At 28.2% G+C, this 57,671-nt stretch carries 52 protein-coding genes (1 of these 52 running past the window's edge); 48 read left to right on the top strand and 4 right to left on the bottom strand.

Annotated features, from left to right (window positions below; all coding sequences use genetic code 11):
• The 5 genes from ACQPVP_RS08075 to ACQPVP_RS08055 form a co-directional block, all read left to right on the top strand.
• Nucleotides 1–1,093 carry the 3' portion of a dihydroorotase gene (locus tag ACQPVP_RS08075; protein WP_430848887.1) on the top strand. Its footprint begins 104 nt before the window's first position, so the window shows 1,093 of its 1,197 coding nt (coding positions 105–1,197); its start codon lies beyond the left edge, outside the window; it ends in the stop codon at nt 1,091–1,093.
• Between the two features lie 9 nt (nt 1,094–1,102).
• Nucleotides 1,103–1,978 (top strand): orotidine-5'-phosphate decarboxylase, encoded by an 876-nt coding sequence (gene pyrF / locus ACQPVP_RS08070; protein WP_430848885.1) that lies wholly within the window; start codon nt 1,103–1,105, stop codon nt 1,976–1,978.
• An 11-nt stretch (nt 1,979–1,989) separates the two neighbouring features.
• A complete protein-coding gene (locus ACQPVP_RS08065; protein ID WP_430848883.1) occupies nt 1,990–2,733 on the top strand; it encodes a dihydroorotate dehydrogenase electron transfer subunit in 744 nt (247 codons plus the stop codon).
• A gap of 20 nt (nt 2,734–2,753) precedes the next feature.
• The gene (locus ACQPVP_RS08060; RefSeq protein ID WP_430848881.1) at nt 2,754–3,650 is read left to right on the top strand and encodes a dihydroorotate dehydrogenase; all 897 of its coding nucleotides are present in this window, start codon (nt 2,754–2,756) and stop codon (nt 3,648–3,650) included.
• A gap of 191 nt (nt 3,651–3,841) precedes the next feature.
• Nucleotides 3,842–4,684 carry a hypothetical protein gene (locus ACQPVP_RS08055; protein WP_430848879.1) on the top strand — a complete coding sequence of 281 codons (843 nt, stop codon included), beginning with the start codon at nt 3,842–3,844 and terminating at the stop codon, nt 4,682–4,684.
• Nucleotides 4,685–4,752: 68 nt separating this feature from the next.
• On the opposite strand, the gene ACQPVP_RS08050 is transcribed toward ACQPVP_RS08055, so the two are convergent.
• Nucleotides 4,753–6,153, bottom strand: a complete 1,401-nt coding sequence (locus tag ACQPVP_RS08050) for an alanine/glycine:cation symporter family protein (RefSeq protein ID WP_430848877.1) — start codon at nt 6,151–6,153, stop codon at nt 4,753–4,755.
• A 338-nt stretch (nt 6,154–6,491) separates the two neighbouring features.
• Complete coding sequence (locus tag ACQPVP_RS08045) at nt 6,492–9,140, bottom strand: transglycosylase domain-containing protein (RefSeq protein WP_430848875.1); 2,649 nt, start codon at nt 9,138–9,140, stop codon at nt 6,492–6,494.
• A 107-nt stretch (nt 9,141–9,247) separates the two neighbouring features.
• Between ACQPVP_RS08045 and yunB the strand changes: the two genes are divergently transcribed.
• On the top strand, nt 9,248–9,904 hold the full coding sequence (gene yunB, locus ACQPVP_RS08040) for a sporulation protein YunB (protein ID WP_430848873.1): 657 nt from the start codon (nt 9,248–9,250) through the stop codon (nt 9,902–9,904).
• 111 nt (nt 9,905–10,015) lie between these two features.
• On the opposite strand, the gene hpt is transcribed toward yunB, so the two are convergent.
• Nucleotides 10,016–10,543, bottom strand: a complete 528-nt coding sequence (gene hpt / locus ACQPVP_RS08035; protein ID WP_430848871.1) for a hypoxanthine phosphoribosyltransferase — start codon at nt 10,541–10,543, stop codon at nt 10,016–10,018.
• Nucleotides 10,544–10,781: 238 nt separating this feature from the next.
• Here hpt and hflX point away from each other — a divergent pair, with 238 nt between their 5' ends.
• The 21 genes from hflX (at nt 10,782) to ACQPVP_RS07930 (ending at nt 33,777) form a co-directional block, all read left to right on the top strand.
• Nucleotides 10,782–12,578, top strand: coding sequence for a GTPase HflX (hflX, locus tag ACQPVP_RS08030; protein ID WP_430848869.1), 1,797 nt, complete (start codon nt 10,782–10,784; stop codon nt 12,576–12,578).
• 116 nt (nt 12,579–12,694) lie between these two features.
• A complete protein-coding gene (locus ACQPVP_RS08025) occupies nt 12,695–13,594 on the top strand; it encodes a nucleotidyltransferase domain-containing protein (RefSeq protein ID WP_430848867.1) in 900 nt (299 codons plus the stop codon).
• Nucleotides 13,595–13,612: 18 nt separating this feature from the next.
• Nucleotides 13,613–15,013, top strand: coding sequence for a PLP-dependent aminotransferase family protein (locus ACQPVP_RS08020; protein WP_430848865.1), 1,401 nt, complete (start codon nt 13,613–13,615; stop codon nt 15,011–15,013).
• On the top strand, nt 15,013–15,660 hold the full coding sequence (locus ACQPVP_RS08015) for a YigZ family protein (protein ID WP_430848863.1): 648 nt from the start codon (nt 15,013–15,015) through the stop codon (nt 15,658–15,660). Before ACQPVP_RS08020 ends, ACQPVP_RS08015 begins: the two co-directional genes overlap by 1 nt.
• An 80-nt stretch (nt 15,661–15,740) precedes the next feature.
• Nucleotides 15,741–16,478 (top strand): YebC/PmpR family DNA-binding transcriptional regulator, encoded by a 738-nt coding sequence (locus tag ACQPVP_RS08010; protein ID WP_430848861.1) that lies wholly within the window; start codon nt 15,741–15,743, stop codon nt 16,476–16,478.
• 395 nt (nt 16,479–16,873) lie between these two features.
• Nucleotides 16,874–18,166: a TrkH family potassium uptake protein gene (locus ACQPVP_RS08005; protein ID WP_430848859.1), complete on the top strand. Its 1,293-nt coding sequence runs from the start codon at nt 16,874–16,876 to the stop codon at nt 18,164–18,166.
• A gap of 10 nt (nt 18,167–18,176) precedes the next feature.
• On the top strand, nt 18,177–18,848 hold the full coding sequence (locus tag ACQPVP_RS08000) for a potassium channel family protein (protein ID WP_430848857.1): 672 nt from the start codon (nt 18,177–18,179) through the stop codon (nt 18,846–18,848).
• Between the two features lie 95 nt (nt 18,849–18,943).
• Nucleotides 18,944–19,081, top strand: a complete 138-nt coding sequence (scfA, locus tag ACQPVP_RS07995; RefSeq protein ID WP_016208429.1) for a six-cysteine ranthipeptide SCIFF — start codon at nt 18,944–18,946, stop codon at nt 19,079–19,081.
• 69 nt (nt 19,082–19,150) lie between these two features.
• The gene (gene scfB / locus ACQPVP_RS07990; protein WP_430848855.1) at nt 19,151–20,506 is read left to right on the top strand and encodes a thioether cross-link-forming SCIFF peptide maturase; all 1,356 of its coding nucleotides are present in this window, start codon (nt 19,151–19,153) and stop codon (nt 20,504–20,506) included.
• A 168-nt stretch (nt 20,507–20,674) separates the two neighbouring features.
• On the top strand, nt 20,675–21,889 hold the full coding sequence (locus tag ACQPVP_RS07985; protein WP_430848853.1) for a M16 family metallopeptidase: 1,215 nt from the start codon (nt 20,675–20,677) through the stop codon (nt 21,887–21,889).
• Nucleotides 21,890–21,903: 14 nt separating this feature from the next.
• Nucleotides 21,904–23,316, top strand: a complete 1,413-nt coding sequence (locus ACQPVP_RS07980) for an aminotransferase class I/II-fold pyridoxal phosphate-dependent enzyme (RefSeq protein ID WP_430848851.1) — start codon at nt 21,904–21,906, stop codon at nt 23,314–23,316.
• 138 nt (nt 23,317–23,454) lie between these two features.
• On the top strand, nt 23,455–25,308 hold the full coding sequence (htpG, locus tag ACQPVP_RS07975; protein ID WP_430848849.1) for a molecular chaperone HtpG: 1,854 nt from the start codon (nt 23,455–23,457) through the stop codon (nt 25,306–25,308).
• A 226-nt stretch (nt 25,309–25,534) separates the two neighbouring features.
• Complete coding sequence (locus ACQPVP_RS07970; protein WP_430848847.1) at nt 25,535–26,377, top strand: pyridoxamine kinase; 843 nt, start codon at nt 25,535–25,537, stop codon at nt 26,375–26,377.
• On the top strand, nt 26,361–26,870 hold the full coding sequence (locus ACQPVP_RS07965) for a TIGR04002 family protein (RefSeq protein ID WP_430848845.1): 510 nt from the start codon (nt 26,361–26,363) through the stop codon (nt 26,868–26,870). Before ACQPVP_RS07970 ends, ACQPVP_RS07965 begins: the two co-directional genes overlap by 17 nt.
• Before the next feature lie 32 nt (nt 26,871–26,902).
• Nucleotides 26,903–27,682 carry an endonuclease/exonuclease/phosphatase family protein gene (locus ACQPVP_RS07960; RefSeq protein ID WP_430848843.1) on the top strand — a complete coding sequence of 260 codons (780 nt, stop codon included), beginning with the start codon at nt 26,903–26,905 and terminating at the stop codon, nt 27,680–27,682.
• 143 nt (nt 27,683–27,825) lie between these two features.
• Nucleotides 27,826–28,377: an ECF-type riboflavin transporter substrate-binding protein gene (locus ACQPVP_RS07955; RefSeq protein WP_430848841.1), complete on the top strand. Its 552-nt coding sequence runs from the start codon at nt 27,826–27,828 to the stop codon at nt 28,375–28,377.
• A gap of 131 nt (nt 28,378–28,508) precedes the next feature.
• Nucleotides 28,509–30,215 carry an ABC transporter ATP-binding protein gene (locus ACQPVP_RS07950; RefSeq protein WP_430848839.1) on the top strand — a complete coding sequence of 569 codons (1,707 nt, stop codon included), beginning with the start codon at nt 28,509–28,511 and terminating at the stop codon, nt 30,213–30,215.
• Nucleotides 30,212–31,039: an energy-coupling factor transporter transmembrane component T family protein gene (locus ACQPVP_RS07945; protein WP_430848837.1), complete on the top strand. Its 828-nt coding sequence runs from the start codon at nt 30,212–30,214 to the stop codon at nt 31,037–31,039. The genes ACQPVP_RS07950 and ACQPVP_RS07945 overlap by 4 nt, the downstream gene beginning before the upstream one ends.
• Nucleotides 31,040–31,249: 210 nt before the next feature.
• Nucleotides 31,250–32,674 (top strand): transcriptional repressor LexA, encoded by a 1,425-nt coding sequence (lexA, locus tag ACQPVP_RS07940; protein WP_430848835.1) that lies wholly within the window; start codon nt 31,250–31,252, stop codon nt 32,672–32,674.
• Between the two features lie 94 nt (nt 32,675–32,768).
• Nucleotides 32,769–32,975 carry a hypothetical protein gene (locus ACQPVP_RS07935; RefSeq protein WP_430839133.1) on the top strand — a complete coding sequence of 69 codons (207 nt, stop codon included), beginning with the start codon at nt 32,769–32,771 and terminating at the stop codon, nt 32,973–32,975.
• Nucleotides 32,976–33,069: 94 nt separating this feature from the next.
• Nucleotides 33,070–33,777: a DUF3784 domain-containing protein gene (locus ACQPVP_RS07930; RefSeq protein WP_430848833.1), complete on the top strand. Its 708-nt coding sequence runs from the start codon at nt 33,070–33,072 to the stop codon at nt 33,775–33,777.
• A 13-nt stretch (nt 33,778–33,790) separates the two neighbouring features.
• Here ACQPVP_RS07930 and ACQPVP_RS07925 read toward each other — a convergent pair whose 3' ends face one another.
• The gene (locus ACQPVP_RS07925; RefSeq protein WP_430839131.1) at nt 33,791–34,147 is read right to left on the bottom strand and encodes a DUF1622 domain-containing protein; all 357 of its coding nucleotides are present in this window, start codon (nt 34,145–34,147) and stop codon (nt 33,791–33,793) included.
• Nucleotides 34,148–34,297: 150 nt separating this feature from the next.
• Here ACQPVP_RS07925 and ACQPVP_RS07920 point away from each other — a divergent pair, with 150 nt between their 5' ends.
• The 21 genes from ACQPVP_RS07920 to aspS all read left to right on the top strand — a co-directional run bounded on the left by ACQPVP_RS07920 (nt 34,298) and on the right by aspS (nt 57,166).
• A complete protein-coding gene (locus tag ACQPVP_RS07920) occupies nt 34,298–34,909 on the top strand; it encodes a DNA-3-methyladenine glycosylase (protein WP_430848831.1) in 612 nt (203 codons plus the stop codon).
• Nucleotides 34,910–34,983: 74 nt separating this feature from the next.
• Nucleotides 34,984–35,364 carry a hypothetical protein gene (locus ACQPVP_RS07915; protein WP_430848829.1) on the top strand — a complete coding sequence of 127 codons (381 nt, stop codon included), beginning with the start codon at nt 34,984–34,986 and terminating at the stop codon, nt 35,362–35,364.
• A 49-nt stretch (nt 35,365–35,413) separates the two neighbouring features.
• A complete protein-coding gene (msrB, locus tag ACQPVP_RS07910; RefSeq protein WP_430848827.1) occupies nt 35,414–35,857 on the top strand; it encodes a peptide-methionine (R)-S-oxide reductase MsrB in 444 nt (147 codons plus the stop codon).
• 125 nt (nt 35,858–35,982) lie between these two features.
• Nucleotides 35,983–38,184, top strand: a complete 2,202-nt coding sequence (locus ACQPVP_RS07905) for a stage V sporulation protein D (protein ID WP_430848825.1) — start codon at nt 35,983–35,985, stop codon at nt 38,182–38,184.
• Between the two features lie 16 nt (nt 38,185–38,200).
• Nucleotides 38,201–39,364 (top strand): stage V sporulation protein E, encoded by a 1,164-nt coding sequence (gene spoVE / locus ACQPVP_RS07900; protein WP_430848823.1) that lies wholly within the window; start codon nt 38,201–38,203, stop codon nt 39,362–39,364.
• Between the two features lie 63 nt (nt 39,365–39,427).
• The gene (locus tag ACQPVP_RS07895; RefSeq protein ID WP_430848821.1) at nt 39,428–40,297 is read left to right on the top strand and encodes a DegV family protein; all 870 of its coding nucleotides are present in this window, start codon (nt 39,428–39,430) and stop codon (nt 40,295–40,297) included.
• Nucleotides 40,298–40,497: 200 nt separating this feature from the next.
• Nucleotides 40,498–41,103: a Holliday junction branch migration protein RuvA gene (gene ruvA / locus ACQPVP_RS07890; protein WP_430848819.1), complete on the top strand. Its 606-nt coding sequence runs from the start codon at nt 40,498–40,500 to the stop codon at nt 41,101–41,103.
• A 10-nt stretch (nt 41,104–41,113) separates the two neighbouring features.
• Complete coding sequence (gene ruvB / locus ACQPVP_RS07885) at nt 41,114–42,139, top strand: Holliday junction branch migration DNA helicase RuvB (protein WP_430839123.1); 1,026 nt, start codon at nt 41,114–41,116, stop codon at nt 42,137–42,139.
• A 33-nt stretch (nt 42,140–42,172) separates the two neighbouring features.
• Nucleotides 42,173–43,201, top strand: coding sequence for a tRNA preQ1(34) S-adenosylmethionine ribosyltransferase-isomerase QueA (queA, locus tag ACQPVP_RS07880; RefSeq protein ID WP_430848817.1), 1,029 nt, complete (start codon nt 42,173–42,175; stop codon nt 43,199–43,201).
• 21 nt (nt 43,202–43,222) lie between these two features.
• On the top strand, nt 43,223–44,365 hold the full coding sequence (gene tgt / locus ACQPVP_RS07875) for a tRNA guanosine(34) transglycosylase Tgt (RefSeq protein ID WP_430848815.1): 1,143 nt from the start codon (nt 43,223–43,225) through the stop codon (nt 44,363–44,365).
• Between the two features lie 188 nt (nt 44,366–44,553).
• Nucleotides 44,554–44,838, top strand: a complete 285-nt coding sequence (gene yajC / locus ACQPVP_RS07870) for a preprotein translocase subunit YajC (protein WP_430848813.1) — start codon at nt 44,554–44,556, stop codon at nt 44,836–44,838.
• A gap of 51 nt (nt 44,839–44,889) precedes the next feature.
• Complete coding sequence (locus ACQPVP_RS07865; RefSeq protein WP_430848811.1) at nt 44,890–45,258, top strand: TIGR04086 family membrane protein; 369 nt, start codon at nt 44,890–44,892, stop codon at nt 45,256–45,258.
• Nucleotides 45,259–45,559: 301 nt separating this feature from the next.
• Entirely contained in the window at nt 45,560–47,689 is a 2,130-nt protein-coding gene (gene secD, locus ACQPVP_RS07860; protein ID WP_430848809.1) for a protein translocase subunit SecD, read from the top strand.
• A gap of 139 nt (nt 47,690–47,828) precedes the next feature.
• A complete protein-coding gene (locus ACQPVP_RS07855) occupies nt 47,829–48,680 on the top strand; it encodes a DHH family phosphoesterase (RefSeq protein ID WP_430848807.1) in 852 nt (283 codons plus the stop codon).
• A 101-nt stretch (nt 48,681–48,781) separates the two neighbouring features.
• Nucleotides 48,782–49,300, top strand: a complete 519-nt coding sequence (locus ACQPVP_RS07850; protein ID WP_430839114.1) for an adenine phosphoribosyltransferase — start codon at nt 48,782–48,784, stop codon at nt 49,298–49,300.
• 100 nt (nt 49,301–49,400) lie between these two features.
• On the top strand, nt 49,401–51,590 hold the full coding sequence (locus tag ACQPVP_RS07845) for a RelA/SpoT family protein (RefSeq protein ID WP_430848805.1): 2,190 nt from the start codon (nt 49,401–49,403) through the stop codon (nt 51,588–51,590).
• Between the two features lie 12 nt (nt 51,591–51,602).
• Nucleotides 51,603–52,052, top strand: a complete 450-nt coding sequence (gene dtd / locus ACQPVP_RS07840; protein WP_430848803.1) for a D-aminoacyl-tRNA deacylase — start codon at nt 51,603–51,605, stop codon at nt 52,050–52,052.
• A gap of 16 nt (nt 52,053–52,068) precedes the next feature.
• Complete coding sequence (locus ACQPVP_RS07835) at nt 52,069–52,671, top strand: MBL fold metallo-hydrolase (protein WP_430848801.1); 603 nt, start codon at nt 52,069–52,071, stop codon at nt 52,669–52,671.
• An 11-nt stretch (nt 52,672–52,682) separates the two neighbouring features.
• Complete coding sequence (locus ACQPVP_RS07830) at nt 52,683–54,107, top strand: coproporphyrinogen III oxidase (RefSeq protein WP_430848799.1); 1,425 nt, start codon at nt 52,683–52,685, stop codon at nt 54,105–54,107.
• Nucleotides 54,108–54,118: 11 nt separating this feature from the next.
• Nucleotides 54,119–55,366 (top strand): histidine--tRNA ligase, encoded by a 1,248-nt coding sequence (gene hisS / locus ACQPVP_RS07825; protein WP_430848797.1) that lies wholly within the window; start codon nt 54,119–54,121, stop codon nt 55,364–55,366.
• A 15-nt stretch (nt 55,367–55,381) separates the two neighbouring features.
• Nucleotides 55,382–57,166 carry an aspartate--tRNA ligase gene (aspS, locus tag ACQPVP_RS07820; protein ID WP_430848795.1) on the top strand — a complete coding sequence of 595 codons (1,785 nt, stop codon included), beginning with the start codon at nt 55,382–55,384 and terminating at the stop codon, nt 57,164–57,166.
• Nucleotides 57,167–57,671: the final 505 nt, after the last annotated feature.

Here is a 57,671-nt window from a genome sequence, read left to right as displayed (position 1 = left end):
TAATGTAGATAATATAGAAACTATTGATGCAAGAGGGCTTTTAGTAATGCCTTCTTTTATAGATACACATGCTCATTTTAGAGAACCTGGATTAACTTATAAAGAAGATATAGAAACAGGCTCTAGAGCTGCTTTAAGAGGTGGATATACAGGGGTTTGTTTAATGGCAAATACTCAACCTATATGCTCAAGTAAGGAAGTTTTAGAAAGAGTGAGAAATAGAGAAAAAGAATTAGGGTTAGTAGACTTACATCAATGTGTTTCAGTTACTAGGGGATTTAATGGAAAAGATTTAAGTCATCTAGATGATTTTATAGAGGATGAACGACTTAAAGCAATCTCAGATGATGGGGTTGGTGTCATGGATTCTGAAATAATGTATAAAGCAATGCTAAAAGCAAAAGAGCATGGATGGATAATAATGTCTCATGCAGAAGATAAAGGCTTTTCAGATATAGATATGAAGATAGCTGAAAATATAATGACATTAAGAGATGTATATTTAGCAAAAGAAACAGGGGCTAGACTTCATATGTGCCATGTTAGCACAAAAGAAGCTATTGAATATATTAGGGATGCAAAGAAGTGCTTTAGCAATATAACTTGTGAGGTTACTCCTCATCACATATGTCTAACTAAAGATATAAATAATTATAGGGTAAATCCTCCTATAAGAGAAAAAGAAGATGTAAATGAGGTAGTAAGGGCAATTAAAGATGGAGTAGTTGATTGTATAGGAACAGATCATGCTCCTCATACAAAGGAAGACAAAGAAAAGGGCTCACCTGGAATGGTTGGATTAGAAACAGCTTTTTCAATCTGCTATACAAGCTTAGTTAAATCAGGAAAAATAAGCTTAAATAAATTAAGTGAAATAATGTCTAAAAATGGTGCTAAGATATTAGGAATGAATAAAGGGATAATTAGCCCAGGAATAGATGGAGATTTAGTATTAGTAGATTTAGATAAAAAAATAGTAGTAGACTCAAATGAGTTTCATTCAAAAGCTCAAAATACGCCATTTGAAGGTATGGAATTTTACGGTGAAGTTCAAATGACAATAAAGTCTGGTAGAGTGCTTTATAAAAAATAGGAGGATAATATGAAAAGTTTTATAATAGATAAGTTATACAATAGAGTAAATGAAAGAGGAGTAGTATGTGTTGGATTAGACACTGCTATTGAATATATACCAAGTCATCTTTTCGAAGGAAGAAGTGAAACAGAGGCTTTAGTTGAATTTAATAAACAAATAATAGATGCAACTATAGATGTGGCTGCTTGTTTTAAAGTGCAAATAGCTTATTATGAAGCTTTAGGATTAAAGGGAATGATTGCCTATAAAGAAACATTAGATTATTTAAGAGAAAAAGATGCAATTATAATTGCAGATATAAAAAGAGGAGATATAGCAGCAACAGCTAAACAATATGCCAAAGCTCATTTTGAAGGAGATTTTGAAGTTGATTTTATTACTTTAAGTCCTTACATGGGAATGGATAGTATAGAGCCGTATATGCCATATATGGAAAAAGGAAATAAGGGAGTTTTTACACTAGTTAGAACTTCAAATCCAGGAGCAGAAGACATAGAAATGGTAAAAACAGAAGACGGAAGAGATGTTTATAAAGTTGTTGGAGATAAACTTGTTGAAATGGGAAGTAAAGTATCTGGAGAGTGTGGATATTCAAGTATAGGTGGAGTTATAGGATGTACTCATGTAGAAGAGGGGATAGAAATAAGAAAAAGATTTAAAAATATGTTTTTCTTAATACCTGGATATGGTGCACAAGGTGGAAAAGCAGAGGATGTTGCATTATATTTAAATGAAGGAAATGGAGGAGTTGTTAACTCTTCAAGAGCTATTCTTTTAGCATATAAGAAACAAGTTGGAAGAGAAAAAGAGTTTGCATTATGTGCAAGAGAAGAAGCTATTAGAATGAGAGATGAAATAAGAGCTGCAGTAGAGAGTCTATAGGAGGAGAGCTAATGAAGATGGCTTATACTAAATCAAAAGTTATATCAAATGAAAAGATAGTTAATGGAATATACAAAATGGTTGTAGAGGATAATAATGAAGCAAGAGCAGGACAATTTTATATGTTAAAATTAAATGGACAAACATTACTTCCAAGACCTATAAGTGTATGTGAAAAAAATGAAGGAACTATAACTTTCTTATATGCAGTAGTAGGAAATGGTACTAAGGAGTATGTAGATCTTAAAAATGGAGATTATATAAATCTTACTGGACCGCTTGGAAATGGATTTAATGTTTATGAGGATCTTGGAAAAGTAGCATTAGTTTCAGGTGGAATTGGTACAGCACCAATGCTAGAAGTAGCTAAAAAACTAAGAGAAAATAATAACAATTCAAAAATAGATTTATATGCAGGATTTAGAGATGATATTTATTTAATAGATGAAATAAAAGAATATATTGATAATGCATATGTAAGTACTAATACTGGAAAGCATGGTCATAAGGGATTTGTAACTGATATTCTTAAAGTTGAAGAGTATGATACTGTTCTTTGTTGTGGTCCAGAGATAATGATGAAAAAAGTCGTAGACATGTGTAAAGAAAAGAATGTTAAAATATATGTATCTATGGAAAAACATATGGCTTGTGGAGTAGGTGCTTGTTTAGTATGTACTTGCAAGACAAAGGATGGAAATAAGAGAACTTGCACGGATGGTCCAGTTTTTGATGGATATTATGTTGAGCTTTAAAATCAAAGGAGGAAATTAAAATGTTAAAGGTAAATATAAATGGAGTAGAATTTAAAAATCCAGTAATAGCTGCCTCAGGAACCTTTGGATTTGGAGCAGAATATAACAATTTTTATGATGTAGGAATATTAGGTGGAATATCTTCAAAGGGATTAACATTAAATCCTAAAGAAGGGAATGAAGGAATTAGGGTATATGAAACTCCATCAGGTATGATGAATTCTGTTGGACTTCAAAATCCAGGAATAGATAGATTTATTTCAGAAGAGCTACCAAGAATGAAAAAATTAGGAACTAATATTATTGCAAATGTTGGTGGCGGATGTATGGAAGATTATGAAGTGGCAATAGAAAAATTAAGAGGAACTGATATTGATATGATAGAGCTTAATATATCATGTCCTAATGTTAAATCAGGAGGAATGGCTTTTGGAATAAAATCAGATGTAGCATATGATATAGTTTCTAAAATAAAGAATATTATTGATAAGCCATTAATGGTTAAACTTTCTCCTAACGCAGAAGATATAGTAAGAATGGCTATTAGCTGTGAAGAAGCAGGAGCTGATTCAATATCACTAATAAATACATTAAAGGGATTTGCAATAGATCCATATAAAAGAAAGCCTATATTTAATAATACATATGCAGGCCTTTCTGGACCGGCTGTAAAGCCTATAGCACTTAGAATGGTTCATGAAGTATCAAAGGCTGTAAATATACCAGTAATAGGTCTTGGAGGAATTTCTAATGGACAAGATGCAATCGAATTTATGATGGCAGGAGCATCTGCAATTCAAATAGGAACCATTAATTTTGTTAATCCTATGGCTGGTAAGGAAATTATAGATGAGATGGAAGCTTTTTGTAAAGAACAGGGTATTAAAGATATAAATGAAATAGTAGGATGCATATAAATTAATAATTAATATTTTTTATATTAAAGGCTATCTTGGATAGCCTTTTTCCTTTCTTAAGAAAATTTTAAGAAATAGCTTTATATTGTTTGTTAAATAAGGTAAAATATATAATGAACAATAATATAATAAAAATCATTGTATAAATAAAATTTTTTAATTTTATTAATATAGTAGTTAAGGAGGATACAATGAGGGTTAGAAAAGCAAGTATGGTTTTTAGTGTAGTTATTATAGTATTGTTATTACTTATAGGATTTATAGTGAATAATATACTAAAAAAAGGTACAAAAGAAGTTAAAGTTGCAAAGGATTTTATAGAGGAGCTTTATGATAGTGGTATAATAGAAAATAGTTATAGTATTAAAAAATCTGTAATTAAAGAAGAAACTTTAAATAAATTATCAAATAAGGATTCTATAATAAAATATTCTGTTATAGTTGGAAAGTATGGTGTAGATATAGATAAGAATTTCAATATATTAGGTTTTTCTAATAAAAATATTGATGAACATATGGTAAAATCTAATTTGATAAGTGAAGAGGATGCTATTTATTTAGCAAAGTCATATTTATCAAAGATAACTAAGGATGAATTTGAATTTAAAGAAGTTAAAAAGGGAGATAATATAGAAAGCTCATTTTATAATATTATTTTTTATAAATATAGAAATGGTTATCCATATTATAAACAAGAAATAAAAACTGTGATAAATAAATTTACAGGTAAATTAGAGGGATATACAAATTATCCAATAGAAAATATTAAGTATAGTGAAGAAATTAATATTGATGAAGAAGAGGCAATTAAGATTTTAAAGGATAACTTTGAAGGATTAAAGTTAGAAGTAACAGCGATGGAGGATCCAATATTAGCTTATATAAATATTTCAGATAAGGAAATGGTACTAGCTTATATTTTAAATTCAAATTTGAAAGACAAAGATGGAAAAGAAGAAACATGTACTTCTTCAGTAAGAGCAGATACAGGGGAAGTAGTAAATTATAATTTAGAGTCTGTAGCAAAAAAATAAATAAGAAAGCTGTAATAAATTTTTATAAATTAATTTATTACAGCTTTTTTATGTTATTAATTAATAATTTATTTCCATTCAGTTAATTCGTCATCTAACTCAGGTATAGATGATGATTTAAATACTGGGTCTTTAATTCCAGATTTTTTTTGAATCATATAATCTTCCAAAGCTTTGAAAGCAATTTTACTTAGTAAAACTATAGCAATTAGATTAATTATAGCCATTAGTCCCATAAATACGTCAGCTAAATTCCATACAATATCCATGCTAACTAAAGAGCCAAAGAACACCATTAAACCAACAAAGAGTCTGTATATAGCTAAATATATCTTTTTATTAGTTATAAATTGTATGTTTGTTTCTCCATAATAGTAATTACCAATAATTGAACTATAAGCAAATAGCAATATACATATTGATATAAATATTCCTCCCCAAGAACCAACTTGAGAGTTTATAGCTAATTGAGTAAGTTCAATTCCTTTAACCGAGCCGTCTAAAGGAACATCAGATAGTAATATAATAAAGGCTGTACAGCTACAGATTATTAATGTATCAGTAAATACTCCAAGAGTTTGTATAAATCCTTGTTTAACAGGATGAGATACTGTTGCAGTAGCAGCTGCATTTGGTGCAGAGCCCATACCAGCTTCATTTGAAAATAATCCTCTTTTAATACCTTGCATTAGTGCAGCTCCAATACCACCACCAACAATTTGATTTAATCCAAAGGCATTTTCGAAAATCATTTTAAATACCTGAGGTAATGCTGTAATATTTTTAAATACTATAAATAAAGCAACTAATATGTATGCAATAGCCATAATTGGCACTATAACACTAGATACTTTAGCAATTCTATTAACTCCACCAAAAATAATAACTAAGGTTAATATTGTTATAATAGCACCTATTATTGTTTTGTTAAATCCAAATGAACTATTCATTGAAAGTGCAATTGTATTTGCTTGAACAGAATTAAAAACTAAGCCAAATGCAATTGTTATTAAAATTGCAAATAAAACACCCATCCATTTCTTTTTTAGGCCTTTTTCCATATAATATGCTGGACCACCAATATAGTTGTCGCCATCTTTTTCTTTATATATTTGAGCTAATGTGGATTCAATAAAGCTTGAAGCAGAGCCTATTAAAGCTATAAGCCACATCCAAAAAATAGATCCAGGACCACCAATAGAAATAGCAGTAGCAATACCTGCAAGATTTCCAGTTCCAACTCTAGAAGCTGTACTTATGCAAAAAGCTTGGAAAGATGAAACAGAGTTTTTATCTTTATCGTTTGTAGCTCCATCATTTAATAATCTAAACATTTCTTTTATGTTTCTAAATTGAACAAATTTAGTTCTAAAGGTAAAGTAAAGTCCAACTATTATTAGCATTCCAATTAATATATATGTCCATAAAAAATCATTAAATGCTAATATTGCATTATTTAAAAAATTCATAGAATAAATCCCCCTTTTTCATTTGTATTCTAAATTTATTTTATTAAAGATATAATATAGTATATTTTCAAAAAATGCAAGATTAAAATATGGAAAATTCATAAATTTAAATTAAAACCGTAATATAATTTATTATTTACATAAATATTGAATTTTATTTATTAAATTTATTCATAATTTGGAGAATATATTGGCGTAGTTCCCTTTATTTAGATATGGAAATTTTAATTATAAACTTAAAAGTAAGATATAGAATGTAATAGATAGTTAATGAAATAGTAAATTTTGAATACATTACTGTATATAAAAAAATGAGAGCTTAATAGCTCTCATTAATATTAATCTTCATCATTTCCTGTTTGATTATTATTAGTAGAAGAATTCTGACCTCCAGTGTCATTTCCATTGTTATTGTTAGAATCGGATTCTAGTTCTATAACTATAGTATCACCTTTCTTGGCTTTATCTGATGATATACTCTTAATTATTCTATTTTTAGAGTCGTTATTCTTAACAGTTATATTAACACCCTTAGATTTTAGAATAGTAATTGCATCGTCTGCATTACCTCCGACCTTAATACCTAAGTCTGATAATTTAAATTCTTCATTTGAAGATGCTTTTGTATCATCTTTTTCAGTTGGAAGGATATATTGATAATCTAAAGTGCTTGAATTTGGATTTTGTTTCTTTATAAATACCTTTTCTACAATTAAATTTTCAGGAGTATTTTCAGTAGCCAATTTATTATTGTTCTTATTTACTTTAGCTGTTACGTGAACATCACAAACTCCTGTAGGTTCAGTACCAGATATAAACATTTCAGTATAAACTCTTGATCCTCTTTGATCGTGAGCGCAAAGATCAGTAGCTATTTTTCCTGAATCCTTACATATTGATACTGTGGTTACTCCACCTGGGTTACCGTCAAATTCCTTGTATTCTAAGTTTTCATGAATAGGAGCCATTATAGCACCCCATAAAGATGCAGCTGATGAACTATAACTAGCACCACCAATTATTCTATTGTCATCATATCCTATCCATACTGCACCAGAATAATAAGGGGTTAAACCAGCAAATAAGAAATCTGTAACATCATTTGTCGTACCTGTCTTACCTATAACAGGCATATTTGGAATTTTGGCTAAGGCACCATCGAAACTTAAAGGACCTTTAAGTAAATCTCTCATAATATAAGCAGTTTGTGGAGAGAAAACTTGTTCTTGTTTAGCTTTCTTTTCTAATAATACATTTCCATCAGCATCAACAACCTTAGTGTAAAGCATAGGTTCTGTATATAAACCATTATTTCCAAAAGCACTATAAGCAGCAGCAAGTATAAATGTATTACCACCATCTGTAGAACCATCATTATAGGTACCAGTAAATTCACCTAAAGATAGGGTAGATAATGTTTTAGAGTCTTCACCATATACAAGTCCTAGTTTTTCACCATAAGCTAGACCAGTTTCTAAACCAAGCTTATCTTCAATAATTATAGTCGGAACATTTTTAGATAAAGCAAGAGATTCTCTTGCAGTAATATATCCATTTGATACTTTGTTCCAGTTAGTTGGAGTCCAACCAGGATATTTACTAGTTATTGAACTTGGAAGCGTGGAATCATCAATAACAGTTCCAGCAGTTATTGTTTTAGTATCAATTGCAGGTCCATATACAGTTAAAGGTTTAGTAGTTGAACCTATAGATCTTAGTGCATAATAAGCTCTATTAGTAGATCTTGCAGGCTGATCACCTCTACCTCCAACTAAGGCTTTTACTTCACCAGTTTTATAATCCATAATTACAGCAGATGCTTGTAGCTCTAAAACACCATTTTCATCAGTGACTTCTGGGTTAGCATATATATCAAGTTGCTGAATGCTACTTCTATCATCTATTACTGCTTGAGTAGAATCCTGTATAGATCTATCCATAGTAGTATAAATTTTTAGACCACCTGTAGAGAACAATCTGTCAACTTCTTCATCAGTATATTTATATGTTTCTTTTAAATCAGATCTTACTTGATCTAATGCAGGATAAACAAACCATTCATAGTTTATCTTATAAGTTGTAACTGTTTGTGAAAATGCAAATTGATTTCCATCTACAAAAGCATAAGCTTCATCGTATTCTTCTTGAGTTATTTTACCTAATTCTAACATTTTTGCGAGAACTGTTTTAGTTCTATCCAAGTATAAACTAGGGTCCTCTTTATTATCAGGATTATATGGACTATAAGTTGTAGGAGCCTGAGTTAATCCTGCTAAAAAAGCAGATTCAGGTAAAGTTAAGTCCTTTGCACTTTTATCAAAGTAATATTTAGCAGCAGCTTCAACACCATAAATTTTTCCACCAAGAGGAATAGTATTTAAATAAGCTTGTAATATTTGATCTTTAGTTAATTGTTTTTCTAAGTTTAGAGAAAGATAAATTTCTCTAATTTTTCTCTCAATTTTTACATCATTAGTCAATAATGTATTTTTTATTAATTGTTGAGTTAAAGTAGAACCTCCTTGTACAGTACCATTTCCTGTAATATAATACACTGCTGATCTAAAGGCAGATCCTAAAGTTCTTTTAATATCTATTCCTTTATGTGTATAAAAACGTTCATCTTCTATAGATATATAGGCATTTTTTAAGTAATCAGACATTTCATCTAGAGTAACTTTGTATCTTTCTTCATTTGTAGGAAGATTATCGATATAATCGCCATTACTATCATAAATCATAGAAGGTTCATTTAAACTTAAAACCTTATTGACATCAAGTGGATCTGTACTCTTTATTATTGCAAACACATATCCTAGGCCTACAACAAAACATAGAAGACCAGCTATTAGTATTCCAAGAAATGTACCTTTTAAAATTTTCTTATATTTAGGTTGATTTTTTTTCTTATTCTTTTTGCTACTATTCTTTTTCTTCTTAACAGTAGCTTGGCTTTTTTCTGTTTTAGAAGTGTCTTTCTTAGCCATTTGTTCCTCCCTTATAATTTATAATTATTTAATGATGTGAAATAAATAATATAGTATATTATAGCATATTTATATAAAGAGTAAAATAATAACTCTAGAAGGTGCCTATGAAGTATTATACAAAAAGACCTAAAATGCGATTTAAAATTAAACACCCGAAGATTATAATGGTTATTATTGCCATTTTTATATTGTTTAATTCTATAGTGTACATTTTTGATAAAAATATTCTACCTGCAGCGTTGATTATTGGCGAAGAAAAGCTCAGAGGTGAGGCAACAACAATAATTAATGAAACAGCACTAGATATTTATTCTAATCAATTTGATTATTCAGATATAATAATTGCTGAAAAAGATAATGAAGGTAATATTACAATGCTAAGAGCAGATACTGTTAAATTAAATTATCTATCTTCAAGATTAATATTAGCATCTAATAAAAAAATTAGTGAATTAGAAGAAGTCGGATTAAATATTCCCTTAGGGTATATTACTAAGAATCTAGTTTTCTATAATTTGGGACCAAAGATTAATATTAAAATGACACAGGTAGGCAATATTACAAGTAGTTATGAATCCGTATTTGAAAGTGCAGGAATAAATCAAACTAGACATAAGATTTACTTGAATGTAAATATGAAATTAAAAATAGTAGTTCCATTAAAGAGTAAAGAAATAGAAATAGTATCACAAATACCAATAGCAGAAACAATTATTGTCGGTAAAATACCGAATACAGCAATAGAGTTAAACAAGCAATGAAGAATAAAAAATGAAGAATGAAGAATTAATAAAAAACTCCCGTATGGGAGTTTTAAGCTATTTATTAGTAAGTTGAAACAAATTTCATATCTAAGTATGAATTGAAAATTTTTAGTTGTTTTCCCAGTTGAATACATAGGGAACGTTTCTATAGAAACTCTCATAATCAAGGCCATATCCAACCACAAATAAGTCATCTATTTCAAAGCAGCAATAATCAGGTGATAAATCAACTTTTCTTCTAGAAGGTTTATCTAATAATGTACAAGTTTTTACTGAGTTGGCTCCACGTTTTTTTACGTAGTTTATAACAAACTCCATTGTATAACCTGTATCAATTATGTCATCTACTATAAGTACATCCCATCCCTTAATATTATCAGGAATATCATTAACTACTTTAACTTCTCCAGTACTTTCTTCTCCATGACCATAACTTGAAGTAGTCATAAAGCCAACTTTTGCTTTACAATCTAGTGCTCTAAATATATCAGCTCCAAAAATAAAGCTTCCTCTAAGTAATGGAAGAACATAAAGTTTTTTATCCTTATAATCTTCGGTTATTTCTTTACCAAGTTCTTTTATTCTTGTTTGAATTTGCTCTTCTGTAAAAAGTATATTTCTCTTCTTATCATTCATTAGTATAATCCTCCTAAAAGTTTATGTGAAAATAAATACTTTATAAAACTAATAATATTATTAGTTTTATATTACATATTATTTAACATTCTTGCAACTTATTTTTGGTATGAGTTAAATATAAATATAAGTAATTAAGAAAATTAAAATATATGGTTATGCTTTAGTTTACAATGATTAATTATTAGTATAAAATTATAGGAAAGTCGCTAATAGTATATAAATGAGGTGATATATAATGATATTTGGTAATATAGATGGCATAAAAAAATCTTATTTAGAGGAACTTGAAAATATTTATAGAATGAGGGTTTTAAAAGATGAGGTATGTAGTTCTGAAATTATAAATATAATTTCAAGAATATCATCGGTCATAGAAAGAGAAATAAGTGTTGCTATAGATAGGAGAGGAAAGGTAGTTTCAGTTGCTATTGGTGATTCAACATCAGTAGAAATTGGAATGATAGATATTAGAGAAAAGAGACTATCTGGAGTAAGGGTAATTCATACACATCCAAATGGTTTTTCTAATCTTTCAGCTTTAGACTTATCTGCTTTATTAAAATTAAAGCTAGATGCTATTGTAGCTATTGGTGTTTATAATGGAAATATAACAGATTATTCTTTAGGTATGATTACAATAACTAATGATTTATTAGATTATGATGAAAAACTAAATCTTTCTTTAGATGAACTTCTTTCTATTCATATATTAGATAAAATCCAACATATAGAAAGTTTAATAAAGGAAAGAGAAATTATTGAAGATGAAGGCGAAAAGGCCATCTTAGTTGGATCTGATACTAAAGAAAGCTTAGAAGAACTAAAGGAATTAACTAAGGCTTGTGATATTCCTGTTTTAGATTTAGTTTATCAAAGCAGAAGTAAGGTAGATCCAGCATTTTATATAGGTAAGGGGAAAGTCTTGGAAATAGCATCTCTAAGGCAAAGTAGACATGCAAATTTAATTATATTTGACGATGAACTTTCTGGATCTCAAGTAAGAAATTTAGAAGCTGCTTTAGGCGCTAAAGTTATTGATAGAACAACATTAATCCTGGAAATATTTGCTAGAAGAGCAAGGAGTAAAGAATCTAAGATTCAAGTAGAACTTGCTCAACTAAAATATAGAATGAGTAGACTTCAAGGTCTTGGTACAGTGCTTTCAAGAACTGGAGGAGGAATAGGTACTAGAGGTCCTGGAGAAAAGAAATTAGAAACTGATAGAAGACATATAAAAGAAACAATTTATGATTTAAATGACGAACTTAAAAAGATTAAGAAAAATAGAGAAGTACAAAGAGAAAAAAGAAATAAAGAAAGCATACCAAAAGTATCTTTAGTTGGTTATACTAATGCAGGAAAATCAACACTTAGAAATAAATTATGTGATCTAGCCGCTCAAAAAGAAGTCCAAGGAAAAGAAAAGGTTTTTGAAGCAGATATGCTTTTTGCAACTCTTGATATAACAACAAGATCTATTATTCTTAAAAATAAGGGAGTAGTTACGATAACTGATACAGTTGGTTTTGTTAGAAAACTTCCTCATGATTTAGTTGAAGCATTTAAGTCTACCTTAGAAGAAGTTATTTATTCAGATCTTTTATGTCATGTGGTAGATGCATCATCAGATAATGCAATAGATCAAATAAATGCAGTAGAAGAGGTTCTTGAAGAACTTGGAGCAAGGGATAAAGATACAATTCTAGTATTAAATAAAATAGATAAAGCTGATGAAGAAAATTTAGAAGAGTTAAGAAAATTAAGTGAAGCCTATTTAACTATCGAAATTTCAGCAAAGGAAGGAATAAATTTAGATGGACTTTTAGATTTAATTGAAGAAAAACTTCCTTATAAAATGAAAAAGTGTGAGTATTTAATACCGTATAATAGAAGTGATATGAATTCATATCTTCATAGAAATGCTAGGGTTTTAGAAGAGGAATATAGAGATAACGGAAGCTATATGAAAGTGGAAGTTGATGATGAAACTTATAATAAATCTAAAGAGTTTATTATAAATGTATTAGCTTAAATTTAATATTAATTAAAGTAAAAACTGCAATGAAAGATATACTTTATTGCAGTTTTTATATATATTCTATATAATTATTGTAATAATACAATTCTTGTAAAGTAGGGGGATGAGCAATGGCAAAATCAGTAGTAGATTACCAAAATGCCTATATGGAGATAACTGAGATACTAAAGAAAAACACTAATATTATTTCTATATTTGTTTTTGGCAGCATGGTAAGTGGAGACCTATGGGAAGGTTCAAATATAGATTTGTTTGCAGTTTATAATGATGATTTCCATGAAATAAGAGATGTATATTCAGAGGTTATAGATATACCAATACATATAAAATTTATAAGTAAGGATTCTTTTAAAAAATATTATAATGAAGCAGGTAAAAGAGATGTAATTAAAAGCTCATTAATGTCTTCTAAGATGATTTATTCTATAGATCATGAGATAACAGATTTATACCAAAAAATTATTTATATCCTGGATTCAGATAAAGGAAGATTGAATTTAGTTTATCTTGGAAATTTATTCAGGGATATTGGGATATGTAAAAAATATTTAAGTAAAGGAAGCAGATATACTGCTCATGAATTGCTTATAAGGGCATTAAATAATTTTTCTATGCTTTATTTAAGTATCAACGGTTATACTGTTAGTAAGGATTCTTTAACTATGGCATGTAATTTAAATGATAGTTTAAATGAGAAGGTTAAAAATCTTTTATACAAAGAAGTAAGTGATGAAAGTATAAAAGAATTATTGAATTATATGGAAAACTACTTAGAATATAATATAGAGAAAGCTTCAAAGGAAATAATTGATTTTATAAAAACCGAGGATAAGCCCTTAAGTGCTCATGAAATTACTATGAATCCATATTTTAAAAATTTTAAAATTAAGGTAGAAGAAATTTTAAAGGTATTATACAAGAATAACATTATAATTAAGGACAAGAGAGAGTTTAGAGATTCTAAAGGAAGTTTATTAGCAATGGAAAATGTATATAGTTACAAGAATTAGTTGATTTGGGGGCTCTGTATGAAAGAATTATATGATATAACTTTTCAAGAAGAAATTCCTAAATATATTCAAATAGCAGATTATTTAAAAAAATTAATAGATAATAAAAAAATTAAAGATAGTGAAAAACTACCTACTATAAGGGAGTTATCTAAGAATTTGGATGTAAATAAAGTTACTATAGTAAATGCATATAATAAATTAAAGGCAGATGGATATGCTTATCAAAAAGTTGGATCAGGTACTTATGCAAAAAGAAAAGAAATTACATCTGCATTTAATAGGGAGTATTCTAAGATATTTAAAAGTCTCAAATCTGAAGATTTAGAAAGAATAATAGACTTTACAGGAGAAACAAATTCGGAGATTTATTTTCCTATGGAGGATTTTAAAAATGTAATTAATAAAGTTCTAGATAGGGATGGGGCTAATGCCTTATTAATAAAAGAACCACTTGGATATGAGAGCTTAAGAAAAACTATAAATAAATCCTTTTGGAATAATGAAATAGATTTAAATAATATTCTTATAGTATCTGGTGCTCAACAAGGAATAGATATAGCATCAAAGGCAATAGTTAATATTAATGATAATGTAATAGTAGAAAAGCCTACTTATGGAGGTGCTATATCAGTATTTAAATGGAGAAGGGCAAATATTTTTGAAATTGAATTAGAAGAAGATGGTGTTAATTTAGAAGCTTTTGAGGAAATATTAAAGAAAAATAGTATAAGTTGTTTTTATACTATGAGTTATTTTCATAATCCTACTGGTGTAAGTTATAGTTTAGAAAAAAAAATGAAGTTATTAGAATTAGCTAATAAATATGATTTTTATATAATAGAAGATGATTATTTATCAGAGCTTATTTATGATAAGAATATTACTCATGAACCTTTTAAAAGTTTAGATAAGTATGAAAGGGTAATTTATATAAAAAGTTTTTCTAAAGTATTTTTGCCAGGGATAAGACTTGGATATATGATTACTCCATCATCTTTTAATGAAAGCATTCAAAGTTCTAAAATTAATACAGATATTGCAACATCTAGTCTTATGCAAAGGGCATTAGAGTTATATATTAGTGAGGGATTTTGGAAAAAACATATAGATTATCAGCAAAGGCTTTATGAAGAAAAATATCAATTGATGAAAGATTTAATTGAGAGTGAGCTTAATGATAAAGTAGAGTATATTGATCCGAAAGGAGGCTTATATTTTTATTTAAAAATAAAAAATGAAAATATTACTTCTAAGAAATTATTTTATAAATTAAAGAAAAAGAATGTATATATTACTCCAGGAATAATATTTTTCAAAGATTCTTTAAGTGAAGAGTATCATTTTAGAATTAGTTTCTCACAAGCAAGTAAAGATAAAATAATAGAAGGAATAGAACTAATAAAGGAGGAACTGTAATGAGTTATGTTACTATAAGAGATTTTGGAGAAGATAGATTTATAGAAAAGAAATCAGAGTTTATAGGATATGCTAAAAGATGTGAAACTGAAGAGGAAGCAAAGGCTTTCGTTTCTGAAATTAAAAATATGCATAAACAAGCAACACACAATTGCTTTGCATATGTTATTGGAGAAAATATGGGAATCCAAAGATATAGTGATGATGGAGAACCACAGGGAACAGCAGGCATACCTATTTTAGAAGCTTTGAAAAAAAGTAACATTACTGACTGTGCAGTAGTAGTAACAAGATATTTTGGAGGAATATTACTTGGAACAGGTGGACTTACAAGAGCGTATACTAAAGGTGCTTCAGTGGCTTTAAAAGATGCAGGAGTAGTTGAAAAGGTAAGAGGAGTTAAAGTATCTCTTTGTATGGAATATGATATGCTTGGTAAAATCCAATATACTTGTAACGAAAATAATTGGCATATTGAAGATACTGAATATACAGATAAGGTAGTTGTGCACTTATTAGCACAAATAGATTTAGCAAACGAAATTGAAAAAAAAGCTATAGAAATATCTAATGGAAAAATAATAATAAATAAAAGTGATGAAGATATTTACTTTAAGGAAGAAAATAGGCTTTATAAGATGATTTAAGGTATTTGTAATAATAAAATAATTGTGATATAATTTCCACTGTATTTATAAATTTAAATTAATGTTGGGAGGAATTAAAAATGTCAGGACATTCAAAATGGCATAATATACAAAATAAAAAAGGAAAAGCAGATGCAAAAAGAGGAAAAATCTTTACAAAATTAGGTAAAGAAATTGTTATAGCAGTTAAAAATGGTGGTCCTGTTCCCGACACTAACCCAAAATTAAGAGATGTAATTGCAAAGGCTAAGGCAGCTAATATGCCTAGTGATACAATAAATAGATCAATAAAAAAAGCTTCAGGTGAACTTTCAGGAGTAAACTATGAGAAAATAGTTTATGAAGGTTATGGACCATCAGGAGTTGCAGTAATAGTAGAAACATTAACAGATAATAAAAATAGATCAGCAGGAAATGTAAGAAGTGCCTTTACTAAAGGCGGTGGAAACATGGGAGCTACAGGATGTGTAGGCTTTATGTTCCAAGAAAAGGGCGAAATTGTTATAGAAAAAGAAGATAAAGATGAAGATGAAATAATGATGCTTGCATTAGATGCTGGAGCGGAAGATTTCGAATCTGAAGATGAAGTGTTTGTAGTAACAACTACTCCAGAAGATTTTGGAACAGTAAGAGAAGCTTTAGAAGCAGAAGGATTAGAATTCTTAGAAGCCTCAGTAAAGATGATTCCAGATACATATACTGAAATTAATGAAGATGATGCTAAGAAATTCCAAAAAATGTTAGATTTGCTTGAAGATGATGATGATGTTCAAGAAGTTTACCACAATGCTGAATTCCCAGAAGGATGGGATGAATAGAGGTTTGTAAGCCTTGGAATTACAGCGTTTGAACAGAATTAAAGTTTAATTAAGAAAAATAATATATTATGATATACATCAATTAAGATTTTTGTTTATGGTGTATTTAAAAAAGACTATTTTCTATTCTTTAAAATAGAAAATAGTCTTTTTTAGTTATTTTGTGCTGTAAATGTTTTCTGATTTTAAAGTAATACTAAGAAATGTCGTATTTTTGATGTTTTATAATTAAATAGAAAATAAATAATCCTATTTACATTTATCAGCTTTTTTAAAAGAAATTCGGTAAAAATAACGAAATTGACAGTAAAAAATAGGGAATATATAATAATGCTAAATACCGAGAAAAAGCGAAAATATTTATTTTAGTTACATGTCATAAAGGAGAGCTTAATATGAAATTGTTAAAAAAAATAAGCCCAGGCAGAATAATTGTTTTGGGGTTTTTTTCTGTTATTGTGATAGGAACTATATTATTAAAGCTGCCAATATCAATTAATGAGGGTGTAGAGTTATCTATTTTTGATGCATTATTCACATCAACTAGTGCAGTTTGCGTAACAGGATTAATTGCTGTTGATACAGCTGATACTTTCACTGTTTTTGGACGAACTGTAGTAGCTTTATTGATTCAAATAGGTGGGCTTGGAGTTACTTCTGTTGGAGTAGGATTTATTTTATTAATGGGTAAAAAAGTTGGAATTAAGGAAAGAGTATTAATCAAGGAATCTATGAATCTAGATTCGATGAAGGGTTTAGTAAAATTGGTAAAATCAGTATTGTTATTGACGCTAAGCTTTGAAGTAGTGGGGGTAATATTAAGTTATATAGTATTCTCTAATGATTATAGCCCTTTAGATGCATTGGGTATAAGTATATTTCACTCAATAGCTGCGTTTAACAACTCAGGATTTGATATTTTAGGTGGACTTAAGAATTTAATACCATACCAAAGTAATGTTTTATTAAACTTGACTACATGTGGATTAATAATTTTTGGTGGGCTTGGATTTCTAGTTATTAAAGAAATAATTAACAAGAGAAGCTTTAAAAAGTTTAGTTTACATACTAAGATAGTAATTACTATGACAATCATATTACTTGTAGTTGGAACTGTGTTTCTAAAAGCCACTGAAGATATAACATGGCTTGGAGCTTTTTTCTTTAGTACTTCTGCAAGAACTGCGGGTTTTAGTACGTATTCATTAGGAAATTTTACTGACGCAGGATTATTTATTTTAATTATTTTAATGTTTATTGGAGCATCGCCTGGATCCACTGGTGGAGGTATAAAGACTACAACATTATTTACTTTATTTAAGAGTATATACAGTACTTCTACTAATAAACATTGTGTAGCATTTAAAAGAAAGATACCTAATTCTGTAATTTTTAAAGCATTTAATTTAATCGTATTAGCACTTACTGTAGTTTGTCTTGGAACTTTTGCTTTAAGCATAATTGAACCTCAGTATTCTTTTATGCAATTATTATTTGAAGTGACTAGTGCTTTTGGTACTGTTGGCTTATCGACAGGGATAACGCCAGATCTTACAGATTTAAGTAAGGTTATAGTATCTTTAATAATGTTTATTGGAAGACTTGGACCAATGACAATGGCTAGTATTTGGTATTTCAAAGAAGCATCAAATGCTTGTTATTCAGAAGAAACAGTTATAATTGGATAGGGGGATAATTATGTTTAATCATAAATCATCAATAGAATTTGGAATAATAGGAATAGGAAGATTCGGTTTTGCATTAGCTAAAACTTTAATAGAAGCAGGGAAAGAGGTAATAGTTTTAGATAGTGATGAAGATAAAATAAAGCAAATTAGATCATATACAGAAAATGCTTTTGTTGTTAATAAATTAAACAAAGAAACTTTAGAGGAAACTGGAATACAAAATTGTGAAACTGTATTTGTATGTATAGGAGAAAAAATAGATGTAAGTATATTAACTACTCTAAATGTAATAAATATGGGAGTAAAAAAAGTTATTGCTAAGGCAAACACTTATGAACAAGGATGTGTGTTAAAGAAAATAGGAGCAGAAATTGTTTATCCTGAAAATGATATGGCAATAAGAATTGCTAATAGGTTATTAAATGAGGAAGCCTTAGAGTTTATTGAGTTAAATAATGACATTCATATAGAGGAAGTAAGAGTTACAGATAAAATAGATGGAAAGTCTGTTATAAAATCAAAAATTCGTAATGATTTTAATTTAAATATCATTGCATTAGAGAGAAATGAAGAAACTATTATCGAAGTTGATCCTAATCATATACTACGAGAAAATGATTTAATAGTACTAATAGGTAAAAAAGATAACATAAGAAAATTTGAAGAATATTTAAATGATTAAAATAAGTAGAAAAGGAATTTATATAAAAGCATCTTTTCTTATTAAAAATTTTATGATATAATCGTGGAGTATTTTAAGTATGGGGGAGTATAGTTATGAAACATATTAAAACAATTAACAAAACTAATATCAAAAACAGCTTAGTTAAACCAGGCTGTAAAGAATGTGCGAACTCATGTCAATCAGCTTGCAAAACATCATGTACAGTTGCAAACTTAGAGTGTGAAAACTAATTAGAAAGAAAGCGGCAGCATTAAAGTTGCTGCTTACTTTTTAGTTATAAAGCTTTTGGAGGGATTAAGATGTCTTTAATACACAAATTTAAACAAGGTGAAAACTATTTTGTATTAGATGTAAATACAGGTGCTGTTCATATAGTAGACGAGCTAGTATATGATTTAGTGCATGATGATGGAATGAAAGAGAAAGAAGAAACTATAAAACTTTTATCTCATAAATATGATAAAGAAACTATTGAAGAAGCTTATGATGAAATATTAGAGCTTATAAAAGATGGAATGCTATATTCAGAAGATAAGTATGAAGATATAGCTCATGGTTCAATGGAAGATAGAGATTATATTAAAGCAGTTTGTTTAAATATAATTCATGGATGTAATTTAAGATGTAAGTATTGTTTTGCAGATGAAGGAGAATATAATGGACATAAGGGTATTATGTCTATTGAAACTGCTAAAAAGGCTATTGATTACGTAGTAAAAAGAAGTGGTCCAAGAAGAAATATTGAAATAGATTTATTTGGTGGAGAGCCAACAATGATAATGGATACTGTAAAGGAAATAGTACAGTATGCAAGAGATAATGAGAAGAGTTGGAATAAAAATATTAGATTTACTATGACAACTAATGCAACACTTTTAAATGATGATATGATGGATTTTATGGACAAGGAGCTTGGAAACATAATCCTTTCATTAGATGGAAGAAAATCTGTTAATGATAATGTAAGAATTAAAGTTAATGGTAGTGGATCTTATGATGATATTTTACCAAATATAAAAAAGATGATTGAAAAGAGAACTCCAGGTAAAACATATTATGTAAGAGGAACTTTTACAAGAGCTAATACTGATTTCTTTGAAGATGTAATGGCAATGGTAAATGAAGGATTTGATGAAGTTTCTATTGAACCAGTAGTATTAGAAAATGGACATCCTCTTGCTTTAAGAGAAGAGGATTTACCTACTATAATGGAAAACTATGATAAGTTATATGAAGATATGGCTAAAAGAAAAAGAGAGAAGAATGGTGAATATAACTTCTATCACTTTAATGTAGACTTAAATGGTGGACCATGTGTATATAAGAGAATTTCAGGCTGTGGAGCAGGTTTTGAATATGTAGCTATAACTCCACAAGGAGAAGTTTATCCATGTCACCAATTCGTTGGAAAAGAAGAGTTTAAGCTTGGAACTATATATGATGATACATATAATTCTGAACTTGGTAAGGAATTTAAAAAAGCTCACATTTATAATAAGCCAAAATGTAGAGATTGTTGGGCAAGATTTTACTGCAGTGGAGGATGTCAAGCAAATAACGTTAGCTTTAATGGAGATATGAAAATACCTTATGAAATAGGTTGTAAAATGCAAAAGAAGAGAATTGAATGTGCAATTGCTTTGAAAGCAGAATAAGGATGAACTATAGCAAGGGACTGTTTTTTAAAACAGTCCCTTAAATTTTAATTTTGATATTAATTGTGCATTAGAAATTCTTAATTTTTCATTATATAGTAGCCCTTTTAGTTTTACATTTAATAATAGAAATATTAAAATAATATTAGCAAATATATGGAGGTAGTAATGGAAGTAGTATTAAATAATGGAATAAAGCTAATTTATAAAAAAACAATGTCTAAGCTTACATCAATATCTGTTTCAATAGATGCAGGTGCTTGTAAAGAAAAAGAACTTTTAGGGTTAGCACATGCTACAGAACACATGGTGTATAAAGGAACTAAAAATAGAAGTGAAGAAGATATAAATAAGGAGTTAAGTAGAGTTTTTGGATTTCAAAATGCAATGACAAATTATCCATATGTTATTTATTATGGAACTATGTTAGGTGAAGATTTAGGAAAAGCAATAGAACTTTTTTCAGATATAATAATAAATCCAAGCTTTAAAGAAAAAGGATTTAAAGAAGAAATGGATGTTATAAAAGAAGAATTAAGGGAATGGGATGAAGAGGTAGATCAATTTTGTGAAGATAAACTTTTCCTTAATAGTTTTCAAGAGCGAAGAATAAAATATCCAATTATAGGTACTATGGAGAGTTTGAATAAAATTACTTTAAGTGATATAAAAAGTTTTTATTTAGAAAATTATAATCCGCAAAATACTTCTATAGCAGTTGTATCATCATTAAATCTTGAAGAAATTAAGGAAATAATAGAATTATACTTTGGAAATTGGATTAATAATAATGAAAATAAATATAATGAAATAATTTATGATGTAGATGGGTTTGGTGTATATAAAGATGTTAAGGAAGGAACTAATGGATCTAAGGTTGAAATTATATTTCCAATAGATGAACTTAATTTTGATGAGTTAAAAGCCTTAAGAATATTTAATGAATATTTTGGAGAAGGTGTTAATTCAGTGCTATTTGATAGTTTAAGAACAAGAAATGGTCTTGTATATGATGTTTTAACTAAAATTGCTTATGAAAAATATATTAAGTTATATAAAATAACCTTTAGTACTTCAAATAAAAATTTAGATAAAGCTTTATCATTAATAGAAGAATGCATAAGGAAAATAATATGCGAAGAAATAGAGATTAATGATGAAGATATAAAGGATTATATAAAGTCTATAAAGTTAAAGAGATGGTTTAGAGAAGAACAAAATATAGTTCTTGCAAAAGAATTATCTACTTATAGTACGATGTTTGGAAATTATAGTGTATATGATGAAGAATTAGAGGAGTTAGAATCTTTAAATAAGGAATTTATTTTAAATGTTGCGAAAAAGGTATTAAGTAATAAGTCTATTGAAATAATAAGCAACTAATTAAAGGAGAAGAGATGAATAAGGCACCATTATTAGAAGAATTGTTAAAATATAAAAGTGAAAATAATTTGGTTTTATCAATGCCAGGAAATAAGTGTGGAAAAGGTTTTTTAAGAGATGAATTAGGAAAAAGATTAAAGAATTCTTTAGGTGAACTAGATATAACAGAAGTTGCCCCTTTAGATAATCTACATAATCCAGAGGGAGTTATAAAAGAGGCACAGGAGCTTTTAGCAAAAACATATAAAGTTAAAAAAGCCTATTTTTTAGTAAATGGTAGCTCATCAGGTAATTTAGCAGCTATATTTTCAGCTTTTAACGAAGGGGATGAAGTACTAGTAGAAAGAAATTGTCATAAATCAATTTATAATGCGCTAATTTTAAGAAAGCTAAAAGTTATATATATTTATGCTGTAGTAGATAATAATTTAGGTATATTTTTACCCCCTAGAGAAGAGGAAATAAATGATGCTTTAAAAAAAGCAAAAAATCCTAAAGGAATTATTTTAACTAACCCTAATTATTTTGGAATTTATTACGATTTAGAAAAAATAATAGGAAAATTAAGAAAAGAAGGATTGAAAGTTATAATAGATAGTGCTCATGGTGCTCATTTTGGATTTAATGAAAGATTGCCTAAATCAATGGCTATATTAGGTGATTATGTAGTTGTAAGTGCTCATAAAACTTTACCTAGTCTTACTCAAGGAGCTTTTTTGTTAGTCAATAGTATAGAGAAAAATATTGAGTTTTATTTAAAGGCCTTTATGACAACCTCTCCATCTTATTTAATTATGGCATCTTTAGATTACTCAAGATATTATTTAGATAACTATGCTAAAGATGATTATGATAATTTAATTAAAATAGCAGAAAAATTTAGAAAAGATATAAATTTCTTAAATAAGGTTTATATAGTTAACAATAATGATATAGAAGAACAATATAAAATAGATAAAAGTAGATATTTAATGACTGTTAGAGATGGATATAGTGGACATAAGCTTTTAGAATATTTAAGATCAAAAAAAATACAAGCAGAGATGAGCTTTAGCAAAGGTGTAGTTTTGATTTTATCTCCATCAAATACAGAGGTTGATTTTGAAAAAATATATTTAGCTATTAAAGAGCTTAATATTGATTTATTAAAAACCGAAGAAAATATAATTGAATTTAGTAAGTCATATCCTAAAAAGATTTTAGAGCCCTATGAAGTCTTTAATTTTAAATATAAATATATAAGTTTAGAGGAATCATTAGATAAAATATCTAATGACTTTATAGTTCCATATCCTCCAGGTATACCTATAGTTTGTCCAGGGGAAAAAATAACTACTGAAGTTATTGATATAATAAAGAATTATATAGGCAATAAATTAAGTGTAATTGGTCTAGAGGATAATATGATTAAAGTAATAGATATTTAAAGATTTAGTATATAATTATTATTTTCATTAATATAAATTAAATAATAAATCATAAATTGACTAAAATAGGATATAGTAAATATTGACATAACTTTTTCTATTTACTAAAATTATTTCATATAAGAGGAGGAATTGTTTATGGAGAAAAATAAAGGAAATATATCAATTCATACGGAAAATATTTTCCCAATTATTAAAAAGTGGCTTTATTCAGATAAAGATATTTTTATAAGAGAGCTTATTAGTAATGGGTGTGATGCAATAAGCAAATTAAAAAGGCTAACAACTTTAGGAGAAGCAAATATAGACCAAAATCAAAAATATAAAGTTTTAGTTACTGTTAATAAAGAAAATGGTACATTAAAATTTATTGATAATGGAATTGGAATGACTGAAGAAGAAGTGAAAAAATATATTACTCAAGTTGCTTTTTCTGGAGCAGAGGATTTTATAAATAAATATAAAGATAGAATAGATGATGATAAGGATATAATAGGACATTTTGGACTTGGTTTTTATTCAGCATTTATGGTAGCTAAAAGAGTTCAAATAGATACCTTATCATATTTAAATGGATCAGAAGCTGTAACTTGGGTTTGCGATGGTGGAACTGAATATGAAATATATCCATCTGAAGACAGAAAAGAAAGAGGAACAACTATTACTTTATATGTAGATGACGATAGTAAAGAATTTTTAGAAGTTTATAAGGTTAGAGAAATTATAGAGAAGTATTGTTCTTTCCTACCTACAGAAATATACTTAGAAGAAGAAGGAAAAGAAGAGAAAGAAGAGGATAAAAAGCCTTTAAATGATACAACTCCATTATGGATGAAGTCTCCAAAGGATTGTACAGATGAAGAGTATAAAGATTTTTATAAAAAAGTATTTTTAGATTTTAATGATCCTTTATTTTGGATTCATTTAAATGTTGATTATCCATTTAATTTAAAAGGAATATTATATTTTCCTAAATTAAAGCATGAATTAGAAGCAACAGAAGGACAAGTGAAACTTTATAATAATCAAGTTTTTGTAGCAGATAATATTAAAGAAGTTATACCAGATTTCTTATTATTACTAAAAGGAACAATAGATTGTCCTGACTTACCATTAAATGTTTCAAGAAGTTTCCTTCAAAAAGATAAAGACGTTATGAAGATTTCTAAACATATAGTTAAAAAGGTAGCAGATAAATTAATAGGACTTTATAAAAATGAAAGAGAAAATTTCAATGGTTTTTGGAAGGATATACAAATATTCATTAAATATGGATGCCTAAGAGATGAAAGTTTTTATGAAAAAATTAAGGACATAATTGTTTTTAGAAAATTAAATGGCGAGTATATTACTTTAAAAGAATATCTTGAAGAAAATAAAGAAAAACATGAAAATAAGGTGTTCTATGTAACTGATGAAAAGCAACAATCTCAATATATTAAGATGTTTAAGGAAGCTAACTTAGATGCTTTAGTATTAGATTGTTCTTTAGATAATCATTTTATTAGTTTCTTAGAATCCAAAGAATCTGGGGTTACTTTTGCAAGAATAGACTCTGATATTTCAGAAACTTTAAAAGGTGATGAAACAGAAGAACTAAAGGATTTAAATGAAAAAATAGAAAATTTATTTAAAGAAGTAGCTTCTAATGATGTAAAAGAAATAAAAGTTGAAAGTCTTAAGAATTCAGAAACACCAGCAATGATTTTAGTTTCAGAACAGTCTAGAAGAATGGCTGAAATGAGTAAAATGTTTGGTGGTATGGATATGCCTAATATGTTCAGCGAAGAAAGAACTTTAGTAATAAATAATAATAATCCAATTATTAAGAAGCTAACTAATGTAAGTTTAGAAGATAAGGAAAGGATTAATTTAATATGCAATTATATATTAGACCTTGCTTTATTATCAAATAAGGAATTAACTTCTCAAGAAATGGATAGCTTTATTGATAGAAGCAATAAATTATTAAAATTGGTAATAGATTTATAAAAAATAAATATAAAATTAGTTTTAATAGGGATAATAGATTTTTAATTTATTATCCCTAATTTCATTCTTTTTAGTTAGTAAGTGCTTATATTAATTTTGTGATAACTTGGAGCTTACTGCTAAATGAGGGAAATTATATAGAAATACTCATATTGTATCGATACAATGGACAAAGTTTAACTATTGAATTATTATAAAGTAAATAAATTTAGAAGTAGGTGCACTTATGAATAAAGTTAAAAAGGTAGCAACAATTAATGATTTATCAGGAGTTGGAAGATGTTCTTTAACGGCAGCAATACCAGTTTTATCTGTATTAGGGGTTCAATGCTGCCCTTATCCAACAGCTATATTATCATGTCATACTGGGTTTGATAATTATACTTTTTTAGATATCACTAATGAAATGATTAGTTATAAGGAGGCCTGGGATAGCTTAAATATAAATTTTGATTGTATATATAGTGGCTTTTTAGGATCAGAAGAGCAGATAGACATAGTTTTAAATTTTGTTAAAGGAAAAGAACAAGCTTTAGTTGTAGTTGATCCTGTTATGGGAGATAATGGTGTTATTTATAATACTTTTACAGAAAATATGTGTAGTAAAATGAGATACTTGGTTTCAATTGCTAATATAGTTACACCTAATTTAACAGAAGCTTGTATTTTGACTGGTGATATATATGATAAATATAATACTAGTGATGAAAAGATAATAGAAATAGCAAAGAAAATATCTGATATGGGACCAGAAAAAGTAATTATAACTGGAATTATAAGAGAAAATAAAATTTTCAATTTTGCATATGATAAAAAAATAGGTGAATTTTTTAAAGTAGAATCGGATTTTAATCATGAGTCTTATAGTGGTACAGGGGATATATTTACATCAATTATAATTGGATTATTGTTAAATGGCCACGATTTAAACTATGCTATTAAAAATGCTACAGATTTTATATTTAAATCTATTGAGTTTACTTCAAAATTTAAATCTGATTCAAGAGAAGGAATTATGTTTGAGCCATGTTTAAAGGAGCTGATATTAATAAATGAATATAAGCAATAAAACTAAAAATATTGTATTAGCAGCACTCTTTGCAGCAATAATATGTACAACTATTGCTTTTATACCTAGAGTTCCAACCGGATTTAATGGAGGGTATATTCACTTAGGGGATACTTTTATATATTTGGCAGCTGTACTTTTACCTACACCATATGCTATGGTGGCAGCTGGAATTGGTGCTGGACTTGCAGATGCTTTAAGTGGTGGAATGGTATGGATTATAGCAACTATAATAATAAAACCTGTTATGGTGCTATTCTTTACATCTAAATCAGATAAATTATTATGCAAAAGAAATATATTAGCATTATTTATTTCTGGTTTTGTAGGATGTTTTGGTTACTATTTAGCTGGAGCTATTATATCAGGAAACTTTATTGCACCTCTAGCAACTTTATATTTAGAGGCTATACAACCTGTAGTTAGTGGTATAATATTCTTATTAGCTGGATATGCTTTTGATAATATAAAAATTAAAGAAAGAATAAATTAGCAGCAAAAAACTATAAATAACGGGGTATTACTATGAAGGTAATGACTTTTAATTTAAGAACAGACTTTCCTTTGGATATTAATAATAGATGGGATAAAAGGAAAGAAATAGTTTATAAATTAATAAAAAATAATGACTTTGATATAATTGGAGTTCAAGAATTAACTAATAAAATGTTTAATGATCTTACTTCAGAAATATTTAATTATAATTTTGTTGGAATGCCAAGAAGTAGTAAGTTTTTTATAGAAAGAAATGATATTTTAGTTTCTAATAGGCATAGAATATTAGAATATAATACTTTTTGGTTGTCTAAAAATCCTGAAAAGATAGGTAGTTCTGTTTGGTATTCTGTTTTTCCAAGAATCTGTACTACTGCATTAATTGAATTAGAAGATGGTAATATAGTTAGAGTTTATAACACACATTTGGACTTTCTATTACCTAAAGCTAGGGAATATGGACTTAAAAAAATAGGTGAATATATAGAGAATCAACATGAAAAAGATGATTACCCAGCTATTTTAATGGGGGATTTTAATTCTAGCCCTAATAGTAAAGTAATTAGAAATTTATCAGAAGGTAAATACAGTAGTAAGAAATTTATAGCTGTTCAAGATAGTAAAAAGGAAATATATTCTTTATCAACTTTAAGTAAATTTAAAGGAGCAAGAAAAGGCCTACATATAGACTATATTTTTGTTACAGAAGAGTTTGATGTTAAAAATAGTGAAATAATATACTATAACATTGATGGAAGATATCCTTCAGACCATTATCCTATTAGTGCAGAATTAGAAATTAAAGATTGACTAGTATAGAAATTATACTTGTTTAAAAAAAATATAATTTATAATTATTTAAAAATATTTATATATAATTACGAATAAAAATTTGACTCTAACAATATTGGTAGTATATACTTTAATATATTGATAAACAAAGGAGAAATGTAATGGAAAAAAATATATCTATTAAAACAATAGTTGCAATAGGAATAGGTTCGGCTGTATTTATGATATTAGGGCGCTTTGGAGCAATTCCAACAGGGATACCAAACACTAATATAGAAACAAGTTATGCATTTTTAGCCTTAATGGCAGTTTTATATGGACCGATAGCAGGATTTTCTATAGGCTTTATAGGACATGCTTTAAAAGATTTAGTTTCTACCGGTTTACCTTGGTTTAGTTGGATTATAGCATCAGCTTCTGTAGGTCTTATATTAGGATTATCATGGAGAAAATTAAAGGTTAATGAAGGAGATTTTGAAAAGAAGGAAATTATTTTATTTAACATTTATCAAATAGTTGCAAATTCTATAGCATGGCTTTTAATTGCTCCTACATTAGATATCTTTATTTATGCAGAACCATCAAATAAGGTATATTTACAGGGAATAGCAGCTGCAATTTCTAACTCAATTACAGTCGGCGTACTAGGAACTATTTTAATTTATACATATTCAAAAAGTAGAGTTAAAAAAGGAAGTTTAGATAGAGAGTAGTAATTATTTAAAATGCTAGAGACTTTAGGTTTCTAGTATTTTTTTGTATACATATTGAAAAAAATGTAGTAATATTTTAAATCGGAGACAAAGTCTTTAATATATATTTTACATGTAAAGGGAGATTTGCTATGAAAAAACCTGTAATTGAGTTCAATAACTTTACCTTCCAATACAGAGCCCAAGCAAAGCCAACATTAAATAATATAAATTTAAAAATATATGAAGGTGAAAAAGTTCTTATTGTTGGTCCATCTGGATCAGGTAAAAGTACAATTTCAAATTGTATAAATGGATTAATTCCATTTTATAATAAGGGGAATATAACAGGAAGTTTAAAAATAAATGGTAAAGAAACTAAAGAAATGAGTATTTTTGAATTATCTAATTCAGTAGGTACTGTTCTTCAAGATCCTGATAGTCAATTTATTGGATTGACTGTTGCTGAGGATATAGCTTTTAAATTAGAAAATGATTGTGTACCTCAAGATGAGATGAAGGAAAAAGTGAAAATAGCATCTGAAATTGTTGGTATCGATAATTATTTAGATTTAGCACCATATAGTTTATCGGGTGGTCAGAAACAGCGTGTAACATTAGCTGGTGTTATGGTTGGAGGTGTAGATATATTATTATTTGATGAACCGCTTGCAAGTTTAGATCCAGCTACTGGTAAAAGTGCAATTGAATTAATTGATAAAATACAAAAGAAGACAAATAAAACAATAGTTATTATAGAACATAGGTTAGAAGATGTATTGCACTGTAACGTAGATAGAATAATAGTTGTAGATAATGGAGAGATTACTGCAGATATGACTCCAAATGAACTTTTAAGTTCTAATATATTATCTAAAGTAGGAATACGTGAACCACTTTATATTACAGCTTTAAGATATGCTGGCTGTGAAGTTGTTTCGGATATTAATCCAGAGCATATAAATACATTAAATTTAGATAAATGTAAAGATAAACTTAAACATTGGTATGATGAAACAGTTGAACAAAATAATAACAAAGATAGTGAAGTTATATTAGAATTGAAAAATGTTAAATTTGGTTATGAAAAAGATAGAGAAATATTAAAAGGTATTTCTTTTAATGTGAAAAAAGGTGAAATGATTAGTATAGTTGGAAAAAATGGAGCAGGAAAATCTACAGTATCAAAGCTTATTTGTGGTTTTTATAAACCGACTGAAGGTGAAATGTTATTTAATGGAAGAAATTTAGAAAATGATACTATTAAAGAACGAGCAGAGAAAATAGGAATAGTAATGCAAAATCCAAATCAAATGATATCTAAAACAATGATATTTGATGAGGTGGCATTAGGTCTTAGAGTAAGGGGATTAAATGAAGAGGAAATTAAGGAAAGAGTATTTAACACATTAAAAATTTGTGGATTATATGAATTCCGTAATTGGCCTATTTCTGCACTAAGTTTTGGACAAAAGAAACGTGTAACCATTGCATCTATATTAGTATTAAATCCTGAGGTAATTATTTTAGATGAACCCACAGCTGGACAAGATTTTAAGCATTATACTGAAATTATGGAATTCTTAAAAGAATTAAATAAAAAAGGAGTTACAATAATTATGATAACTCATGATATGCATCTAATGCTTGAATATACAAATAGGGCTATAGTATTTTCAAATGGATTAAAATTAGCAGATGATATTGCTGCAAATGTAATAACAGATAAAAATGTTATATCTGAAGCAAATTTGAAAGAAACATCTCTATATGAGCTAGCAATAAAATCTGAATTAGATAACCCAAGACAATTTGTTAAAAAATTTATAGATTATGATAGGAGGATTAGAGGTATATGAGTAAAATGCTAGAGTATTCAAATGTAGATTCACCTATTCATAGATTAACAGGTGCAACTAAGTTAATTTCTTTTATAATATGGGCAGTAGCATCTATGATTACATATGATACAAGAATTCTTATTTTAATGTTCCTTTTAGGTATAGTTGTATTTAAAATTTCAAAAGTGGAGTTTAAACAAGTTTCATTTGTACTTTATTTTATATTAGCATTTTTATTACTAAACAATTTAGCAATTTTTATTTTCTCGCCATATGAGGGAGTACAAATATATGGAAGTAGAACAGATTTGTTTAAGATAGCAGGACCTTATACAGTAACTTTAGAACAATTATTTTATCAATTTAATATAATAATAAAATACTTTTCTATAATACCAATGGCATTGTTATTTATTGTTGCAACTAATCCAAGTGAATTTGCAGCATCATTAAATAGAATTGGTGTTAATTATAAAATAGCTTACTCTGTATCAATTGCATTAAGATATATTCCAGATGTTCAACGTGATTATCAAGATATATCATTTGCTCAGCAAGCTAGAGGAATAGATATGTCTAAAAAGGAAAAATTAACAAAAAGAATTAAAAATTCAGTTTCTATATTAATGCCATTAATATTTTCAAGCTTAGAGAGAATAGCAACTATAAGTTCAGCAATGGAATTAAGAGCCTTTGGAAAAAATAAGAAGAGAACTTGGTATAATGTAAGAAAATTTGAAAAAAGAGATTACATAACAATTGTATGTGCAATAATATTATTAATTTTAGCTATAATTGCTACTAAAATTAATAATGGAAGGTTTTATAATCCATTTGTCTAAATAGATACTAAAATAATTCTTCACTTTTAATTTTAAATTCTTAATTAGGGTTGTTTGTGCGACAGCCCATTTTTTAATTCATTTTAAAATTATAATAAAGATAACTATAATATATAATGAGTACGCATAAGTAAATGTTTGACTTATATTACTAGAAAATATATTATTAAAATACATGAATAATTGGACATAGAATTAGGTGGTGAAAAAATGGAATTTACAAATACTCAGAATAAATTTATAAGACATAAGTCTTCTGGATATCAAGTTTTAAAAGGTAAAGAAGGAACAGGTAAAAGTACGGCATCCATATATAAAGCTTTAAATCTAGAAAATAACTATTGTCTTTATGAAGATGATAAAATATTATTTGTTACGTCAAATTATAGTAAAAATAGTGAGGCTATTGAATTATATAATAAGGAAAGTAGTAGAGAATATTTCTATTCATTATTTTCATTAGATAAAAATAGAGTAAATATAGTTACTTTTGAGGAGCTTATTAATACATACTATAATGCTTATATAAGAGAAAAAGGACAAGTTTTCCAAATAATTAGTAAAAAGGAAGGCCTAACTTTATTAGAAAGCTTAGATAGTGAAATATCTTCTTTTTATAAAAAGTCTAAGTTTATTGAAAAAGCAAAATTGGAATTTTTATTAGATGAAATACTCTGGATTAAAGCTAGTAATTTTAAATTAGAAGATTATTTAGTTATAGATAGAAAAGGAAGAAAAAAAAGAATAAAGAAAAACTCATATACAAGAGAAGCAATATATATAATAAAAGAATTGTATAATAAAAAATTATCAATGGATTCTCTTATTGATGAGTATGATCATGTTTTATTTGCACTTTCATATGTTAAAAAGTTCAAAGGATTATATAGTCATATAATTTTAGATGATATAGAAAGATTAACCAAGGCTGAAATAGATTTTATTAAGTCTATATATAAAGAAAAAGATTATTCTTCATTTATTTTTATATTAAACAGCGAACTAAACAATAAGGAAAATTCTTGGATGATAAAAGGTAGGAAGTTTAATTCCTTAGGAGTTGATGTAAAAGGGAAGAGCTTTAGTTTTAAATTAAAGTTTGAAAAGAAGAAGAAGGTAATTAATACAATAGAAAAATATGAATATATTAATTTAAGAAATAAAGATGTAGTAGAATTTAATATAGATACAGCATCTAATAAAAAAGAAATATTTGATAACGAAAATACTATTTATAATGAAGAAGATTTAGTAGATTTACCTATGTTTAGTAACATAGCAGCAGGAAATCCTATTGAAATTAACGATAACATAGAAGGAAAGTTCTATTTACCTAAATATTGGCTTGAAAGAGGAAAAGATACTTTTATATTAAGAGTAAAAGGTGACTCCATGGTTGAAAAAAATATTTGTGATGGAGATTTGGTTGTAATTAAAAAACAGGAAAATGCAAATCATAATGATATAGTAGCCGCTAGTTTAGATGGAGAAGCAACGTTGAAAACATTAAATTTAAATAGTGACTCCCCTAAATTAATGCCAGCTAATTCATTATATTCACCAATAGAGCTAAGTAATAGAGATGTAAGTATTTTAGGAATTGCAATAGGTGTAATTAAGCAAGAGATAAGTTAATCTTATCTCTTTTTTGCTTTTAATAATTAAATAAAAATAAGTGACATAATATTTTATCTATAAGAATAATATAAAATAGGAAGGGGGAATATTTATGGATATGAACATATTAGTAGATCAAAAAAGAAAGATTTTAGAAAATATTAATTATGCAAAGGAAATTAAAATAAATAAAATTTCAGCACTTCTTGTCTGCAATGAAGAGGAGATACAAAAAGAACTATTATCTTGGTTAATTTTTGAAGGATATAAAGTATCGTTAATTAAGGATGATGTAAATATTCTAACAATTGAGTGGTAAACAATAATCTATTAGGATGTTGACAGTGTAAATAAAAGCAATATAATTAACATTATACGAGGTAATTATATGCTTTTGAAGGAGATTTGATATAATGAAAACTATAATTATTTTTGCTACAATTAGTTTATTATTTATAGCAATTGGATTAGCTATAAGTAAATATAGATGCTATTGGTTAATTTCTGGATATAATACTGCGTCCAAAGAAGAGCAATCTAGAATAGAAATCGAAAAAGTAGCTATGCATATGGGGAGAATGTGTTACTTAATTGCTTTAGTATTATTTATAGGTGGAATTGTTACAAACTATACAAGAATATCAATATTCCCAGTTACTATACTAATTATGTTAATAGTTTTTGGATACTTATTTTACTTGCAAAGGTTTGATCATAATAAGAAAAGCAAAGCAGAGACTATTGTATTTATTGTAATTGCTTTTATAACATTTTCTATAACTATAATAACTTTTTCTTATGGTAGAGAAACTAATGAAATTAAAATAAATGATAAAACAATAGTTATAGATGGTAGTTTTGGAACAACTATTAAAAAATCAGAAATAAGAAATATTGAATTGGTTGATGAGTTACCTAAAATATCATTAAAAGTTAATGGCTATAGTGATGGGAGTTCAATAAAAAAAGGTGATTTTAAATTGGAAAATGGAGAAAATGTAAAGTTATATATTCAAGGCAAAAGTGGACCATATATAAAAATATCTACAATAGATAATGAAATATATATTAATTATAAAGATAAAAATAAAACTATAGATTTATTGAATCTTTTAGAATAGCAAAGAAGAGCTCTTAGTTAGCTCCGTTATCTTTGCTATTTTTTCTTTGTTTAGGAGTTTCAGATTTCATTTCCCAATGAATTATTAAGGTTAAAAAGCCTCTTAAAAGAGTTATTGAACCTAAAATAATTAATTCATTCATATTTCTAATAATAACTGTCTTAAGAATTTCAGCAGCAAGCTTGAATTCTAATGCTGTTGCCATAGAGTTTGCATATTCCCATTTTAACGGATAATTAGTATTCTTAATTAAAGAATCAATGTAATGATAAAAAGCTTTTAAAGAACCTATACATATAATAAAAATACCTATTAACTCTAATATGTTAACTAAGATAGGAATTATAGTTTTTATAAATAACTCTAACATGATTACCACCTATAATAATAATTTTATATTTAGTATTCCATAAAAAATGAAAAAAATTAGTTTAATTTAAATTTAAGAAATAAATAATAATGAGTAATTTAAAATAGGATATAATAAGTATATATAATTATTATTTAATGGAGCGATGAAATGATAATAAGTGAAGAATTTTATAAAAAAGGAGCAATAGAAGTTGCAAAAAGTATTTTAGGGGATTTTCTTGTTAGAGAAGTAGACGGAAGAAAAATTAAGTCTATTATAGTTGAAACAGAAAGTTATATTGGAGCAATGGATAAAGCTTGTCATGCATATAATTACAAAAAGACAGAAAGAACTAAACCCTTATTTGAAGAAGGTGGTTTAGCATATGTTTATTTCATATATGGACTATATCATTGCTTTAATATAGTAACAAATGTGAAGGATGAACCAGAAGCTGTTTTAATAAGAGCGATAGAGCCTATAGATAGCTTTGATTATCTTGCTAATAAGAGGTATAAAAAGAATTATAATGAATTAACGAAATATCAAATAAAAAATTTAACAAACGGGCCTTCAAAGCTTTGTAGTGCATTAAGCATTACAAGGGATGATAACTATAAGAAGCTATATTTAGAGGGAGATTTATATTTAGAATATAACCCAAATAAGAATATAGAAATAGTGGAGAGTAAACGAGTAGGAATAGATTATGCAGAAGAAGCAAAAGATTTTCTTTGGAGATTTTATATAAAGGATAATCAATATGTATCTAGAAAGTAATAATTAAAAAAATGAATATTTATATTAAATAATATAAAACTATTAATGATATTTAAATTCAAGGAGGTTTTTATATGAAAATTAAAAAATCATTAGTAGTAGCTTGTTCACTTTTATTATTTTCTTTTATTTTAGTTGGTGCTGATCCAGGGCATGGTATGAATCCTAAAAGTCCTGTTGTTATTGGAGAAATCACAGAGGTTAAAGAAGGTGAAGATGGTAAATATATTATGATTACTGTAGAAGGTTATATTAAAGATACAGAGGTCTATAAAACAACATTAGTTGGAATAGTTAATGATGAAACTAAGATAATGAATTCTGCTAATGATAAAAAGGAAAACATTAAATTAGAGAAGGGTGATTTAGTATATATGAGAGTTAGTGATGCTATGACTAAATCAATTCCACCGCAAACTACAGTAAAAAGAATATTTATTACAAAGAATAAATAGAAAAATCTACATTATACATATATAATATAAAATAGGTGGAGGATGGATAATGAGTAAAAATAATAAAGAGAATTTAAGAAATAAATTAACGGATATTCAATATAAGGTTACACAAGAAAATGGAACAGAGCCTCCTTTTTCAAATGAATATTTTGATAATTTTAAGGATGGGATATATGTAGATATAGTTTCTTTAAAACCCTTATTTGTGTCAACAGATAAATTTGAATCTGGATGTGGATGGCCTGCATTTTCAAAATCTATTGATAGAAGTTTGATAGATGAAAATATAGATAGAACACATGGAATGGTAAGAACTGAGGTTAGAAGCAAATCTTCCGATTCTCATTTAGGACATGTATTTTGTGATGGACCTGAAGAACTAGGAGGATTAAGATATTGTATAAATTCTGCGGCCTTGAAGTTTATACCAAAAGAGAGGATGAAAGAAGAAGGTTATGAAGAATATTTAGTCTTATTTAAAAATAAGTAAAGGTGATTATTCACTTTTACTTTTATTTAATTTAGTATATGTAACTGATTTACATAATGATTTATTTTTTGCTATAATTAAGTAATATAGCCTATGAAATATAATTACGACCATGGGGGGTTAGGATGAATAGAAAAGTTAAAAGTGCTAAAAGAAAAAATAAAAATAGTAATAGAGTGAGGGCATTATATGTGACTTTAGGAGTTTGCTTAGTTTTTTTAATGTTAATATGCAAACTGACTTATATTATGATATATAAAAGTAAAGAGTACAGACATATGGCTCAAGGACAATGGAATGCTCAAGTAACAGTGGAAGCAGATAGAGGTGATATTACAGACAGAAATGGTGCTATTCTTGCAACTTCTATTGATGTTTACAGAGTTGACTTAGATTTAGAAGCAATAGATATCTATATAGAGGATGAAGGAATAACTAAAGATAAAGTGGCACAAAAACTATCAGAGGCGTCAGGATTAACTTTAGAAGAAGTTAATCAAAAACTAAGTTCTACAGATGAAAGTGGAAACCAAATTAAGACAAGCACCCTAATCACTGGAATAGATAAAGAATTAGCAGATAAAATTAAGAATTTGGATATATATGGAGTTGTTATTACAATTAGCCCTAAAAGATATTATCCTAATAATAATTTTTTAGCGCATGTATTAGGAAGTGTAAACTCTGATAATACAGGTTTAAATGGTATTGAGTTACAGTATGATTCAGAACTTACAGGTATAGCAGGTTATAAAATTTCTGAAGTAGATGGTAACTTAGATGAGTTACCGTTTCAAACTATAAAATATACTAGTCCTGTTGATGGTAAAAATGTTGCATTAACAATAGATGAAAATATTCAATTAATGGCTGAAAAGGCAGCTGAACAAGGATATGAAGATAATAAGGCAAAAGAAGTAACGGTAATTGTTTCGAACCCAAATAATGGTGAAATATTGGCCATGGTCAATAAGCCGGATTTTAATCCTAATACTCCATATGAAGATTATGAAAATTTCCAAGGCGATAATGATTTTGACAAACTTCAAAATATGTTCAGAAATGATGCTATAAGTGATTCCTTTGAACCAGGATCAACTTTTAAAAACTTTACCTTAGCAGCAGCTCTAGAAGAAGGAGTTGTAAGTGAAAATGATACATTTTATTGTGATGGAGGATTGAAGTTTGGGTCTACTACTATAAAATGTTGGAATACAAATGGACATGGTACTCAAACTTTAGCACAAATTTTACAAAATTCATGTAATGTTGGATTTATGGAAGTGGGAGCAAGACTTGGAAGTGAAAAATTAAAAGAGTATATAGATAAGTTTGGATTTGGTCAATTAACTGAGATTGATTTACCTGGAGAAAGTGAAGGGATAGTTAAATCAGTTAGTGATATGAGTGAGATGGATTTAGCAACTATTGCATTTGGACAAACTAATACAGTTAATAGTGTTCAATTAATACAAGCATTTAATGCTATAGCTAATGGTGGTGATTTAATTGAACCTCATGTTATGAAAGAAATTAGTTATGAAGCAAGCAACGGTACAAAAGTAATAGATGAAGTTTTTAATCCAACTGTTCAAAAAAGTGTAGTTTCAGAAGAAACAACTGCTATTCTAAGAGATTATTTAGAAAGAACTATAAATGCAGGTGGAGAAATTGGAACCTTTATGGGAGATAAGAATAGAAGAGTAGGTGGAAAAACTGGAACAGCTCAAACTGTAGATACAGAAAATGGAGGATATTCATCAGATAAGTATATAGCCTCAGTTTTATCATTATATCCAGTTGATGATCCCCAAGTGACTATATATATTAAAGTAGTTGAACCAAGTAATGGACAATATTATGGAGGACCTGTAACTACTCCGATATTGAAATCTTTACTAACAGATTTATTTAGCTATATGGATTCTGAAATATATAAAGAAAGATATACAGAAAAAAATAAGGTTATAGTTCCAGAACTAAGAGGAAAAAGTGTTAATGAAGCTAAAAAGATTTTAGAAGAATTAAATTTAAACATTGAATTAGAGGATAGTTCATCTAAAGTTACAAATATGGTACCATATCCAGGAGCTTTAGTTGAGGAAGGAGCTATTATTAGCATAAATGTATCTGATGATACTGTTGATAGTAACAAGCTGATTATGCCAGATTTAGAAGGTAAAACCTTAGGAGAAGCTACTAATATATTAAATAGTATGAATATTAGCTTTAGTACAAATGGTACTGGGGTAGTGGATGGACAAGATGTTATAGCTGGAAAACTTATAGAAAAAGATACTAAAGTAACTTTAAATTTGAAAGAATAATACGGTAGGAGATAAGATGGAAAAATTTAAAAAGTCAAATATAAAGGGGAGAAAGTCAAGTAGAAAAAGAAAAAAGTATAGTATGAAAAGCATAGATTATGCTTTGTTATGTGCTATATTAATATTATTATTTATAGGTATAGTTATGGTGTATTCATCAAGTTCATATTATGCTTTGTATCAAAAAGATGTATATAATACAGAGTTTTATTTTTATAAAGAAATAACCTGGGCTATAGTAGGTATAGTAGGTATGTTTACTACTATGTCAATAGATTATCATGTATATAAAAAGTGGACACCGTGGCTAGTATTAATTACATTAGCATTTTTAGTATTAGTTTTGCTTATTGGATCTGATATAAATGGAGCTGTTAGATGGATAAGGATTGGACCGTTATCCTTTCAGCCTTCTGAATTAGCAAAATATGTAGTTGTACTTTATTTAGCATTATTAATAGATAGAAAAAAAGGAAAGATAACCAAATTTAAAGAGGGAACAATATTTTATCTAGCTGTAGCAGGGGTTTTTGCAGGATTGATATTACTTGAGAAAAACTTAAGTATAACAGCTGTAGTTATGATGGTTGCATTTATAATGATTTTGGTTGGAGGAGCTAAAATTAGCCATTTGTTTTCATTAGTGCCTGTAGGGTTAGCAGCAGGAATTGCTTTAATATTTACTCAGAGATATAGATTAGAAAGATTAACAAGCTTTTTAGATCCGTGGGCAGATATGTCAGATAATAGCTATCAGTTAATACAGTCACTTTACGCCTTAGGATCGGGAGGTATATTTGGAGTAGGACTTGGAAATTCGAGACAAAAGGCATTGTTTATGCCAGAACCGCATAATGATTTTATTTTTGCTATTATAGGTGAGGAACTTGGTCTTATTGGTTGTATTTTTATTATTTTAATATTCATGTTTCTAGTAATAAAAGCTATATCTATTGCTATAAAATCTAGAGATAATTATGGATTCCTTTTAGCTGTTGGAATCATTTCGGTTATTGCTATTCAAGCTATAATTAATATTGCGGTTGTATCTGGTTCTATGCCAGTAACAGGTGTTCCAATGCCTTTTATAAGTTATGGTGGAACATCCTTGGTGTTTAATTTAGGGGCTATGGGTATACTACTAAACATATCTAGACAGAGTAAAGAAGAAAATTTATAATTAAGAAAATAAAAAATATGATATGAAGTGATAGAATTCATATTAGTAGAAATAGGAGTAATTATGAGAAAAATAATAATTTTCACAGATTCTTGTTGTGATTTACCTATAAGTTTTGTTGAAGAAAATAATATTCAAGTGATGCATTTAAGGGTGAATATTAAAGGTAAAGATATACCAGATGATTTAGGTGTAAGCATATCGCATAAGAATTTTTATAAGCTTATTAGAGAAGGAGAAATGCCAACAACATCTCAAGCTAATGTAAGTAATTTTGAAGAAAGCTTTAGAAAGTTTGTTAAAGAAGGGTATTCAATTATTTATATTGGATTTTCATCAGCATTAAGTGGTTGTGTAAATAGTGCAAGATTAGCAAAAGAGGCTATTGTGGAAGAAATAAAAGATGCTGATATAACAATAATTGATAGTAAGAGTGCTTCAATGGGGCTTGGGCTTATAGTGTATTATGCAACTAATATGCTTAATGAAGGAAAAAATAAAGAAGAGATAATAAGTTGGATAGAAGAAAATAAACTTAAAGTAAATCATTGGTTTACAGTAGATGACTTAAACCACTTAAAAAGAGGTGGAAGAGTTTCTAGTACAGTAGCTATTGTTGGTACAATGTTAAATATAAAACCAGTATTACATGTAGATAATGAAGGTAGATTAATTCCAATATCAAAAGTTAAAGGAAGAAAAAAATCTATAAGGGTATTACAAGGACAGTTAAAAGAACGAATTGTAAATCCAGAACAACAAGTTATTTTTATAAGCCATGGGGATTGTTTAGAGGAAGCTGAACATTTAAAAGATTTAATATTAGAAGAAGTGAATGTAAAAGATGTTATTATAAATAATGTAGGCCCGGCAGTAGGTAGCCATTCAGGACCTGGAACAGTTGCATTATTCTTTATAGGAAATGATAGGTAAGTTAGAATTGTAAATTTAAAATTCAGTATTTCAATAGAAATACTACCATAGTTTAAATTTTGCAGTATATATTGTAGATAATGAGGTTGCTTACGCAGCCTCATTTTTTGCCTTGAATTATTTTATCTATAATGATAAAGTATAGTGTAGATTAAAATTTTACAGATTATTTTATGTTGGCATAAAGAAGGGGTAGTTGTATGTACGAATACATAAAAGGAAAATATAAAGGTATAAATAGAGATTATATAATTGTGGAAAATAATGGTATGGGATATAAGGTTTTTACTTCAGGGGCAACTATGTCATCTATGCCTAAAATTGATGAAGAAGTTATGCTTTATCTTGAACAAATAGTTAGAGAAGATTTTTTAGGCCTTTATGGATTTGATTCTAAAGAAGAACTTGAAATGTTTAAACTTTTAATTTCTATAAATGGAGTTGGATCTAAAGCCGCATTATCATTACTTTCTATTAGCAGAATTAACAATCTTAGATATGCAATTATGATGGGAGATGAAAAGCATTTATGTAAAGCTCCTGGTATTGGAAAGAAAACTGCTGGTAGAATTATTTTAGAATTAAAAGATAAAATTAAGAAGGAAGATTTAGCAGAAGGCATTGAAAATGTTGGAGCTTTTGAAGATATAGCACCTGAAAATACAAGTAATATAGCTGAAGCTTTAGGTGCACTTTTAGCTTTAGGATATTCTGAAAAAGAAGCTGAGGTTGCTCTTAAAAAAGTAGATAAAACGGATAGTTTGGAGAATATTATAAAGAATTGTTTAAAAGTTCTTATGGGTTAGAGGTGAATTTATGGAAAGAATTATAACACCACAGGAAATTTTTGAAGATGGTAGTAATTTAAGTTTACGACCTCAATCATTAGAGGAGTATATAGGTCAAGACAAAGTAAAAGAAAGATTGAATATCTTTATTAAAGCAGCTCAAAATAGAGATGAAGCACTAGATCATGTTTTATTATATGGGCCTCCTGGACTTGGAAAAACTACATTAGCTAATATTATTGCTAAAGAAATGAATGGAGAGCTTAAGATTACTTCAGGTCCTGCTATTGAAAGGGCAGGTGATTTAGCAGCTATTTTAACAACATTAAAGGATAATGATGTCTTATTTATAGATGAAATTCATAGATTAAATAGAAATGTTGAAGAAATATTATATCCTGCTATGGAGGATTATGTTTTAGATATAGTTATCGGTAAGGGAGCAGCAGCTAAATCAATTAGATTAGATTTACCTAAATTTACTTTAATAGGAGCAACTACAAGGATTGGAATGCTTACATCTCCTCTTAGGGATAGATTTGGAGTATTATGTGATATGCAATATTATACAGAAGAGCAACTAAAAGAAATTATTATAAGATCTGCTTTTGTTTTAAATTGTCATATTACTGAAGAAGGGGCATATGAACTTGCAAGGCGTTCAAGAGGAACTCCAAGAATTGCAAACAGATTATTGAAAAGAGTTAGAGATTATGCTGAAGTATATTCTGATTCATTAATAAGTTACAAGGAAGCAAAGGCTGCCTTAGAATTATTAGAAGTAGATAACAAAGGCTTTGATAGAGTTGATAATAAAATATTACAAGCTATAATTGATAATTTTAATGGAGGACCTGTTGGTATAGAAACTCTTTCTTATTTTATTGGAGAAGAGCTTGGAACTATAGAGGATGTATATGAACCATATTTATTGCAAACTGGTTTTATTGTTAGAACTTCAAGAGGGAGAGTTGCAACTGATAAGGCTTATGAACATTTAGGAAGAAGCAAGAAAAAAAGAGGAAACTTAGGGGAACAGCAAAAATTATTTTAATAAATATGCAATTAAAGATAAGGAGATAGTAAAATGAGGGTTAGCGATTTTGATTTTGATTTACCAGAAGAATTAATAGCACAACATCCTTTAGAAAAAAGAGATACTTCAAGATTAATGGTTTTAGATAAGAAAACTGGAAGTATAGAACATAGACATTTTCATGATGTAATGGAATATTTAAATGAAGGAGATACTTTAGTATTAAATAATACTAGAGTAATGCCAGCAAGATTGATAGGTGAAAAAGAAGGAACTGGTGGGAAAATAGAATTTCTGCTTTTAAAAAGACTAGAGGGAGATAAATGGGAATGTCTTGCAAAACCTGGTAAAAGAGCTAAGATAGGTCAAAGCTTTATTTTTGGTGAAGGAAAGTTAAAATGTAAAGTAGTTGATATAATAGAAGAGGGAAACAGAATAATTGAGTTTTCATATGATGGTATATTTGAACAAGTATTAGATGAACTTGGAGAAATGCCTTTACCACCATATATAACTGAAAAACTTGAGGATAAAGAAAGATATCAAACAGTATATTCGAAAGAAAAAGGTTCAGCAGCAGCACCAACAGCAGGTTTACATTTCACTAATGACTTACTAGAAGAGATTAAGGCTAAGGGAGTTAATATAGCATATTTGACCCTTCATGTTGGACTTGGTACTTTTAGACCAGTTAAAGTTGAAGATATTAATGAACATATAATGCATTCAGAATATTATCATTTAGATAAAGAAAATGCAGATTTAATTAATGAAACTAAAAAAAGAGGAAACAAAGTTATAGCTGTAGGTACTACTTCTACAAGAACTTTGGAAACTATAGGTGATGAAAATGGGTATGTAAGAGAACAAAGTGGCTGGACTGATATATTTATTTATCCAGGTTATAAATATAAGGTTATAGATGAACTTATTACAAATTTTCATTTACCAGAATCTACTTTAATTATGCTGGTTTCTGCATTAGCAGGTAAAGAAAATGTAATGAATGCATATGATATAGCTGTTAAAGAAAAATATAGATTTTTCTCCTTTGGAGACTCTATGATTATTAAAGAATAACAAAAAAGAGGAAGTGAAAAATTGAGTAAAAAAAGATATACTTTATTAAAAAAAGATGGAAACGCTAGAAGAGGAAGGTTTGAAACCCCTCATGGAACTATTGAGACACCTGTATTTATGAATGTAGGTACTTTAGCCGTAATTAAGGGAGCAGTATCTACTATGGACTTAAAAGAAATAGGATGTCAAGTAGAACTATCTAATACGTATCATCTTCATTTAAGACCATCTGATAAGGTAGTGGCTCAGCTTGGTGGATTACATAAGTTTATGAATTGGGATAGACCTATTTTAACTGATTCAGGTGGGTTCCAAGTATTCTCTTTGTCTGGAATGAGAAAGATAAAAGAAGAAGGAGTATACTTTTCTTCCCATATAGATGGTAAAAAGATTTTTATGGGACCAGAAGAATCTATGCAAATACAAAGTAATCTTGCATCTACAATTGCTATGGCCTTTGATGAATGTATTCCTAATCCATCAACAAGAGAATATGTAGAAAAGTCTGTAGCGAGAACTACTAGATGGCTTGAAAGATGTAAAATTGAAATGGATAGATTAAACTCACTACCAGAAACTATTAATAAAGAACAAATGTTATTTGGTATTAATCAAGGTGGTTGTTATGAGGATATAAGAATAGAGCATGCTAAGACTATTACCAAAATGGATCTCGATGGATATGCAATAGGTGGATTAGCGGTAGGTGAGACTCATGAGGAAATGTATAGAATTATAGATGCGGTAGTACCACATTTACCGGAAGATAAGCCAATATATTTAATGGGAGTTGGTACTCCAAGTAATATATTAGAGGCTGTAGATAGAGGTGTTGACTTCTTTGATTGTGTACTACCTGCAAGAAATGGTAGACATGGTCATGTATTTACTAAAGAAGGTAAGATAAACTTAATGAATGCTAAATTTGAGTTAGATATAAGACCAATTGATGAAGGTTGTGAATGTCCAGCATGTAAAAGCTATACAAGAGCATATATTAGACATTTATTTAAGGCTAAAGAAATGCTTGCTATGAGACTTTGTGTGTTACATAATCTTTATTTCTATAATAAGCTTATGGAAGATATAAGAGCTGCTATAGATGGAGGATACTTTAAGGAATTTAAGGAGCAAAAGCTTAGAGAGTGGAATGGAAGAGCTTAAAGTATTAAATATCTGTTAATATAATTGACAGTACTATTTAATTATTATATTATGAAGGTATCCGAAATCAAGAATTGAAGATGAAGAAAAAGTGATTAAAAATTAAAAAGTTGTTTTAGTAGTTTGGAAGAAATTGCATAAATAATTATTTATTATTAATTTTTAATTATGTATTTCATAAGAAGGGAATGAATATAATGGAAGTTGCATTATCATTAGTAGTACCATTTGTTTTAATGTTTGGTCTAATGTATTTCTTATTAATATTACCAGAAAAGAAGAGAACAAAAAAATACAATGAAATGTTATCAGCTTTAGAAAAAAATGATGAGATAGTTACTAGAGGCGGAATTATGGGTAAGATAATTATCGTTGAAGATGATTATGTAATCATTGAAAGTAGTACTGAAAGAACAAAACTTAAAATTTCTAAAAATGGAATAGCTACAAAAGTAAATAAAGTACAAGAATAAGAATAATACCCTCTAGTAAATCATAAGATTATTACTAGGGGGTGAACTTTTATGGAGTGGGTAAGTTACTTTAAGAGTGTAATAAGAGGACTTATTTGGGCACTTGTAGTTACAATAATAACCACAATTATTTTTTCTTTTATAATGAATAGAGTTCCTATTGAAGAAAAAATATTTAATATTATATATGTGGTAATTACATGTTTAGCTTTAGTTTTAGGTTCTGTAATTGCCGTAAAATCATATGGTAGCAAAGGGTGGATTGTTGGTTTAGCCGTAGGATGTATATTTTACATAACACTATATATTTTAGGGGTATTATTCGGGGCTGAAGCTACATTAACCATATATGACTTTATAAAATTTATTTTATGCATATTTATTGGGTTGTTATCAGGAATGCTTGGAATAAATTTATAGCTACTATCGAATAATGAAAAATGAAGAAGGTAAAATGAAGATTAAGGAGAAAACTCTAATAGAGTTTTTAATTTAAATTATTTTTAGCAATTTGTAACAAATTGTATAAATAATTCTTCATTTTTAATTCTTCATTTTTAATTTTAATATATTTTTATTATATAATTTTTCTAATATAAAAATTATATAAAGAAATTTTAGTATAACATTGGCAATATTATACAAACTATATAAAAAGCTATTGATATTACTTAACATAAGTAATATAATTTAATAGAAAATGTACCAGAGGGGGAAGAATATGAAAGGGAGAAGCAAAAGCAAGAGCAAAAGCTCAATATTATTTGTACTTTGTATAGTTGTAATTATGTCACTAGCTTTTGTAGGTTTCAATGGATTTGAAATAGCGGGCTGGGAAGTTAAATCTTTTAATAATGCAATTACAAAGGGTCTTGATCTTCAAGGTGGAGTTTCTGTTTTGATGGAAATACAAGAAGATAACGTTTCATCTGATGTGCTTGAAAGAACAAAACAATTATTAGAGCTTAGAGTTAATAATATCGGAGTAGCTGAAACTGTAGTTACTGTAGAGGGGGATAACAGAATAAGAATTGATATCCCTGGAGAATATGACTCTAATGAAATAGTTGAGAATTTAAGTAAGACTGGTAATTTAGAGTTTAGAGATTCGGATGGAAATGTACTTTTAACAGGGAAAGATGTTAAAGAAGCAACAGCAGTTTTAGATAGTACATCTAGTCCTGTAGTATCATTAGAGTTTAATGATGATGGAAAAGAAAAATTTGCTGAAGTTACAGCAAATAATATTGGAAAATCCATTAGTATATATATGGATGATGAACTAGTTTCATCACCTGTAGTACAAAGTGCGATTACTGATGGTAAAGCTGTAATTAATGGAATGTCATCAATGGATGAAGCAACAAAGCTTGCAGGAGTAATAAGTTCTGGTGCATTGCCAGTTGAAGTTAAAGCGGCTTCAATTAGTAATGTTGGAGCGCAATTAGGTGCAGAAGCACTTCCAAATGCAATAAAGGCTGGAGTTATTGGCGTAGGAATAATATTCTTATTTATGATTCTTTATTATAGAATACCAGGATTATTTGCAAGTATTGCATTAACATTGTATATTACTTTAGTTCTTTTAGTGTTTACAGAAATGAAGGTTGCATTAACATTACCTGGAATAGCGGCTTTATTATTAACTATAGGTATGGCTGTAGATGCAAATATATTAATATTTGAAAGAATCAAAGAAGAATTAACAAGAGGAATATCTGTTAAAAGCGCAATTAAGGCTGGATTTGAAAATGCTATGGCATCAATAGTTGATTCGAATTCAACAACATTTATTGCTGCATTAATATTATATTTTATAGGTTCTGGATCAGTTAAAGGATTTGCAGTTACCTTAATGATTGGTATTGTTTTAAGTTTATTTACAGCTTTAATAATTACTAAGCTTTTAGTTAATTTAGCTGTAGATATGGGATTACTAAAGAAAGTGTGGCAGTTTGGAACTAAGAAAGAAAGAAGAGTATTAAAAATAGTTCAAAAAACAAAAATTTGGTTTGCAATATCTTTAATATGTATATTAATTGGAGTAGGATTTACTGTTACAAGAGGATTAAACCTAGGAATAGATTTCCAAGGTGGTACTAAGATAGTTGTTGAACTTGGAGAAGCTTTTAACAAAGAAGAAGTGGATGAAGTTGTTAAATCATTAGTACCTGATGCTGTTACTAATGAAGTAGAAGATACTCAATATGAGATTAAAGCAAAGGATTTAGATAATGATAAAGTTTCAGAAGTATTTAAGGCATTACAAGATAAATACAATTTAGAAGATGATGCCTTATTATCTCAAGATCAAATAGGGGCTTCTGTTGGTAAAGATCTTACTAAAAATTCTATAATTGCTTTAGCTGTTGCTTGTTTAGCTATGTTATTATATATTGCTGTAAGATTTAAGATGGATTATGGTATAGCAGCAATAGTAGCTCTTGTACATGATGTATTAATTACAGTTAGTGTTTTTGCAATTTTTGATATACCTGTAAATACGCCATTTATAGCAGCTATATTAACAATAGTTGGATACTCTATTAATGATACAATAGTAATATTTGATAGAATAAGAGAAAATGCTAAGAGTATGAGAAGATCTTCTGCTACAGAAATAGCAAACAAGAGTTTAACTCAAACAATGTCAAGATCTATTAATACTACACTAACTACTTTAATTACTATTACTGCAGTAAACATATTTGTTCCAACAGTAAGGGAATTTTCATTCCCATTGATTATAGGAATAGCAGCGGGAGCATATTCTTCAATATTTATTGCAGCACCAACTTGGGTTGCTTTAAGAAAAAGAGAAGCTAAGAAAGCTGAGAATAAAGTGAATTAAACCTTAAAATATATAAAAAACATATAAACCTCCTAAATTATTTGGAGGTTTATTGTTTTTTTATAATAAAACATTTGTAATATTTATGATTTTACATTATAATATATGTGTTTTCTTAAGTTTTATGGAGGAGTTTATAATGCGTAAGTTTTGGGAGAGTATTTATAGTCCAAATTATATTACTGGATATAATCCCTTTATACTTAAAAATATGAATAAGGCTATTGAACATATGGTAGAGGCAATAAACAATAGAAAAAAGATAGTTGTTTATGGAGTACCAAATGTTGATGGATTATGTGCTATAGCATCTTTAAATCTAGTTTTAAAGTATTTAAATGCAGATATAGAATATGTAATCCATGATGAAAATTCTGATTCTGGAATTACCTCTAAAAGTATAATAGACGATGTTAGCTTTTTGGGAGGACAACTTTTAATAACTTTAGGGTTAGATTTAAATTCAGAGGAAGAAGAAAAGCTTTGTAGGGATCTTGGGATAGATTTGATAGTTTTGGAAAATAAAGAAGTTAATGAAGAAAGAAAGTACATATACATAAATCCTAATCAAAAGGGATGTCAATATAGATATAAGAATTTGTCGATTAGTGGACTTACTTTTAAATTGATGCAGGCAATTGCAATTTACTATAATATTAAAAGTATAAACAAGTATTTAGATTTAATTCTTATAGGAGAACAATGGGCAGAAGTTCCTTTAAAAGGTGAAAATGGTGTGATTTTAAAAGAGGGTAGAAAGTTTCTTACTAATACAAATAATTATGGGTTAAGAGCCATAATGAATTATTATAATATGGTGGAAATGGATGATAAGTGTATTTTAAAGATTATAGATGTTATTACACCAACAATAAATGCTGTAAGAATGATGGACAATGCACGAATTATTATAGAACTTTTAACTACTAATAAAAAGGATAGGGCAGAACAAATAACTAAATATTTAAATAAATCAAGAATGACTATATAATTATTTTAATTATTACTATAATAATAAATCTATATTATTTTTATGTAAAAGTAGTTATAATAATTATATAGTTTATAATTTTTAGTAATGGAGGAGTTATCATGAATCTAAAGGAAAAAATAAGAGTAATTGAAAATTTTCCAAAGGAAGGAATAAGTTTTAAAGATATTACAACTGTAATTGGAGATGGTGAAGCATTAAAATATTCAATAGATAAAATAGTAGAACATTTAAAGGATAAAAATATAGATTTAATAGTTGGACCAGAAGCAAGAGGATTTATATATGGAGTACCTGTAGCATATGCTATGGGAATAGGATTTGTTCCAGTAAGAAAGCCAGGTAAATTACCTGGAGAAACAGTATCAGTAACTTATGATTTAGAATATGGTAGCGATACATTACAACTACATAAGGATGCAATAAAAAAAGGTCAAAGAGTAGCAATAGTAGATGATTTATTAGCAACTGGTGGTACTATAGACGCTGTAGCTAAGCTTGTAGAATTAGCTGGTGGAGAAGTTGTTTGCTTAGACTTTGCAATTGAGCTTACTGGACTTAATGGAAGAAAAAAATTAGAAAAGTATGAAGTCATGTCATTAGTTGATTATGAGTTTTAATATTGTTGAAATATCAAGATAAATATTATATAATATAAGAAAATGGCTGGTTGTTAAAACCAGCCAATTATTTTAGACTAAATCAAAGGAGATTACCCATATGTATGAATGCCTATTACAGAAAATAAAGGAAAATTGTAATAATGTTGATACCAATATAATTAAAAAAGCATATGATTTAGCATTTGATGCACATAAAAATCAAAAAAGAGAATCTGGGGAACCATATGTTACCCATCCGATTGATGTGGCTGTAATACTTGCAGAAATGGGTATGGATACTAGTACAATAGCAGCAGGTCTTCTTCATGATGTAATAGAAGATACTGAGTATACCTATGATGATATTAAAAATATTTTTAATGAGGAAATTGCCAATTTAGTTCAGGGTGTTACAAAACTTGGCAAAATAGAATATAAAACAAAAGAAGAGCAACAAGCAGATAATGTTAGAAAAATGCTTTTAGCTATGGCAAAAGATATTAGAGTTATTATTATAAAACTTGCAGATAGACTTCATAATTTAAGAACTTTAAAATATATGCCAAAGGCAAAACAAAAACAAAAAGCAAAAGAAACTTTAGATATTTATGCTCCTTTAGCTCATAGATTAGGTATTTCTAAAATTAAATGGGAACTTGAAGATTTATCCTTTAGATATTTACATGAAGAAGAATATTATGATTTAGTTAAAGAGATAGCTGAAAAAAGAGTTGAAAGAGAAACTTATATATCAGAAATAAAGGAAGATTTACATAAAAGACTTGAGGAGTCTGAAATAGATTCAGATATAGATGGAAGACCTAAACATTTTTATAGTATCTATAAAAAAATGGTTACAAAGAACAAAAGTATAGAGCAAATATTTGATTTAACTGCTATAAGAATTTTGGTTAATACAGTAAAAGATTGTTATGGTGTATTAGGTATAGTTCATACTATATATAAGCCTATTCCAGGTAGATTTAAGGATTATATTGCAATGCCTAAGGCCAATATGTACCAATCTCTTCATACTACAGTAATAGGACCTCAAGGTAAGACATTCGAAATACAAATTAGAACTTTTGAAATGCATAAAACTGCTGAATATGGTATAGCAGCCCATTGGAAGTATAAGGAAGGAGATTCTCAGGACGATAAAGAAAATTCCTTTGAAAATAAGCTAGCATGGGTTAGAGATATGCTTGAGTGGCAAAAGGAAACTTCAGATGCAGAAGAGTTTATAGAAGGATTTAAAATAGATTTATTTACAGATGAAGTTTTTGTATTTACTCCTAAGGGGGTAGTAATAAACTTACCAAGTGGAGCAACACCTATTGATTTTGCATATAGAATTCATACGGATATTGGAAATAAGTGCGTTGGAGCTAAAGTAAATGGCAAAATAGTACCACTTGATTATAAATTAAAAACTGGTGAGATAGTAGAAGTTTTAACTTCTAAAAATGCAAAAGGACCTAATATAGATTGGCTTAATATGGCTAAGAGTAATCAAGCTAAAAGTAAGATAAGACAATGGTTTAAGAAAATTAAAAAAGAAGAAAATATAGATAAAGGAAAAGAAATATTTGAAAAAGAGATAAAAAAGCAAGGAGTTATATTTTCAGAAATTGCTAAGGGAGATGGATATGATAAGGCAGTTAAGAGATATAACATCCACAATATGGAGGATTTGTATGCGGCAATAGGCATAGGTCAGATTTGTGCTTCTGCATTTATTTCTAAACTTAAAGAAGATAATATAATTGAAAAACAAACTTTTGAAACTATAAATAAAGCAATTGATGATCATATTAGCAAGGCTGATAAGTCTAATATTAAATCTATACCAGCTAATTCTTATGGAGTAACAGTAAAAGGTGTAAATAATATTATGGTTAGATTTGCTAGATGCTGTAACCCTGTACCTGGAGATGAAATCCAAGGATATATTACAAAGGGAAGAGGGGTTTCAGTGCATAGAAGTGACTGTAGCAATTTAAAGTCATTAATTAATTATGATAGTGGAAAAGTGGTTGAGGTATCTTGGGGATTATCAAAAGGAGCTGCTTATGTTGCTGAAATACAAGTTAAGGCGGAAGATAGAATTGGAATATTATCTGATATAATGACAATAATAACCGAAGCTAAATTACCTCTTAATGCATTAAATGCAAAATCTTCTAAAGGAAACATTGCTGTAATAAATATTAGAGTAAAAATAGATTCTATTGAACAACTTAAAGAGCTTATGAGAAAAATAAGAAGATTAAAAGGTGTAATGGACGTATATAGATTGAATAGTTAGAGGGGTAATATAATGAGAGTGGTAGTTCAAAGAGTAAATTCTTCAAGGGTTATTGTAGAAGATAAAATAATAGGTTCTATTGGTAAGGGACTTAATTTACTTATTGGTATTTCTAAAGAAGATACTGAAGAAGATTTACTATACTTAAAAGATAAAATTGTTAACTTAAGAATTTTTGAAGATGAAAATGATAAAATGAATCGTTCACTTTTAGATGTAAAGGGTGAAATTTTGGCTATATCTCAATTTACTTTATATGGTGATTGCAGAAAAGGAAGAAGGCCTAATTTTATGGAAGCTGAAGGCGGTGAAAGAGCCAAGGCTTTATATGAAAAGTTTGTTGAATTATTAAGAGAAACTAGTTTGAAGGTTGAAACTGGAGAATTTGGAGCTCATATGATAGTTGATATTAAAAATGATGGGCCAGTTACATTAATGTTAGATAGTAAAAAACAATTTTAGTTAGGAGGAATAATTTATGATAGTTAGGTCATATCCTCTTGGATCATTACAAACTAATTGTTACTTAGCCATTGATGATAAAACAAATAAAGCAGCAATAATAGATCCAGGAGCACAAGCAAATTATTTAATTAATGAAATAGAAGCTTTAGGTATACAAATAGATGTCATTCTATTAACTCATTGTCACTTTGATCATAATGGAGCAGTAGTAGAGTTAAAAGATAAGTATAATGTTGAAGTATATATAAATAAAGCTGAAGAAGAATATATGGAGATAGATTCTTCAGGTATTTTTGGTAAGTTACCAAAGTTTTATAAATATATAAATGAAGGGCAAGAAATTAAAGTTGGAAATTTAACTTTTAAAACTATATTTACACCTGGACATACAAAAGGAGGTACTTGTTATTTAGTCGAAGATAATGTATTTACAGGTGATACCTTATTTAATGGTTCAATAGGAAGAACTGATTTCTTAGGTGGGAGTTACAATGAACTTATAAATAGTATAGAAAGTAAGCTAATGATCTTAGATAATGATATAAATGTATATCCTGGTCATGGGCCAAAATCAACTATTTTTCATGAAAGGATGAAAAATCCCTTCCTAGTGTAAGAGGAGAGTAAATGGAAGTAATAGTAAAATTAAATGATTTAAAGTACAGATATGATGTATATCAAATGTTTAATATATATTATCCTTTAGAAGAAATTAAATTCGAAGATATGGGAGAATATATAGTAAATATAGAAGAAAATAAAGTTTCTTTTTTATATAAAGACTTTTATAAAGAGTCTAACTTAAGTGAAAATATTAAAGAAGACATTAAAAGACTTATTTTTTCTTCTCTTAAGGATATAACTGGAGACTATTATCCTTGGGGGATATTAGTTGGTATAAGACCTTCTAAAATAGCCTTAAAGTATTTAGAAGAGGGAAAAAGTGATGAGGAAATAGTTGAGATATTTAGGAGTAAACACTTGGCTTCTGAAGATAAAGCAAGGCTTTGTATTGAAGTTGCAAAAAAAGAAAAGGAATCAGTAAATAAGGATGAAAAAAATATTGCTATTTATATTGGAATGGCCTTTTGTCCAACTAGATGTTTTTATTGCTCTTTTACAGCTAATCCAATAGGTGGTAATAAAAAATTAGTGAATCCTTATTTAGAAGCATTAACATATGAAGTTAGAGAAATGAAAAATTATGTTGATGAAAGAGGATTAAAAATAGAAAGTGTATATTTTGGTGGTGGAACTCCAACTGCAGTAAATAATGAAGAATTTGAATCTATAATGAAAGAAATATATGAAGCTTTTGTTGATGAAAGAGATATACTTGAATTTACAGTTGAATGTGGTAGACCTGATAGTATAACTTTAGAAAAGTTAGAAACTATGAAAAAATATAAAACTACTAGAATAAGTATTAATCCTCAAACTATGAATGATAATACATTAAAGATGATAGGTAGAGGACATACATCTAAAGATGTTATTGATAAATTTAATTTAGCTAGAGAGCTTGGCTTTAATGATATAAATATGGATATGATAATTGGGCTTCCTGGAGAAGGAATTAAAGAGGCTAAGCATACTGCTGAAGAAATTTTAAAGTTAAAACCAGATAGCTTAACAGTTCATGGTTTATCGTTAAAGAGGGCTTCTATTCTTTATGAAAATTTTATTTTAAAAAAAGGAATACAAATTAAAAAGCAAGAAGAGCTTTCTTCAATGTATGAAGTAAGTAGAGAATTAGCTAATAAACTAGATATTAAACCATATTATATGTATAGACAAAAAAATATGGTTGGAAATATGGAGAATTTGGGGTATTCTAAAGAAGGCAAAGAATGTTTGTATAATATTCAAATGATAGAAGATAAACAAACTATTATAGCATTAGGAGCAGATGCAGTATCTAAAGTAGTATTTTTAGAAGATAATAGGATCGAAAGATTTGGAAATGTCAAAGACATTAGAGAGTATACGAACAGAATTAAGGAAATGGTAGAGGAAAAGAAAAAGCTTTTAGATACACTTTACCTTAAATAGGAGGAGATATTATGGAAATCCAAGCACCTAAGGGTACTAAGGATATGCTACCTCAAGATGCCTATAAGTGGCACTATGTTGAGGAAATTTTAAGAGAAGTTTCAAAGACATTTGGAGTAAGAGAAATTAGAACACCTATATTTGAACATACAGAGTTATTTTTAAGAGGTGTTGGTGAAACTACAGATATAGTACAAAAAGAAATGTACACTTTTAATGATAAAGGTGATAGAAGTATAACATTAAAGCCAGAGGGAACAGCCCCTACAGTTAGAGCTTTTATAGAAAATAGATTATTTAATGAAGCACAACCTACTAAGTTATACTATATGATTCCATGTTTTAGATATGAAAATGTACAAAAGGGAAGACTTAGACAATTTCATCAATATGGAGTAGAGATGTTTGGTTCTAAAGAACCATCAATGGATGCTGAAGTTATTTCTTTAGCTATGGAAGCTTTAAAAAAATTAGGACTTAAGAGCTTAAGCTTAAATATAAATAATTTAGGTTGTCCAAAATGTAGACCTAAGTATAATGAAGCTTTAAAGAAATATTTAGAAGAAAATTATGATAATCTTTGCGGTGTTTGTAAAACTAGATTTGAAAAAAATCCTATGAGGATTTTAGATTGTAAAGAAAAAACTTGTAAAGAAATCACTAAAAATGCTCCAATTATATTAGACTATGTATGTGATGAATGTGATTCTCATTTTACAGATGTAAAGAGATATCTTGATGCTTTAAATATAAAATATACTATTGATCCAGGTATAGTTAGAGGTTTAGACTACTACACTAAAACTATTTTTGAAATATTAAATGATGATTTTACAGTTTGTGGTGGTGGTAGATATGACAAACTTATTGAAGAAATAGGTGGCCCAGAAATGCCTGCAGTAGGATTTGGTCTAGGATTAGAAAGACTTATAATGACCTTAGAAAAGGAAGGAATAGAAATTCCGAAGGAAGATGTTATTGAGCTTTATATAGGTGCTAGAGGTAATGATGCAAAAACAGAAGCCTTTGTTTTAGCTAATAAGTTAAGAGCAAATGGTATTAAAACAGAAGTAAATCATATGGGCAGAAGCATAAAAGCTGAAATGAAATATGCCAATAAAATAGGTGCGGCATTTACTGCTATTATAGGTGATGACGAACTTCAAAATAAAGTTTTAAAACTTAAAAGAATGAGTGATGGAGAACAATTTGAAGTTAGTTTAGAAAATATAGATGAAATATCAAAGGTTATTAAATAGTTAGGAGGAAGAAAAATGGGTGAAGCTTTAGGCGGATTAAAGAGAACCCTAATGTGTGGAGAAGTTAGAGAAAGTAATGTTTCTCAAAAAATCACATTAATGGGGTGGGTGCAAAGAAACAGAAAATTAGGAGGTCTTCAATTCATAGACCTAAGAGATAGAACAGGAATTATGCAAATAGTTTTTGGAGAGGAAATTAATGCAGAAGCCTTTGAAAAAGCTAAGGATGTTAGACCTGAATATTGTATAGCTGTAACAGGAGAAGTAGTTTTAAGAGAAGCTCCAAATCACAATATGCCAACTGGATTAGTTGAGCTTAAATGCGAAAGTCTAAAAATACTTTCAGAGTCAGAAACTCCTCCTATATACATAAAAGAAGGATTAGATGCAGCAGAAAATATAAGATTAAAATATAGATATTTAGATCTTAGAAGACCTGATATGCAAAGAATATTTATGATTAGAAGTAAAGTTTCTAAATCAGTACGTGATTATTTAGATGCAAATAACTTTTTAGAAGTTGAAACTCCAATGTTAACAAAAAGTACTCCAGAGGGAGCAAGAGATTACCTTGTACCTTCAAGAAACTATCCAGGAATGTTCTATGCACTTCCACAATCACCTCAAATATTTAAGCAACTATTAATGGTTTCTGGATTTGATAGATATTATCAAATAGTTAAATGCTTCAGAGATGAGGATTTAAGAGCAAATAGACAACCAGAATTTACACAAATAGACTTAGAAATGAGTTTTGTTGAAGAAGAAGATGTTATAAAAATGAATGAAGGTTTAATTGCTCATGTATTTAAAGAAGTAGCAGGAGTAGATGTTAAATTACCTATAAAGAGAATGACATTTAAAGATGCTATGGAAAAGTACGGATCAGATAAACCAGATTTAAGATTTGGTATGGAAATTACTAATATTACAGAAGACGTAAAGGATATGGATTTTGTAGTATTTAAATCAGCTATAGAAAATGGTGGATCTGTAAGAGCTTTATGCTTAAAAGGTGGAGCATCTTTAGGAAGAAAGCCAATAGATAAATTAGGTGAATTTGTTAAGACATATAAGGCTAAAGGTCTTGCATGGATTCAAATTAAAGAAGATGGAATTAAATCATCAATTGCTAAATTCTTAACTGATGATGTAACAAATTCAATAGTTAAAACTATGAATGCTGAAGTAGGAGATGCTATATTTATAGTGGCAGATAAGAATTCAGTTGTGTTCCAAAGTTTAGGAGCTTTAAGATTAGAATTAGCTAAGCAATTTGATTTAATTAAGGATAAAAATGAATTTAACTTTACTTGGATTACAGAATTTCCTCTTTTTGAATACTCAGAAGAAGATGGAAGATATTATGCAGCTCACCATCCGTTTACATCACCTATGGATGAAGATATAGACATGTTAGAAAGTAATCCAGGAGAAGTAAGAGCAAAAGCATATGACTTAGTTTTAAATGGAGAAGAATTAGGTGGAGGATCTATTAGAATACATGATTCTAAGCTTCAAGCAAAAATGTTTAAAGTTTTAGGGTTTACTGAAGAGTCAGCGCAAGAAAGATTTGGCTTCTTAATAGATGCATTTAAGTTTGGACCACCACCACATGGCGGATTAGCTTTTGGATTAGATAGAATGATAATGTTCTTAGCAGGAACTGAAAATATTAAGGATGTTATTGCATTCCCTAAAAATCAAAATGCTTATTGCTACTTAAGTGAAGCACCTAATATAGTAGATGAAAATCAACTTGAAGATTTAGGAATTTCAATAATTAAAAAAGAACAATAGAAGGTAAAGAGATAGTTATTAAAACTATCTCTTTTTATTTGTGTGCCCAGCATGGGCAACAACTTGACGGTGAAAGTCCGTTGTGGGCTTGGTAGTGGGAACCACTAGCTAATGACAAGGGTGTCCATCGTGAGGTGGAATCTGAAGGAAGTCTAAGGCAAAATCTTGGTCTGAGGAACACGAACTACATATGAGGCTTACTAAGGTCGGACGAGTCTGCAAAACAAGATAAAGTCCAACACTACCCGAAACTTTAGGAGTATATGTAGCAGATATATGAGATGAAAGTTGTTGTTCTTACCTGGGGAGGTCTGATAGATACATTGCTAACAAAGATGAATTTCTAAAGCAATAACCTATGTAGCGATATATAACTGAACTATCAGAAGTCAGCAGAGGTCATAGTAACTCCGCTAATCGCGATAGCAGATGAAGGACTGAACTTTAAGGAGGTTTTGAAATTTGAAAATTTCGCAGAATAATCAAAGATTGCAGAAAACTAAAT

The sequence above is a fragment of the Clostridium nigeriense genome, from assembly GCF_050585265.1.
In the GTDB taxonomy this organism is placed as follows: domain Bacteria; phylum Bacillota; class Clostridia; order Clostridiales; family Clostridiaceae; genus Clostridium; species Clostridium nigeriense_B.
This window is presented reverse-complemented; position numbering and strand designations above follow the sequence as displayed.

Excerpts from the sequence above, each read along its gene's own strand:
- ACQPVP_RS07925 (WP_430839131.1), bottom strand. The coding sequence starts at position 34,147 with ATGTTAGAGTTATTTATAAAAACTATAATTCCTATCTTAGTTAACATA.
- ACQPVP_RS07830 (WP_430848799.1), top strand. The coding sequence starts at position 52,683 with ATGGAAGTAATAGTAAAATTAAATGATTTAAAGTACAGATATGATGTA.
- ACQPVP_RS07945 (WP_430848837.1), top strand. The coding sequence starts at position 30,212 with ATGAGTAAAATGCTAGAGTATTCAAATGTAGATTCACCTATTCATAGA.
- htpG (WP_430848849.1), top strand. The coding sequence starts at position 23,455 with ATGGAGAAAAATAAAGGAAATATATCAATTCATACGGAAAATATTTTC.
- aspS (WP_430848795.1), top strand. The coding sequence starts at position 55,382 with ATGGGTGAAGCTTTAGGCGGATTAAAGAGAACCCTAATGTGTGGAGAA.
- ACQPVP_RS07895 (WP_430848821.1), top strand. The coding sequence starts at position 39,428 with ATGAGAAAAATAATAATTTTCACAGATTCTTGTTGTGATTTACCTATA.
- ACQPVP_RS08060 (WP_430848881.1), top strand. The coding sequence starts at position 2,754 with ATGTTAAAGGTAAATATAAATGGAGTAGAATTTAAAAATCCAGTAATA.
- ruvB (WP_430839123.1), top strand. The coding sequence starts at position 41,114 with ATGGAAAGAATTATAACACCACAGGAAATTTTTGAAGATGGTAGTAAT.
- pyrF (WP_430848885.1), top strand. The coding sequence starts at position 1,103 with ATGAAAAGTTTTATAATAGATAAGTTATACAATAGAGTAAATGAAAGA.
- scfA (WP_016208429.1), top strand. The coding sequence starts at position 18,944 with ATGAAACATATTAAAACAATTAACAAAACTAATATCAAAAACAGCTTA.
- hisS (WP_430848797.1), top strand. The coding sequence starts at position 54,119 with ATGGAAATCCAAGCACCTAAGGGTACTAAGGATATGCTACCTCAAGAT.
- ACQPVP_RS07855 (WP_430848807.1), top strand. The coding sequence starts at position 47,829 with ATGCGTAAGTTTTGGGAGAGTATTTATAGTCCAAATTATATTACTGGA.
- ACQPVP_RS07950 (WP_430848839.1), top strand. The coding sequence starts at position 28,509 with ATGAAAAAACCTGTAATTGAGTTCAATAACTTTACCTTCCAATACAGA.
- ACQPVP_RS07965 (WP_430848845.1), top strand. The coding sequence starts at position 26,361 with ATGAATATAAGCAATAAAACTAAAAATATTGTATTAGCAGCACTCTTT.
- secD (WP_430848809.1), top strand. The coding sequence starts at position 45,560 with ATGAAAGGGAGAAGCAAAAGCAAGAGCAAAAGCTCAATATTATTTGTA.
- ACQPVP_RS07845 (WP_430848805.1), top strand. The coding sequence starts at position 49,401 with ATGTATGAATGCCTATTACAGAAAATAAAGGAAAATTGTAATAATGTT.
- lexA (WP_430848835.1), top strand. The coding sequence starts at position 31,250 with ATGGAATTTACAAATACTCAGAATAAATTTATAAGACATAAGTCTTCT.
- queA (WP_430848817.1), top strand. The coding sequence starts at position 42,173 with ATGAGGGTTAGCGATTTTGATTTTGATTTACCAGAAGAATTAATAGCA.
- ACQPVP_RS07970 (WP_430848847.1), top strand. The coding sequence starts at position 25,535 with ATGAATAAAGTTAAAAAGGTAGCAACAATTAATGATTTATCAGGAGTT.
- ACQPVP_RS07865 (WP_430848811.1), top strand. The coding sequence starts at position 44,890 with ATGGAGTGGGTAAGTTACTTTAAGAGTGTAATAAGAGGACTTATTTGG.
- ACQPVP_RS07905 (WP_430848825.1), top strand. The coding sequence starts at position 35,983 with ATGAATAGAAAAGTTAAAAGTGCTAAAAGAAAAAATAAAAATAGTAAT.
- ACQPVP_RS07955 (WP_430848841.1), top strand. The coding sequence starts at position 27,826 with ATGGAAAAAAATATATCTATTAAAACAATAGTTGCAATAGGAATAGGT.
- ACQPVP_RS07835 (WP_430848801.1), top strand. The coding sequence starts at position 52,069 with ATGATAGTTAGGTCATATCCTCTTGGATCATTACAAACTAATTGTTAC.
- dtd (WP_430848803.1), top strand. The coding sequence starts at position 51,603 with ATGAGAGTGGTAGTTCAAAGAGTAAATTCTTCAAGGGTTATTGTAGAA.
- ACQPVP_RS07850 (WP_430839114.1), top strand. The coding sequence starts at position 48,782 with ATGAATCTAAAGGAAAAAATAAGAGTAATTGAAAATTTTCCAAAGGAA.
- ACQPVP_RS07980 (WP_430848851.1), top strand. The coding sequence starts at position 21,904 with ATGAATAAGGCACCATTATTAGAAGAATTGTTAAAATATAAAAGTGAA.
- hflX (WP_430848869.1), top strand. The coding sequence starts at position 10,782 with ATGATATTTGGTAATATAGATGGCATAAAAAAATCTTATTTAGAGGAA.
- ACQPVP_RS08025 (WP_430848867.1), top strand. The coding sequence starts at position 12,695 with ATGGCAAAATCAGTAGTAGATTACCAAAATGCCTATATGGAGATAACT.
- hpt (WP_430848871.1), bottom strand. The coding sequence starts at position 10,543 with ATGAATGATAAGAAGAGAAATATACTTTTTACAGAAGAGCAAATTCAA.
- ACQPVP_RS08045 (WP_430848875.1), bottom strand. The coding sequence starts at position 9,140 with ATGGCTAAGAAAGACACTTCTAAAACAGAAAAAAGCCAAGCTACTGTT.
- ACQPVP_RS08015 (WP_430848863.1), top strand. The coding sequence starts at position 15,013 with ATGAGTTATGTTACTATAAGAGATTTTGGAGAAGATAGATTTATAGAA.
- ACQPVP_RS08000 (WP_430848857.1), top strand. The coding sequence starts at position 18,177 with ATGTTTAATCATAAATCATCAATAGAATTTGGAATAATAGGAATAGGA.
- yunB (WP_430848873.1), top strand. The coding sequence starts at position 9,248 with ATGAAGTATTATACAAAAAGACCTAAAATGCGATTTAAAATTAAACAC.
- ACQPVP_RS07920 (WP_430848831.1), top strand. The coding sequence starts at position 34,298 with ATGATAATAAGTGAAGAATTTTATAAAAAAGGAGCAATAGAAGTTGCA.
- ACQPVP_RS07935 (WP_430839133.1), top strand. The coding sequence starts at position 32,769 with ATGGATATGAACATATTAGTAGATCAAAAAAGAAAGATTTTAGAAAAT.
- ACQPVP_RS08055 (WP_430848879.1), top strand. The coding sequence starts at position 3,842 with ATGAGGGTTAGAAAAGCAAGTATGGTTTTTAGTGTAGTTATTATAGTA.
- msrB (WP_430848827.1), top strand. The coding sequence starts at position 35,414 with ATGAGTAAAAATAATAAAGAGAATTTAAGAAATAAATTAACGGATATT.
- ACQPVP_RS08050 (WP_430848877.1), bottom strand. The coding sequence starts at position 6,153 with ATGAATTTTTTAAATAATGCAATATTAGCATTTAATGATTTTTTATGG.
- ACQPVP_RS08065 (WP_430848883.1), top strand. The coding sequence starts at position 1,990 with ATGAAGATGGCTTATACTAAATCAAAAGTTATATCAAATGAAAAGATA.
- ruvA (WP_430848819.1), top strand. The coding sequence starts at position 40,498 with ATGTACGAATACATAAAAGGAAAATATAAAGGTATAAATAGAGATTAT.
- ACQPVP_RS08020 (WP_430848865.1), top strand. The coding sequence starts at position 13,613 with ATGAAAGAATTATATGATATAACTTTTCAAGAAGAAATTCCTAAATAT.
- ACQPVP_RS07915 (WP_430848829.1), top strand. The coding sequence starts at position 34,984 with ATGAAAATTAAAAAATCATTAGTAGTAGCTTGTTCACTTTTATTATTT.
- yajC (WP_430848813.1), top strand. The coding sequence starts at position 44,554 with ATGAATATAATGGAAGTTGCATTATCATTAGTAGTACCATTTGTTTTA.
- ACQPVP_RS08010 (WP_430848861.1), top strand. The coding sequence starts at position 15,741 with ATGTCAGGACATTCAAAATGGCATAATATACAAAATAAAAAAGGAAAA.
- ACQPVP_RS07930 (WP_430848833.1), top strand. The coding sequence starts at position 33,070 with ATGAAAACTATAATTATTTTTGCTACAATTAGTTTATTATTTATAGCA.
- ACQPVP_RS07960 (WP_430848843.1), top strand. The coding sequence starts at position 26,903 with ATGAAGGTAATGACTTTTAATTTAAGAACAGACTTTCCTTTGGATATT.
- spoVE (WP_430848823.1), top strand. The coding sequence starts at position 38,201 with ATGGAAAAATTTAAAAAGTCAAATATAAAGGGGAGAAAGTCAAGTAGA.
- ACQPVP_RS08005 (WP_430848859.1), top strand. The coding sequence starts at position 16,874 with ATGAAATTGTTAAAAAAAATAAGCCCAGGCAGAATAATTGTTTTGGGG.
- scfB (WP_430848855.1), top strand. The coding sequence starts at position 19,151 with ATGTCTTTAATACACAAATTTAAACAAGGTGAAAACTATTTTGTATTA.
- ACQPVP_RS07985 (WP_430848853.1), top strand. The coding sequence starts at position 20,675 with ATGGAAGTAGTATTAAATAATGGAATAAAGCTAATTTATAAAAAAACA.